This is a genomic window from Cryobacterium sp. RTC2.1 (assembly GCF_035018685.1).
Taxonomy (GTDB): Bacteria; Actinomycetota; Actinomycetes; order Actinomycetales; family Microbacteriaceae; genus Cryobacterium; species Cryobacterium glucosi.
In genome coordinates this window covers 1-55,206 of the sequence record NZ_JASJXJ010000005.1, presented here as the reverse complement: position 1 = coordinate 55,206, position 55,206 = coordinate 1, and the positions used below count along the sequence as shown (strand labels likewise).

Here is a 55,206-nt window from a genome sequence, read left to right as displayed (position 1 = left end):
TCGCGGTGCAACGGGATCGTTTCGAGGAGGCGGCGGAGAGTCTCCGCCTCCTGGGGACTGACATTGCCGATGAACCGGGCGAGGGCATCCTGCCGGTCGGGGGCGGAGCCGAGCACCTCGTGCATCAGCCCTGCAGTGTGTTCGGCGCGGGTCGTCATGGCACGGTAGCGATGCGGGCGGATGCCCCGGTCTCGAACGACGAAGCCCTTGGTTTCGAGACGCGACAGCACCGTGAGCACGGTCGTGGTTGCGAGCGGCTTGCGGTTCGCTGCACTCGCGGCCGGCGTGAGCAGGCGGTCACGCAATTCATTCGCCGGCAACGATTCCCCGGAATCCCAGAGGACATCCATCAGCAATCTCTCCAGCACACCGAGACTTCCCATAGTCAGGGAGTTTAGTATGCCGTTCCGCCTTCTTCTACGGGGTGTAGAAGTGTATATTTTCTACGTACCGTAGAAATGACGATCGCCGGGAGGGCGCATGAACGAGTGGCTTGACCCGCTGCTGCTATCGAGATGGCAGTTCGGACTGACAACCGTGTACCACTTCCTGTTCGTCCCGCTCACGATCGGCCTCGCCCTGACCGTCGCGATTTTCCAGACCGCATGGGTGCGCACCGACAAGACCAAGTGGCTCCAGCTCACGCACTTCTTCGGCAAGCTCTTCCTGATCAACTTCGCTATGGGCGTTGTCACCGGCATCGTGCAGGAGTTCCAGTTCGGCATGAACTGGTCGACATACTCCCGCTTCGTCGGCGACGTCTTCGGCGCACCGCTCGCCTTCGAGGGCATCACCGCGTTCTTCCTCGAGGCCACCTTCATCGGCCTGTGGATCTTCGGCTGGGACAAGCTGCCCAAGGGACTGCACCTCGCGACGATCTGGCTGACCGTGGTCGGATCGATCGCGTCCGCGTACTTCATCCTCGCGGCGAACGCCTTCATGCAGAACCCGATCGCCTTCCGGATCAATGAGGAACGTGGCCGGGCCGAGCTGACCGACATCGGCACGCTGCTGACCAACCCGATCTCGCTCGCCTCGTTCCCGCACACGATCTTCGCGTGCTTCATGGTGTCCGCCGGCCTGATCATCTCGGTCGCCGCGTTCCACCTCTACCGCAAGCAGCACGTCGACACGATGCGTCCGGCGCTCAAGTTCGGCCTGTGGATGATGGTCATCTCCGGTGCCCTGACGACCGTCTTCGGCGACTCCCTGAGCCTCGCGATGGTCAAGGCCCAGCCGATGAAGATGGCCGCGGCCGAGGCGATGTACCACACGGCGACGGGCGCCAACGCGTCCTTCTCGCTCTTCACCCTCGGTACCCCCGACGGCGTGAGCGAACTGTTCTCCGTCCGCATCCCCTACCTGCTCTCATTCCTCTCCACGCACACCCTCGACGGCACCGTCGAAGGCATCAACAACCTGCAGGACCAGTACACGACGCTGTACGGGCCCGGCGACTACACCCCGATGATCTGGGTCACCTACTGGGCCTTCCGCTGGATGATCGGACTCGGCATCGCGCACATCCTGGTCGCCGTGGTCGGCCTCTGGCTCACCCGCAAGGGCCGCAGCCCCCGGGCCACCTGGGTCTGGAAGGTCGCCATCTGGTCCTTCCCGTTCTCCCTCGCCGCCATGAGCGTCGGCTGGGTCTTCACCGAGATGGGTCGTCAGCCCTGGCTCGTGTTCGGGCTCCTGAAAACCCAGGACGGCGTCTCGCCCAACGTGACCGGCCTGACCATCCTGATCTCCCTCATCGCCTTCACGCTGATCTACGGCGCCCTCGCGGTCGTCGAGTTCCGGCTCATCCTCCGTGCCGTGCGGAAGGGCCCAGAGGATGCCCCGGTGCCGGACGCTGAGACCGGCATCACCCCCCAGCGCGTCACGGTCTACTAGGAGCAACTGATGGAACTCAACATTCTCTGGTTCTGGATCATCGCCGTGATGTTCATCGGCTACTTCGTCCTCGACGGCTTCGACTTCGGCGTCGGCATGTCCCTGCCCTTCCTCGGCAAGGACGACACCGACCGCCGGGTGCTGATCAACTCGATCGGACCGGTCTGGGACCTCAACGAGACCTGGGTCATCGTCGCGGGCGCCTCGTTGTTCGCCGCCTTCCCCGAGTGGTACGCCACGATGTTCAGCGGCTTCTACCTCGCCCTGCTCGTGATCCTCCTCGCGCTGATCGCGCGCGGGGTCTCCTTCGAGTACCGGCACCAGCGGCCGGAATCCGAATGGAAGAAGTGGTTCGACGGCATGATCGTCGTCGGCAGCGCCCTCCCTGCCCTGCTCTGGGGCGTCGCATTCGCCAACGTCGTCCAGGGCGTCCAGCTCGATGCCGGGCACAACTACACCGGCACCTTCTTCGACCTGCTCAACCCGTACGCCCTCCTCGGCGGGGTGACGACGCTGCTCCTGTTCTTCACCCACGGCGTCGTCTTCGTCTCCCTCAAGACCGAAGGGGACATCCGCCTTCGTGCCCGCAAGCTCGCCACCAAGGCAGGGCTCGTGACGATCGTCGTCGCAGCGTCGTTCCTGCTCTGGACCGTGCTCGCGTTCGGCAGCCTCTTCACCGCGCTGTTCGCCGTTGCCGCGGCCGTCGCGCTGATCGGGTCGTTCCTGCTCAACCTCCGCGGCAAAGAGGGCTGGGCATTCACGCTCATGGCGGCGACGATCGGCCTGGCCGTGCTCACCCTGTTCGCCTCGCTGTTCCCGGACGTGATGCCGGCGAGCAACGACGCCGCGAACAGCCTGACCATCGACAACGCGTCGTCGACGCCGTACACGCTCCAGGTGATGACGTGGACCGCGGTGATCGCCGCCCCGGTGATCTTCCTCTACCAGGGCTGGACATACTGGGTCCTGCGCAAGCGCGTCAGCCGCAGTAGCATCGAGCTCGCCGCGCTCTGACCTGCGGGCGCTCCCGCTGCGCCAGCAGTAGTTGCCGCGACCGCCGCCACCGAATAGTTACCGGCGAACAGTTTCCACCGAACAGAACGAGTACATGCGACCCCTCGACCCCCGGCTGCTCCGCTACGCCTCTGCCGCGCGGTGGTTCCTGGTCATCGGTGCCGTGCTCGGTCTGGCGCAGACGCTCGTCGTCGTCGTCTTCTCCTGGTTGCTCAGCCAGGTGATCACGCTCGCGGTGGGAGGCCACGACGTGACCGAACTCGGTCCGTACGTCGGGGGGATCGCCGCGGTCGTGGTCCTGCGCGCCGCGCTCGTCTGGCTGCTCGAGGTCGCGGCGAGCCGCGGCGCGGCATCCGTCAAGAGCCAGCTGCGCACCCGGGTACTGCGCGGGGTCGCCGAGCGTGGCCCGGACTGGCTTGCCGGCCAGCAGGGCGCACGCGTCTCCACCCTCGCGACCCAGGGGCTCGACGCCCTCGACAACTACTTCGCCAGGTATCTGCCGCAGCTGCTCCTCGCCGGGATCGCGACGCCGATCCTCGTGCTCGTGATGCTGTGGCAGGACCTCCCGAGCGGCATCACGGTGATCATCGTGCTCCCGCTCATTCCGCTGTTCATGGTCCTGATCGGCCAGGCCACCCAGGCCGTACAGAAGCAGCAGTGGGAGTCGCTGCAGCGGCTCGGCACCGGCTTCCTCGACCTCGTCGGCGGCCTCGGCACCCTCAAGATCTTCGGCAGGGAACGCCGGCAGACCGAACGGGTGCGCACGATCACCGAGGACTACCGGGCTCGCACCATGAAGGTGCTCCGGGTGTCATTCCTGAGCGGCTTCGTGCTCGAGCTCGGGGCGAGCCTCTCGGTCGCGCTCGTTGCGGTGTCGATCGGCCTGCGGCTCGTCGACGGCTCGCTCGGACTCGGCGTCGGACTCTTCGTGCTGCTGCTCGCGCCGGAGGCGTTCCTCCCGGTGCGCCAGATCGGCGTTCAGTTCCACGCCGCCGCCGACGGACTCGCCGCGGCCGAAGAAGTCTTCCTGATCATCGAGGGCGGTCCGGCAGCCGGGACGGCGATGGAGACAGCGGATTCAGCGAAGACAGCGGATGCAGCGGATGCCGCGGCGCCTGCGGTGCCGGCTTCGGTCACGACGCCGACGGGCTCCCTTCGCTTCGACGCGGTCACCGTGCGACGCGGAACGACCGTGACGCTCGCCGCGTTCAGCGCGACGCTCGCGCCCGGCCGGCTCGCGGTCATCGCAGGGCCGAGCGGCGCGGGCAAGTCGACCCTCGTCGCGACCCTCCAGGGCTTCGTGCCGTATTCCGGCTCCATCACCCTCGGCGAAACGGCCGTCGTGCCCGGGGGTCCTCGGCCCTGGCTCGCCTGGGCCGGCCAACGGCCGGGACTCCTCTCCGGGACGATCGCAGACAACGTCGCGCTCGGCGCCCCCGGCGTCGACCAGGCCCTCGTGGCCCGCGCACTCGACCTCGCCGGCGGCGGCGACCTGGACCCAGGGACAGCCCTCGGCGTGAACGGGGACGGTCTCTCGGGCGGCCAGGCTCAACGCGTCGCCGCGGCGAGGGCCATCTATCGCACGCTGGCGGACCGATGCCCGGTGCTCGTCCTCGACGAACCGAGCTCCGCCCTCGACGAGGCCGCAGAAGGCCGGTTGATCGCGGGCCTTCGCGAGCTCGCGGCCGCCGGCACGATCGTCATCGTGGTGAGCCACCGACCGGCCGTCGTCGCCGCGGCCGACCTCGTTCTGCAGGTCGTCCCGGTGTCCGAGGTGCCGGCATCCGCCGTTTCGCTCGGGGAGGACGCCCATGTCTGAGTTCCTGCCCCCCGCCAGGGTCCGCGCGATCCTGCGGCTCGCCCAGCCGTCCACGCGGCGTTTCCTGCCCGGGCTGGCCGCCGGCGTCGCGAGCGCCCTCTCCGCCGTGGCCCTGCTCGCGACGAGCGCCTGGCTGATCACCCGCGCCGCCGAACAGCCGCCGATCCTCTACCTGTCGATGGCGATCGTCGGCGTGCGCGCCTTCGCCCTCGGCCGCTCCGCGTTCCGCTACCTCGACCGGCTCACGAGCCACGATGCCGCCTTCCGCCAGCTCGCAGCGCTCCGGGTCGGCGTCTTCGAACGCATCCTGCCGCTCGCCCCCGCTGGACTCGCGAACACCCGCCGCGGTGACCTGCTCACGCGTCTCGTCCGGGACGTCGACGACCTGCAGGACTTCCCGCTGCGGGTCGTGCAACCGCTGGCAACGGCCGGGATGCTCGCCGTGGTGAGCGTCGTGGGCGTCTGGCTGCTCTCGCCGCTCGCGGCCCTCGGACTGGCGCTCTGTCTCGTCCTCGCCGGAGTGCTCGGCACGGCCGCGTCGGGGAGCGTCGCCGCCGGCTCCGAGCGGGAGCTCGCTCCACTCCGCGGGGACCTCGCCGACCGGGTGCTCGAACTCGTCGAGAACATCGACGTGCTCACGGCCTTCGGAGTGCTCGACGCCCGTCTCGAAGGGCTGGCCGGCGCCGACGACCGGCTGCGCCTGGCCACCCTGCGCCGATCCGTCGGCGTCGGCATCCAGGGCGCCGTGCTCTCCCTTTTCGCGGGCGCCGCGACCGTCGCAGCGCTGCTCGCCGGGTTCGGCGGGCTCTCGGGCGGCAGCCTGCCCGGCCCCGATTTCGCCGTGATCGTGCTCGTTCCGATGGCGGTCTTCGAGATCTTCGCCGTCGTGCCGGCCGCCCTCGGCGCCTGGCGCCAGGTGCGATCGAGCGCCCAACGTGTTGCGGATGCCGTACCCACCACGGTCCCGCGGGAGATCCCGATCGAGAGCGACGCCGATTCCGGGCGGGACGCCGTCGCCGCCATGTCCGCGCAGCCTGTGCTGCTGCTGAGAGGGGTCGGCGCTTCCTGGCCCGGCGCCACGGAGCCCGGCGTCTCCGGCGTGACCCTCCGCCTCGGCCCCGGTGAACGCGTCCACCTCGCCGGCCAGAGCGGCGCCGGCAAGACCACGCTCGCGCAGGTGCTCGTCCGTTTCCTCGACTACACCGGTTCGTACACGCTCGACGGGGTCGAGGCGAACACGCTCGCACCCTCCGCCGTGCGCCGCGTCGTCGGACTGTGCGAGCAACAACCCTGGCTCTTCGACGACAGCATCCGCCAGAACCTGCTGTTCGCCAGGGAAACCGCGAGCGACGACGACCTGCTCGCCGTGCTCGACCGGGTCGGCCTCGGCGACTGGACCGCACAGCGCGGAGGACTGGACGCGAGGGTCGGCGAACGCGGTGCCCTCGTCTCCGGCGGCCAGGCCCAGCGGATCGCCCTCGCCAGGGCGCTCCTGGCGGACTTCCCCGTGCTCGTCGTCGACGAACCCACCGCGAACGTGGACGAGGCGCAGGGCGACCGTCTCGTTCGGGACATCCTCGCGACGGCGGCAGAGGACGGCAGGGCCGTCCTGCTCATCTCGCACACCCCGGTGCCCGATGAGCTCATCACCGCCCGGGTGACCCTTCCCGCCTGACCCTGCCCGTCCGAGCCCGTCCGGCACTCCCGGGCCCGCCCGTCTGAATCTGCCGGTCCGGTCCGGCGAGCGCCCTAGGCTGGGGGCGTGTCCGCATCAGCCCGTCCTCGTCGCAGTCCCGGCAGGGGCGACGTCGAACGCTGGGACCTCGACGGCTGGTGGGACCCGGCGGATGCCTTCGACGCGCTCTACCGGGACAGTGCCCACGCGATCTGGCTCGACGCCGGCCCCGGCGCGCAGGCCGGCTTCAGCTACCTCGCCGGGCCGACCGAACGCTCCCGGTTCGTGACCGCCTCGGTACTGGATGGAACCGTGACCGTGACGGTTCCCGGCGACCCGCTCACCGTGCCCGCCACGAGCACCGGCACCGTTTTCGACTTTCTCAGCACCGATCTCACCACGCCTGGCGGCCCGCCGGGCGGTGAGGGAGCAGGCGGCTTCCACCTCGGCTGGGTCGGCTGGCTCGGGTACGAGCTCGGCGCCCAGACCCTGGGCGTGCCGCAGCCTCCCTCGCGCTACCCCGACGCCGCCCTGCTCGAGGTCGACCGGATGCTCGCCTTCGACCACGAGAGCCGCACCGTCACCCTGCTCGCCCGCAGGCAGCCGGGGGAGCCGGCCCGCCTTGCCGAGGACTGGGCCCGCGCCGTGCGGGCGCGACGGGACAGTTCTCCTGCGGCGCGGCATCCACTGTCGTCGGCCGGCGCGGTGGCTGCGGTGGACGTCGCGCCCGAGCAGCCCGGATCACCGCCCCGCGCCCGCTGGCGGCACGGCTCAGCCGACTACGCGGCCCTGATCGAACGCTGCCAGGCCTTCATCGCCGCGGGGGACGCCTACCAGCTCTGCCTCACCAACGAGATCACCGTCGACGTGCGACCGCACCCCGTCGTGGCCTACCACCGGCTGCGGGCCGGCAGCCCGAGCCACCACGGCGGCCTGCTGCGCTTCGGGGACACCGCCCTGTTGAGCGCATCGCCGGAGCAGTTCCTCACCGTCGGCACCGACGGCAGCCTCTCGAGCAAACCGATCAAGGGCACCAGGCCGCGTTCCGCGGATCCCGCCTCCGATGCCGGCCTCCGCGCCGACCTCGCCGCGAGTGACAAGGAACGCGCCGAGAACCTGATGATCGTCGACCTGATGCGCAACGACCTCGGCCGGGTGGCCGAACTCGGCACCGTCGCCGTCACCCGCCTCCTCGACGTCGAGAGCTACGCGCACGTCCACCAGCTCGTGAGCACGGTCGAGGCGCGCCTCGCCGCGGGGCTCACGGGCACGGATGCCGTCCGGTCCTGCTTCCCGGCCGGTTCGATGACGGGGGTGCCCAAGCAGAGCGCCGTCAGCCTGCTGCGCGGCCTCGAGGACGGTCCGCGCGGCATCTACTCGGGTGCGTTCGGCTACTTCGGCCGCGACGGAGCCGTCGACCTCGCCATGGTGATCCGCAGCATCGTCCTCGATCCCGCAGGAGCCTCGATCGGAACCGGCGGCGGAATCACCACCCTGTCCGTCCCGGCGGAGGAGGTCGAGGAGACCCGGATCAAGGCCGCGGCGCTCCTGACCGTGCTCGGTTGCGGCCCTGACCTCGTTACCGGCGCGGGTTGAGTAACCTAGAAGCTTGGACTGTGAAGCGTTCACGCCCGAATCACCAGAATGAGAGTCCCGTGGCACACGAGCACGACCGCACCCCATACGGCGTAGAGATCGACGAGGACGTCTATGACTTCGCCGCGATCCAGGCGAAGTGGCAACCCATCTGGGACGAGCTCGAACCGTTCCGGACGAGCGACCCCGACGACACCCGTCCGCGCAAGTACGTGCTCGACATGTTCCCGTATCCCTCAGGCGACCTGCACATGGGCCACGCCGAGGTCTACGCGCTCGGCGACATCGTCGCCCGGTACTGGCGCCAGCAGGGCTTCAACGTGCTGCACCCGATCGGCTGGGACTCCTTCGGCCTCCCCGCCGAGAACGCGGCCATCAAGCGCGGCATCGACCCGCGCGGCTGGACCTATGACAACATCGCGCAGCAGAAGAAGAGCATGAAGCTCTACGCCGCCTCCTTCGACTGGTCGCGTGAACTGCACACGAGCGACCCCGAGTACTACAAGTGGAACCAATGGCTGTTCCTGCAGCTGTACAAGAAGGGCCTCGCCTACCGCAAGGACAGCTGGGTCAACTGGGACCCGATCGACCAGACCGTGCTCGCGAACGAGCAGGTCCTGCCGGACGGCACGAGCGACCGCAGCGGCGCGATCGTGATCAAGAAGAAGCTCACCCAGTGGTACTTCAAGATCACCGACTACGCCGACCGCCTGCTCGACGACCTCAACCAGCTCGAGGGCACCTGGCCGGCCAAGGTCCTCAACATGCAGCGCAACTGGATCGGCCGCTCCATCGGCGCCGACGTCGACTTCGCCATCGAGGGCCGGGAGGCCGTCGTGAGCGTCTTCACGACCCGCCCGGATACCCTCTTCGGCGCGACCTTCATGGTCGTGGCCCCCGACTCCGACCTCGCCGCCGAGCTCGTCGCCGACTCCACTCCCGAGGTGCGCAAGCGCTTCCAGGACTATCTCGTGCAGATGCAGAAGAGCACGGACATCGAGCGCCAGGCCACCGACCGGCCGAAGACCGGCGTCTTCCTCGAACGTTTCGCGATCAACCCCGTCAACGGTGAACGCCTGCCGATCTGGGCCGCAGACTACGTCTTCGCGGACTACGGACATGGCGCCGTGATGGCCGTTCCCGCACACGACCAGCGCGACCTCGATTTCGCCCGGAAGTTCGACCTGCCCGTCCGGGTCGTCGTCGACACGACGGCGCCCCTGACCGGTACCCTGCCCGTGATCACGCCCGGCATGATCGACGGCACGGAGGAACTGCCGCTCGACCCCACGCCGCTCGATCCGGCAGAAACCGGTGTCGCGCTGGCCGGGGAAGGCCGCCTGATCAATTCCGGAGCCCTCACCGGCCTCAGCAAGAACAACGCGATCAAGCGCATCGTCGAGCAGCTCACCCAGGACGGCACCGGAAGGGCCGCGAAGAACTACCGGCTGCGCGACTGGCTCATCTCCCGCCAGCGTTACTGGGGCACCCCGATCCCGATCATCCACGGCCAGGACGGCGCAGAGATCCCCGTGCCCGAAGACCAGCTTCCGGTGCTGCTGCCCTCGACGGAGGGCCTCGATCTCAAGCCGAAGGGGACCTCGCCGCTCGGCGGCGCCACGGACTGGGTCAACGTACCCAACCCGATCGACGGCACCCCTGCGCGCCGCGACGCCGACACGATGGACACCTTCGTCGACAGCTCCTGGTACTTCCTCCGGTTCCTGAACCCGAACGACGACACCCAGGCCTTCGACCCGAAGGAAGCCGAGAAGTGGGCTCCCGTCGACCAGTACGTCGGCGGCGTCGAGCACGCGATCCTGCACCTGCTCTACGCCCGGTTCATCACCAAGGTGCTCTTCGACCTCGGTTACGTGACGTTCACCGAGCCGTTCACCGCACTGCTCAACCAGGGCATGGTCATCCTCGACGGCACCAAGATGTCCAAGAGCAAGGGCAACCTCGTCTACTTCACCGAGGAGATCGACCAGTTCGGCGTCGACGCCGTGCGCCTCACGATGGCCTTCGCCGGCCCGCCGGAGGACGACATCGACTGGGCGGACGTCTCCCCGGTCGGCTCGGCCAAGTTCCTCGCCCGCGCCTGGCGCATGGCCAAGGACGTCACGAGCGCGCCCGACGTGCTGTGGAAGACCGGTGACCCCGCCCTCCGCCGGGTCACGCACCGCTTCCTCGCCGACGCGCCCGGCCTGATCGAGTCCTTCAAGTTCAACGTCGTCGTCGCACGCCTGATGGAGCTCGTGAACGCGACCCGTAAGGTCATCGACACCGGCGCAGGCCCGGCCGATGCCGCGGTGCGGGAGGCCGCTGAGGCGACCGCCATGGCGCTCAACCTCTTCGCGCCGTACACCGCGGAGGACATGTGGCAGCGCCTCGGCTACGAGCCGTGCGTCGCGCTCGCCCAGTGGCGCAAGGCCGACCCGCGGCTCCTCGTCGAGGAGTCCGTCACGGCGATCGTGCAGGTCGACAGCAAGGTGCGCGAGCGCCTCGTGGTCTCGCCGAAGATCTCCGCTGACGACCTCGAGGGCCTCGCCCGCGCATCCGCATCGGTCATTCGCTCGATCGGGGACCGGGAGATCGTCCACGTGATCGTCCGGGCGCCGAAGCTCGTGAGCATCGTCACCAAGCCCGTCTGAGGTCCTGACGTCGTGAGGTCCTGAGGCACCTCGAGGATCCTCGAGGTGCCAGTGCCCTCGCCGATGCGCGTTGCGCGCCCTCGACAGGCCTGGGGCCGGTCCGGTTGTCCACCGGTCCGGCCCGGGCCGGCGCCCCGCGGGGCGGCGCGCATAGCCTGCCCGGATGGAGACTCCACGACCCTCGTCCTGGCCGGACGGGGAACCCGGGACAGGGCAGGGAGGGCGGTCCGGCCGGGGTCACGACCTGGAGCCGAACCCCGCCGACGCGGCTGGGCCGTTTCCCGACCGGATGTCGCCGCTCGACACCCTCTCGCCGTCCGCCCGCCGGCCGAACCGGGCCAGGCTCCGGATCGGCCTGGGCGCGGCGGTCGTGCTTGTGCTGGCCGCTCTCCTCATCGCGGTGATCGTCACCGCGCTCGGGCCGCAGGCCGGGCGGCAGGTCCTCGTCTCCGCGGTGGGCGGAGCCGCAGGCCGCGGAACGTCGACGGCGTCCCCGCCGGCCTCCCCAGACAAGGGTCCTGCCTCCGGAGCGGCCGGCTCCGGAACGGGGCGGGCCTCGCCGTCTCCGGACGCCGCTCGCACACCCGTCATCCTCGTGCACGTCCTCGGTGCCGTCCTCCGGCCGGGCCTGTTCGAATTGCCGGTCGGTGCCCGCGTGGTCGACGCCGTGTCGGCTGCAGGGGGATTCACCGCGGCGGCCGATCCGGCAGGGACCAATCTCGCCCGGCCGCTCGCGGACGGCGAGCAGGTCTACCTGCCCGCCATCGGTGAGACGGTACCGGGTGGAGCGGGCGGCACCGGTGGCACCGGCGGCACCGGCGGAAGCGCGGCCGGTTCAGGTGGAGCGGCCGGTCTTCCGGCGGTGAAGATCAATCTCAACCGGGCGACGGTGTCCGAGCTGGACGCGCTGCCACGGATCGGCCCGGCCATGGCGCAGCGCATCGTCGACTACCGGTCCGCGAACGGACCCTTCGCCGCCATCGAGGACCTCCGGAACGTGACCGGGATCGGAGACAAGACCTTCGAGGCCCTGAAAGACCTCGTGACGGTGTGAGACCGCCGACGGGAGGTAGTTCCAGGGCGGACGCACGCCTCGTGATCCCCGCGGCAACGGCCTGGGCAACGGCCTGGTGGCTCACGGGCGCCCCGGTGTCCGCAGGGCCGGCCGCGGCGGCCCTGTGGGGGGCCGTGCTCGCTGCGACCGGATACGCGGTCCTCCTGGCGCGCAGGGGAGACCCGCGCTCGGTGTCCAGCCCCGCGGCCGGCGCGGGGATCCGCCGGGCGATCCGGCGCCTGGCGACCCGGTTGCCCGCGAACCGGACGGTGACCGCGGGAACCGTCCTGGTCTGCTGCACGGCCGCGGCCCTCCTGGCCTCGCTCGTCGCGGTCGCGGCACCCGCCCGACTGCCGGCCGGCGTCGCGAAGATCGCGGCGGCCCATGTGCCTGTCGCGGCGCGGATCGTGGTCGGTTCCGTGCCGGCCAGGGCCCCGGCACTGTCGGGATTCGGTGGTTGCGATGCCGGTGCCGATGCCGATCCCGGCGCCGGCGCAGGGAGCGGGCGCATTCGGTTCAGGGGCGCCCTCGTCGCACTGGACGCGGGGACCGGTTCGGCCAGGGCAGCCGCGCACGACACCGGGGACGGCCTGTCCGTTCCGGTCCTCGTGTTCGCAGCGGCGGCGGGGGAGAGCCTGCGGATCGGTGCGACCGTGAGCCTGGACGCGACACTCGTGTCCACGGAGCCGGGCGACTCCGCCGCGCTGCTGGTCTTCGGCGACGGACGACCGGTGCCCGTCGCCGAAGCGCCGTGGTGGCTCGACTGGGCCGACGAATTGCGCGCCCGCTTCGCCGCCTCGGCCGCAACCCTCCCCGGTGACGGGGGAGCGCTCCTGCCCGGGCTCGCGATCGGCGACACGAGTGCCGTCGGCGACGACCTCGACGCGGCGATGAAGTCCAGCTCGCTCAGCCACCTTACCGCGGTCTCCGGGGCGAATTGCGCGGTCGTGATCGCGATCATCATGCTGATCGGCGCCAGGCTCAGGCTCGGCCGGCTCCGGCTCGGGCGCGGTGCGCGCATCACCCTGTCGCTCGGCGTCCTGCTCGGCTTCGTCGTGCTCGTCACCCCCGAGCCGAGCGTGCTCCGCGCCGCCGTGATGGCGGCGGTGCTCCTCATCGGACTGGGCATCGGCAGGCCCGGTCGCGGTCTGCCCCTGCTCGCGCTGTCCGTCATCGTGCTGCTGGCGACGGACCCCTGGCTGTCCCGCAGCTACGGGTTCGCACTTTCCGTGCTCGCCACCGGCGGCCTTCTCGTGCTTGCCGGGCCGCTGACCCGATCCCTGGCCCGCTGGCTGCCGACCGGGCTCGCCGCCCTGATCGCGATCCCGCTCGCAGCGCAGCTGGCCTGCCAGCCCGTGCTCGTGCTGCTAAGCCCCACCTTTCCGCTCTATGGCGTTCCGGCCAACCTGCTCGCCGAGCCGGCGGCCCCGCTCGCCACGGTCCTCGGCCTTGCGGCGTGCCTGCTGCTGCCCTGGCTCCCCGGCGTGGCAGGCGTCGTTCTCTGGGCGGCGTGGGTCCCGTCCGCGTGGATCGCCGCAGTCGCGCGGACCGCGGCGGAGCTGCCGGGCAGCAGCCTGCCCTGGCTCGGCGGGCCATTGGGGGTGCTCGTGACCCTGGTCCTCACCGCGGCCGTGCTCGTGTTGCTTCTGCGGCAGGGCACACGGACCGGGTCACGAGCCGGAATCGGGGAGCGAATGGGAGGCCGCGACGGCGACGCCGGTTCACGCGGTGCCCGCCGGACCCGCTCGACGCTCGACGGCTGGTCGGCCGTCGCGCTCGTGGTGCTTGTGCTGGTCGTCGGTGGATACGCGGGCACCCTGATCGGAAAGGGCATCGGCCGCGCCCTGACCTTCCCCGCCGACTGGCAGATCGCAGCGTGCGATATCGGCCAGGGTGATGCCGTCGTCGTCAGGGACCACGGGACCGACCGGGACCGCTTCGCCCTCGTCGACGTCGGGCCGGACCCGAAGCCGCTCAAGCAGTGCCTGCGCTCGCTCGGGATCGACCGGATCGACCTGCTGGTGCTGACCCATTACGACATGGACCACATCGGCGGAATCGCGGCCGTGATCGGCCGGGTCGGCACCGCACTCGTCGGCATCCCCGAGAACGCGCAGGACGAACGGCTGCACGCCCGGCTCACCGAGGGCGGCGCCGAGGTACGGCAAGCGGCGAAGGGCGACGCGGGCACGCTCGGCGGCCTGCGCTGGGACATCCTCTGGCCCGTGCCCGGCGGGTCGGAGATGCAGACCGGCAACCCGGGGAGCGTCACGATCGAATTCGACGGGCGCGGCATCCGCTCGGTGTTTCTGGGCGACCTCGGCGAGGACGCCCAGGTCGCGCTCGACCGGGTGTCCGCGCCGGGCAGGGTCGACGTCGTCAATGCCACGTATCGCAAAACGGTAGTCGTCAGCGGGGACGCGGACGCTTCGGGATGGTCGGCGTATCCCAGACTGGCCATATCTTCACGGTGACCGCGCGAGTTCCCGGGTCGGGGGCGCTGATATGGATGCGCGCCAGGTCGCGCAGAACGTTGTTGCGTTCGGTGCCGGTCATGAGGGGCCACGCCTCGAACAGGTCTAGCGCGACCTTGCGGCGCTGTGCGCTTTCTGCGCGCGTTTTCACCATTTCGCCAGACCGTCGCTGGGCTGCGTCCCGTTCTGCCGTCAGCTCGTCACGGGCGGCGATATAGGTCGCTTCGGGGATGATGCGGCGGGCGCGATCGATCGACAGCTGAATAAGAGCCTTGTCTGCGTCGATCGCGATGCGGTTCAGGCGGTCGCGCTCTACGCCCGCTGCGGCGCGGCCGGTCGCCGTGGACGCGGCGTGAGCGTTGACCGCGCCTGCGTACTCGGGGAGCCAATCGAGAATGAGCCCATCGAGGCGGGCGCTGCTCACCGTGTGCGGTGACGGGCAGTCCTGCGAGTTCCCGCAACGGTACTGGCCCAGGCGACCCTTGTTGAGGTGGTGGACATATCGCCAGCCGCAGTGCGTGCAGGTGATCAGCCCTGCGAAACTTGTGAACGGCATTTTTAGGCGCGCAGGGATGAACGCCCGTTCGGCTCGCAGCCGCATGTATTCGTCGTACACCTCGCGCGTGACGATGCGCTCGTGGGCGCCGTCGTCGCGCACGGTGTTTTTGCAGGTGGCACCGGGGCGGTGGCCGAGGGCGCATTCGGGGTCGTGATGCCGGATGACGCCAGCGGGGAAACCTGAGTCGAGGAAGTCACTGATCGACTTATGCGTGCTCATGGTGCCGAGCTTCATCGGTTCAAGCCAGCGGCGAATCGACACGTAGGTTTCGCCAGCGATGTATCGGGCGTACATCTCGGCGACGATCGGGCCTGTTTCGGGGTCGATCGAGTAGAACGTCGATTTGTCGTAGGTGTATCCGAAGCGGGGCCGGCCGCTGTGGGGTAGGCCGTTGCGCCAGCGGCGGCGGTGGGTTTCCTGCCATTGCTCCCCGGCGCGCTCGCTCTCGAACGCGGCCAGCTCGGCGAGGATGCCGCGCGCGAACCGACCCGACGAGTTAGTCGTGTCGATCGGTTCCGTCGCTGACTCGAGGCGCCCGCCGACTGTCTCGATCCGGTCGACGGCGATGTTCCAGTCGAGCCGGTTGCGGGCGACTCGGGATATCTTCCAGACGACGACAACCTCGGCTGTTCGTGCCTCGATCATGGCGATAGCTTGCTCGACCTTACGGCGTTTCCAGAATTGGCCGGACAGGTCGAGGTCACTGAGAACATCCACGATGTCGTACCCGTTGCGGGCGCAGTGGTCGCGGATCGCAGTCTCTTGCAGCTCGGGGGAAATCATTTCGTCGCGCTCGTGCGACACGCGAATGTAAGCGACGGCTCTCGGTCGGGTGACCGGTACGGCCTGAAGTCGTGCAACCAATTGGGGGACCTGCTATTTCTTGTCGCGGCGCAAAAGTTCTTCTAGTAGTTGTCGACTACCTGCGCCTTCTATCGCCTCGCGATTTCCCACGGTGACGGTGTGTAGCGCTGCCTCCGCGTCTGTGATTAGTCCAGACTCGGCAAGCGCTTGGAGCACGTTGGCTCCATAGGCGCGGGCTAGTTTGACGGCCGCCTCGGGTTCGGCGTTGGCGCCGCCCTTCCAGCGAGAAAAGGAAGAGCTGTTGAAACCAGCTCGGGAAGCCGCCTCTTGCGCGGTATCGGCACCTATGAGGTTGCGTGCGTACGTGTACCACCGTGTCTCTGTCATGGCACAACTCTACTTGCATGCGTGCAAGTGCGCAAGAGCTTTGTTGCAAGGCAACCCTAAGAAGTGGTTGCAGCATTGGAAGTTTCTTCCATCTTTGCAAGAACCCAAATGTTCACTTGCACACGCGCAGTCCAACGTGTAGCGTCATCGTTGCAGTCAGACAAACAGTAGTTTGCAACTACGCAAGGAGCATCATGGGGACGACAGTTCGCGTACGGGCGGCATGGGCCGCTAAGGCAAAAGAGCAGGCCGGAGGGCTGAGCGGGCTCGCCGACCGACTGGGCGTTGACATCTCGACGACCTCTCGCCAGTTGGCGGGTAAGTCAGAACCGTCGTCGCGCTTCATCGGCGCTGTAATGACGAAATACAGCGTCGACTTCGACGAGGCATTCGAGCTGATCGACTTGGCGGCATGACCGTGGGCACCCGGTCAACGCCGGCGTCGGTCGCCGAGGCGGCGCACCTGCGCCGTGCTGGTAATGCTCTCGCGGCAGCCGTGCGTCGGATCAACGCCGACGCGGTGTCCCGCGCGGCGACGCAGGTCGAGGACGCGGACTTGGACGTGGCCGCATGATGCTCTGGCGGCGTCGTCGAGACAATGCCTCGGCGGCTGTCGGCTTCACGCCGATTGAGGCGAGCCTTCTCACTCCCGAGCACGTCAACAACGAGGGCCGTATCGCTCTCGCTGACTACCTGTACGCGCAGGGTTACCGCGACTTCGACCTCATGCTGTCGCTCGCGTTCTTCCGTACCGCCGTGGTCGACGAGTACGAGCGGTTGCACGGGCAGCACCCGCCCATTCACGAGGTCGTCGGCGGCGCCGACCGCCTCGACTACACGTTCACGGTCGCCGACAAGCCGATGATCGATCGCCTGTTCGCTCGCGGCTACCGCACTGCGGAACGCGTCTCGTGACCCGCCGCGTGAGTCGGCAGCACGAACGCCGCGAACGGGTCACCACCGACAGCCACGGCGTCACGACGGTCACCGTCAGCGTCGACGCGACGGACCGCAAGCAACTGTGGGCGAACCGGGCGGCTGCTGCCAAGTCGATCGAGCGGCGCGAGGCGATGCTCGTCCGGCGCAATGACCGCCTGGACGTGGCCGCATGATGCACGCCGCGCTCAGTGGTGCACCGCACGGTATCGATCCTCTCGGCATTCTCGGGCTCGCCGTCGTCGGCGCTCTCGTGTGCGTGTGGGTCGTCATCAAGGGCACTGACCCGCTCGACCCGGCATAGCCGACCCCAACCTCTACCACCAGGAAGGCAAGACAATGGCGAAACCATTTATCCCCGAGTACATCGCGCCGTCGCTGATCGCCCGGAACGCGCCCCGGAAGGGAACCCGTATGCGGGCGACTCTCGGCGCGACGCGCATCGTCGGCACCCTCGCCGAGGCGTGGGTGTCTCAGCGCGTGATTGAGCTGTGCCCCGAGGGCACGGCCCGTCCGACGACGAACCGCATTCCCTGCTGGCTCGACAACGGGTGGACGTTCGAAATCCTCGACCCGGACGAGGACGGCGGCGCTGGCATCGACGTGGCTGTCGCCTTGCGCGTCGACGCGAAGTCAGACGGCACGGTCGACGTGCACAACCCGGGCGGGCTGTCGGGTGCTGGCGCGTCTCGCGTGCTGCGTGCTGTGGTGAATCAGCTCGACCCGTGGCACGGGGCAGAGAGCATTTCGATCGTTCCCGAGGTTGTCAACTTCCCGTTGACGGTCGCCGCGTGAAGGGCGGCGATGCGGTGACCGCTCCCGCGACGACGCCCGATGCCGCGTCGGAGCCGTTGATCGACGTGACCGCGTGGAACGTCGCACTCGGATATACACCGCTCGCTCAGTCCGAGGATCGCCCGGCGTGGCTGGCCGTTCGGTCTGGCGGCGCGACGGCGACCGATGTCGCGACGCTCGCCTCGGCTGGCGCTGCTGGCCGTGCCCGGCTCATGGCTGAGAAGCTCGGCCAGGCGCGAGGGTTCGGCGGGAACAAGTACACCGATCACGGCCGTGCTCGTGAGGTGTACATCGCCAGGTGGGTCGACGGCGAGTTCGACATTCCCGCGTCGACGTGGGTCGTCGCTGCGCTCGATAACCCGAAGTTCCTCGCGACGCCTGACGGCATCGGTGACGACGCCGGCAGCGAGTGCAAGACGACGATGCACCCGTGGCCTGCACGCTCCGACGTGCCGCGGCGGTACATCGATCAGTGCCAGTGGGGGATGCGGGTCACGGGCAAGTCGCGGTGGTTGTTTGCGTGGGAGGAACACGAGAATTTCGTGCCGACGCACATGGAACCGAAGTGGTTCTGGATCGAGCGCGACGACGAGCGAATCGCGGTGCTCGAAGCTCTCGCGCTCGAATTCCTCGCCGAGGTCGCCGAGCCGTACAAGCCGACCGAGTACGACGAGCTGATCGCGACCTACCTCGAACGCAAGGCACTCGTTGAGGCCGCGCAGTCGAGCCTCGACGAGACGGACGCCACCATTCGCGCGCTGCTCGCCGACAAAGAGAAGGTCACGGCGGCGACACCGTTCGGGAACCTCTCGTGGTCGACGCCGAAGCCGACCGCGACGTTCGACAAGGCCGCGTTTCAGGCGGCACACCCTCGCATTTACGCCCGGTTCGTGGGAACCAAACAGAACAAGCCGTCGCTGCGCATCGCAGCCGGGAAAGAGGTCAAGGCGTGAGCAACAACGAGTTCGACCAGGACTACAACAGCGTCAAGGATCGGCTGGGGGAGTTCCGCGCGAAGCACCCCGAGGGCTCACTGCAACAGAAGGCGATCGCGTTCGTCGAGGTCGATGGCGTGCACGGCGTGCTCTACACGGCCGAGGCATTCCGCGCGCCGGACGACACCCGGCCCGGCCAGGGCACCGGGTGGTGCCCGTTCCCCGGCACTACCGAATTCACCCTCGGCTCCGAGGTGCAGAACGCTGAGACATCGGCGTGGGGCCGCGCGATCGTCGCGGCTCTCGCAGCCGACACGACGCGCGGTATCTCGGCCGACCACCAGTCGCGCACTCCCGGCGCCACGTTCGACCCGGCCAAGCTCGTCGCGTACGCGGGCACGCTGCGCGGTGCTGGCCCGGTCGAGGCGCTGTGGGCGGCACTGGCCGGCCTCCCGCAAGAGACGCGCGATGCCGTCGCCGCGGTCGCGACGGCGAAGCGGAAGACGGCGACGACCCGCACGACGACGAGCAAGGCTGCGCCGAGCAAGCGCAAGACGGGGCGGGCGGCAGGCGCCGCGCGCGCCGCCGCCGAACGAGCTGCGGCCTCACCGGTCGCATGACCCATTTCGAGGACCAGCGGTGGACGGCGGTGCCGTCCGCCGAGGTCATGCAAGCGATCTTGGATCACCGGCACGACGAGACATTCCTCGCGCGGTTCACGGCCAAGATCGACACCCGCAACGCCGCCGACGCCGACGAGTGCGACGTGTGGACGGGGGCGCTCAGCTCCGAGGGTTACGGGAACTTCCGCGTCGGCAAGCACATCGTTCGGGCGCACCGGGTCGCGTACATCGTCAAGTTCGGAGCTGTGACAGACGGCCTGTTCCTCGATCACGTCTGGCCGGTCTGCAAATACCGGTTCTGCGTCAACGAATGGCACCTCGAACCCGTGAACAACACCGAGAACACCAGGCGCGGCCGGGGCATCGGCTCCATGAATCAGCGTGCGATGCGCTCGGCCGCGATCATCACCCGCAACGAATACGAAGGAATGAGGCTCGCCGCATGAGCGACGCGATCGAAACCACCGAGGGGCCGACAGTCAGCCAGCTCGCCGAAACATGGCTCAGTCTGCGCGACCGCGCCGAGGCCCTGGTCAGCGAGCGGCCCGACGACCCCGGCGCCGTCGCGAACATCATGCACGAGGTCGAGGTGCTCATGATCGAAATCGCCGACTACCTCAACAAGCTCAACCACCAGCGATACACCGCCGAACGCGCGCACTCGAAGCGACGGAACGCGGCGCTCTCGGTTCACGGCAAGAGCTACGGCGTGACGATCGCGCGGGCAATGGCCGATGTCGAAGCGCTGCCCGAGCAAGCCGCCTGGGACGCGCTGCGCGCCGCGTATCACTACGCCGAGGACACGCAGAAGGCTTTGCAAACCAAGCACTACGGGCTGATGAACGTCAACAAGAACATGCAGTCGGTCATGTTCGAGCGGGGGCGCCGACAGTGAGCAAACGTCTAAAGAACTCGACCATCGTTGCCAATGAACGGGCCTTCGATTCCGCCGCTCATGATGTCATCAATCGAGGTGGCGTCGCCGTCGCGAAGAGCCTGCGCGCAGGAGTCGCACACTGCAGCCTGTTCGCGGAGCTGAGTCACGACGCCGGCCAGCACCTCAGAGGGGAGCCCCTGAGTGGCGGCGAGAACTTCGATGCTGTCGGCATTCTTGCGCTGGCTGATGGCGAGGTCTTCAAACGTCCGGGTCAATTCCGCAGTGGTAGTCATACCCGAACACTATCGGTGACCGCGTGATCGGGCACCCGAAGCCGCCGCGCCGCATTGTTCTGTTCGGCGCCGCGCTACTGCGCCTTAACATTCTCGTCGACCGTCGCGAGAGGCAGCGTTGCGCGCGATGCGGTCACATCATCTGGTCGGGCGGCTCCCGGCACCATCGCAAGTTCCGAAGCCGCCGCGGCTCCGACACTGCCGCGAACATCGTGCTCATGTGCGGTTCGGGCACGACGGGGTGCCACGGCTGGGTGCACGCTAACCCGACCTCGGCGGCGATCGTCGGGTTCGCTCTCGAATCAGGGCAGGACCCGACCGAACACCCGATCGAACATGTGCTCTACGGCCGTGTGTGGCTCGACGACGACGGCGGGTACAGCGGCACGCCGCCGCGCCGGCAGGTGGGACGGGCCGCATGACGATGCCGGAACGATCGATGGTTTACGCCGTGTACTGGCCCGACCGGCAGGTGCTCAAGATCGGGCGTGCCTGGAAGATGTCTCGGCTCCGGGGCCTCACGGCGACCGGCGGCGAGGTGATCGTGCTCATGCGCGATTGCCCGTCGAACTGGGAGCTGTGCGCGCTCGCTGAGCTTGACGGGTGGTTCGAGCACGCGTTCGCGACGGCCGACGACAGCCTCGACGTGCTGCGCGGCGGTCGCGGGTTCACCGAGTGTTTCAAGGTCGCAGTCGCCGACCTCGCGCGCGCAATCAAAACGATGTTGAAAGGGATCGCCAGGTATGGGCATGACGAGAAAACGGGATCTCTTGCCGGAGATGTTTCGGAACGAGGACCTGTTAGCGCTGTCGGTGCAGACGAGGCTGACGGCGATCGGGTTGCGGCTGTACGCCGACGACCACGGGAGGGAGTCGGCGACGGCGGCGCTGATCAAGGCGGCGTTGTGGCCGTTGGACACGGACGTGACGGACTCGACGATCAACGGTCATCTGATCGAGCTGGACGACGCCGGGTATCTCGACCTGTACCAGATCGGGCCTCGCACGTATTTTCAGGTCGTCGAGTGGCCCCGTGTGGACCATCCGGCCGCGTCGAAAGTACCCGAAGCACCGGCCCGGGATTCCTCGCGAACGGCTCGCGAGCCATTCGCGGCTGGGGAGGGAGAGAGAGAAGAGAGGGAGAGCGAGAGGTACAGCGAGGGGGAGGGCGCGTGGAGGGACGCCGAGGGCGCCGAGGGTGCCGAGGGTGGATATTCGCGAACCGTTCGAGAGGACTTGCCGCCGTCACCGTTCTGTCGCTCGCATCCGCAGGGCACGGACAAACCCTGTCGGAACTGCGGCACTGCTCGCCTGCGTCATCGCTCGTGGAACGATCAACAGCTCGCCGGGGTTCGGCCTACGTTCGCGGATTCGGGGCCTGACTGATGGATACCGCGTACACGTTTGCGTCGACGGATTACGTGCGAGTGATGATCTACGCGCCGACCGGCGTTGACCTGCCCAACACGATTGAGGTCAAGCGGGGCGGCAAGGTCGTTCCGTTCTTCCGGCTGTCGGATCGGTCGCTGACGTGCGAGAAGGTCGGCGGCGTGTCTGGCGAGTGCGGTCGGTTCGATTGTCACCGCAGGGCGCTCGGCAGTTGCCAGTGTGGCCGGCACCCGTCGCCCGTGAAGTTCTCGAAGATCAAGGCCGCATGACGACCTATGTCGAGACGGTCGCCGACCAGGCGTTCACCGCGTGGCTGTCTGGACTCGACGCCGAGCGGGTCGAGCGCGAGCGGCACGCGCACCTGACACCCGTCGAGCGACGGATGCTCGCCTACCAATCCCGAAGGAAGCCAGCGGCGGCACCGCCGCCTGAACAGCTCTCCGAATCAACTCAATTCCGAATTGCGCTCGCAGTACTCGCAGCGCTTGAACCGAAGGCAGGAACAACTCATGGGAAATGAGGCCAAAATCGCGAAACGCACCGCCCGGTCGCGACGTATCGACCGAATCGTATCGACGGTCGTCGTCGTTGAACTGGCGATCATCGGTGGACTCGTTGGGTACTTGATCGGGCGCGTCGGCCTCCCCGCGCTTCTCGGAATTCTTAGGTGTCCAACCGGCGCTGAGATACTTCTCCTGAGCCTCGCTCCGTTTGCTGGATTCGTCGGCGGCTGGTTGCTCGGTTTTTGGCTTTGGGTTCGCCGGTGAGCGGCCGGGTGTGCATCCGTGAGTGCATGAATCGCGGTGAGCACTTCGCCGCGTGCGCCGACTACGGCGTGACGAGCGGGGCGACCTGTCGCGGGTGCGGTCCGTCCGAGGCTCGCGAGGGCGCGTTGATCTGCGGGCGCTGCTACGCGGCAGTGAAGCGGAACATTGTCGCTGCGCCTGACGTGATCGCGTTGATTCGTTCGCAGGCTGACCCGTTGAAAGCGGCTGTCTACGATCGCGAGATGGTCACGGGGAGCCGGGGTGACTCGGCGCCGGCCCCGGTGCAGTCTGACCTGATCGACGCGGCCGATGACATCATTCGCACGCTGCGCGGCTGGTCATACTATGCCGCGCTCGGTGAGTTCACGAGTCGGATCGCCGGGCTTGCGCCGGGCGCCGACGCCGAGGAAGCGCACGACGCAGCGCTCGACGAGACGTGGGCGATCCTCGCGTCGCTCGACGGGCTGGCGAACGATGCCAGCCAGGTCGAGGCGTTGTGCGCGGCGTTCATCGATCTGCCGCCTGCTGAGCACTCGGGGGTGTGGACGATCGAGCGGGCTATTCGCCGTTGGCCTCTCGCTGACAGGGCGTACTACGCGGCTCAGCCGTGCCCGGTCTATGCCTGCGGTATGCGGGCGATCAGAGTCACGCCGCCGCGGCGGGAAGGTGGCGATACCCGCTATCTGTGCGCTGCGTGCGACTGGGAGAAACACGACTACGACGACGACGGGCTCTGGCTCAATTTCAGCAAAAAGGAAGGCAAGGCGGCATGACGACGACAACGAAGTTCCTCACTCGCAAGGAAGCGGCCGAGCGGGTTGGAAAGAACCTCGCGACGATCTACCGGTGGGAGGAACGCGGACTGATCGTGTTCGTGCTCGACCGTGTGCGCGAGGCCGATCTCCTCACCGCCGAGAAGAAGGCCCGCGAACGGATCGGCCGGCCTCGTGCGCTGCGCGCTCGGGCCGCTTGAGCCCGTCGCCTGACGACGACTGTCCGGTGTGTGAAGACATTCACCCGGTGCGGTTGCCGTGCCCGCAACAGCTCCCGTACGACCTCTGGACACCGAAAGGAATTGCAGCATGAGAAATATCAGCGTCGCCTCGGCAGTGCTCGACGAGCGCACCAGGCAGAACGAAAAGTGGGGCGAGCAGAACCACCCGAACGGAACAGGGCAGGAAAGTCGCCCGCTCTCATTCCTACGGGCATATCTCACGGGGCGGGGTGTCGAGTCGACGCGCGTTCCTGCCCGTACGCTCTCATACCTCGCTCGCGACGACACGAACCGGGCAGTCCGCGAGGGCCGTGGGAAGTGGAAACAGATTCTCCTGGAAGAGGTATTCGAGGCGTTCGCCGAGGACGACCCGGCGAAGCTGCACACGGAACTCGTGAAGGTAGCGGCTGTCGCTCAACAGTGGGTCGAGGCTATCGACCGGTCGCACGCCGAGGAGGTCAAGCCGTGAGCGCCGCTGAGGTGGAACTCGTAGGCGGTCCTCGCGACGGTGAGCGTCGGGTGATCGAAGACGTGGACGTGCCCGAGATTGCGTTCACGGGGCCGCCGATGCCGCGTCTTGCGAATTCAGACGGGTTGGTCGACATCACCGCGGAGGCGCCTCGACTCCGAGATGTCTACCGCCGCCGACTGGGGTTGCACCCGTTCGGTGTTCGCTTCGACTTCCGGTATCCCGGTTCAAAGCAAAGACTTGTGTAAGACCTAACTTAGGTCTTACGATTAAGCCAAGAGGTTGGCGCAAGGTCACCGCATCCGAAAGGAAAAAATCATGAGCAAGACCCACTACAGCCCCACGGCTGTCCAGGAGGCGCGCATCTGGTCGGTCCTGAGTGCTGTCGCCCCCTTGCATGGGACCGCATACGCGGGAGGCATCAACGGCATCGAGGTCAGCAACAATCCCGATCATGTGGACTGCAAGGTCTGCCTGAAGAAGATGGACGGCCGGATGTTCGTCGAAGCGCCGCGCGACGGTCTCGCCGAGCTGGGCGTCGTCGCGTGATAGTTCGGGCCTGTGCCCCTCGCCAGACAGCGAGGGGCACGGATGCTCGGGGCCGCGTGAAGCCTCAAATTAGTGTCAATCGCCAGTTGACACCCGAAACCGGGATCGGCGGGGCCGAATAGTGGCCGTCGAAACGACCGAATACCTCGCGATGCTCGGCCGGATGATCCGGGCGGGCGGTCGTCGCGTCGCCGACGCCGACGAATTTGAACTCGCCGCGCTGCTTAGGCTGCGCGTCGAGCTGGACTCGGCGATCCAGACGGCCGTTCTCGGTCAGCGGTCGAGCCTTGGTCGGTCGTGGGCATGGGTGGGCGACGCGCTCGGCATCACGAGGCAGGCCGCGCAACAGCGCTACGGCCGGGTGCTGAGCGGGCAGACTGTACTCATGGAAGCGGGGTCGAAATGACGGCGGCAGAGTTCAAGATCAAGCGTGAGCGCCTGGGCGTGAGTGGTCGTTGGCTGGCCGATCGGGTCGGCGTGCTCGATCGCCAGGTGCGGCGGTGGGAGTCCGGCGTGGCGCCCGTGCCTGCCGATGTCGTGAAGTTCGTCGACGACCTCGATGCCGAGGCGGGCGAACTGGCGCGAAAGCTGCGAGGCGCGTCGCGCCCCTTGGTTAGCTACCGCAACGACGGCGAGTTTTGGGCAGCGGACGGCGACGCTGAGGCTCGGGCGCTCCCGGCGAGCTTCTACCGGGCCGTACTCGGTCGTATCTTCGACAGCGGCGTGAGCGTCGTCTATCCGGTCGTTGCCGACGAGGCGTAGACGGAAGGCCGGTCGCGCGACGGGGGATCGCACGATCGGCCTACTTGGGTTACATTACGCGAGGTGGGGAAGGATGAACCCAAAGTCGCGCATCGACGTGAAGCCCCGGTCGATCAACCGGCCGAGGTCGAGCGACACGGAGATGATCGAGCGCATACGGTCGAGCCGGTCGAGCGTGAAGAACGGCAGCTTAGTCAAATTCTGTGGCGCCGCAGATTGCGTGCCGTTTGATTTCTTGCTTGTATGGACGTAGTGGCTTTCGCACGTGTGGCACGCGGGGTGAACTGCTTCTGACAACTTGACTCGCTTCTATGAATTGACGGTTGGCCCCGTCGTTGTGGAGTGGGTTGAGCTAGAGGCCCGGACTCGGAAGAGCCGGGTCTTTTTGTTGAGGGTGTTCGAGCCATGCCTATGTGGGCGTCTCGATCAGGTTTCCCCTTCACATCCCAAAGCTTATGCGGCTGCGCCGCCACTGCAACGACCACTACATGTGGTCGTGCGTATGGCGCGCGATAGCGTGATCGCATGTAAGTCATTTCGGTGTTTCATGATCGATATACGTCCAATTTGGCTCGCATATGCATCAGTTCATAGCCTCGAACTGGGGGTATGAGTGTGTCACCAATATTCGACCCCAGCCGAAAATGCATGTTCTAATCTGGATTTGACTTTCGTGCGAAAGGTGCGAAAACGTGTGCTAGTGTTGCTCGTGAGCGAAAGAAATGCCCGGCAGGCAATGCCGGGCATTCTGTGTTTAACGACTTCCCGCGCGCGCGACTATCGACGCTGAGGGAAACAACGGCCAGCCGCCGAAAGTGCTCCATTCCGAGCCGTCGCGTCCCCGCTAACCCATTCAACATCGTGACCGTGGCAGGTGTCGGTCGGGCGTTCTTTCGGTGTGGGTCGACAACCTAGGCAAACGCGCATTCACGGCCCGGCTGGCCCTAGTCCTTACGAGGGGATGACCAATGGTGAAAGTCTGCTCGGTATGCGTGAAGGCTGAGGCCGCGGGCGTTGTCGTCGACAGGTCGCGCACGCTGATGTCGTGGGCGGTCGAACTCGGCGTCGGTAAGACCTCGATCAGTCGCCACCTGGCGCACGCGTCGGTCGGGCCCGCGCGACGTGTCGAACCTGTCAAGCCGTCGACCCCGGCGCGTGAGGCGTTCGATGTCGACGGCGACGGCGATGTAACGGCGTCGGCTCTCGGCGCCCGCATCATTCCGATGTTTGAATGGCTCGATAAGCTGCGCGCCGAGGGGTTCGACCCTGATGATTTCGTGTGCACGTTCGGTTACTCGGTTTGGGATCAGCGCACGCGACCTCGTGCGCCTGTTGAGGGTGAGGTCGTCGCCGACGACGACAACCTCACCGTGCTCTACGCGAACCGCTTCACGGCGACGCGTAAGGCGTCGGCTGAGTCGTTCCCGTTGTGGCCTGTCGTGCAGCCGGGGCCTCGCCTGGTCATCAAGCCGTTAACGGTCACGCCGCGCACGGGTGGCCGCTGGAAAACGGCCGTACTCATGGCAGACACGCAGATCGGTTACCGCCTGTTCGAAGACGGCACGCTCGACCCGTTTCACGACGAGGCGGCGATGTCGGTCGCCTTGCAGATCGTGCAGCTCGAACAGCCCGACCGAACCGTCGTCATGGGCGACATCATCGACCTGCCCGAACAGTCCCGGTGGGCGCAAGAGGCAGCATTCGCGAACACGACACAGCCGGCCATTGATCGAACGACTCGATTCGGCGGCGAGCTGCGCTGCGCGACGCCGTACGACCTCGACTGGATCGAGGGCAACCACGACAAGCGGTTTCAGAATTTCGTTGAGGCGAACGCGCGGTCGGCGTTCGGAATCCGCAAGGGGGAGTCGCCGTCGACGTGGCCTGTCATGTCGATGCCGAACCTGTTGCGCCTCGACGAACAAGGGATCACGTATCACGACGCATACCCTGCGGCGCATGTGTGGATCAACGACAAGTTGCGTTGTGAGCATGGAACAAAGGTCAATTCGAACGGTTCGACCGCTCAGAAGTACCTGAACGAAACGCCGCATATCTCGCGTGCATTCGGGCATACTCACCGGCTCGAAATGGTGTCGCGTACGACGTGGGATCGTGCGGGCAAGATTCGCAGCGTCGGCGTCAACCCTGGCTGTCTGTGTCGCCTCGACGGCGCCGTGCCCTCGGTGCATGGCGCGATCGGTGCGACTGGCCGGCCTGCGCCGATCGTCGAGGACTGGCAGCACGGCGTCGCGGTCATCCGCTACACCGAGCGCGATTTCAGGGTTGAACTCGTGCAGATCGACGACGGGCTCACGTTCCATCGCGGTCAAGAGATACGCGCTATGCCCTAAAGTCGGGCACCCGTGAACCGGGTGCCCGCAAGGTTTCCGTTCGACGTAAGACCTCGTGAACGTGGGCACACGCCGACCCTTAGACCGAGTTCACGACGGCATCGAACGGCAGCAACCCCGGACACTGTGACAATACGGGGCGCGAACCGGCGCGAGGAACCGGGCAAGCGGCGCAGGGTGATCGAGGCAGGGCTGACGCGCGAGGTCGCGGTCACCGTCGACACCCTGCGCCGCTCCACATCCAATGACACGAGGGGGCGGGGCGCACCATGCGGGTATTCAAGGAACTACGGGAACGCGTCGCTCGTGCCCGCTCGACGCGTCGGTTTCGTCGCGATGTCGCGAGAGCGTTCAACATACCGGTTCGTCTCCTCCGGAGTAACTGGGCTATCGACCCGAGGTTGCAGCCCGTGCCCGACATCACGGACTGCACGGCACGCGAAGAGCGGGTGATTGCCGACCTCAACGGCGCACTGCATTCGCGCATCGCGAGCATGGCAATTGCTGACGGTACATGGAGCGATCGTCGAATCGAATTCGACCTGCTGGATTTCAAAGGGCACCCCCTAACGCTTTAATCGCAGGGGGTGCCAGCTTGGGGGAGCGGCCGTGGTCAACAGATACAACGGGCCTGACCCTGAGCCGAGCGGTCACGCACGGCAGCGGTTGCTCGCTGAGGTCTGCCCGCCCGGATCACGCTGTCACCTGTGTCAAGACCTGATCGTCTTCGGCCTGCGTCGCTGGCATCCAAGGGGACCGAGCATGGACCACCTGGTACCGCGCAGCAAGGGCGGCTTCTGGGATCGGTCCAACCTTGCTCCTGCTCACTATGGCTGTAACAGCGCACGCGGGAACCGTGACCTACCGGTGAAGGGCACACGCAGGTCGAGGGCATGGTGACCACGCCCAACCACGACGGCCGTTTTTTCCCATAGGCCACCGAGGGACACCCGCCCTTCCCATTTTTCTCCCTCCCCGAAACATCACATTTTTTCTCGTGTGGGTACGGGTGGGTACAGCGGGGCCGTGCGTCGACGTTCTCGACCGCCTGCGACCTCGTGCCTGTTGCCTCGGTCGAGTGTCTTAGATCGCCGCTGATCGCGGCTCAACTTTTGGGGGTGGTGGGAATGGCTGCACTCCCGCGTCACGGCACTACTCGGCGGTACAAGGCGGGTTGCCATTGCGACCGCTGCACCGCGAAGAACACCGCCGACAAGGAACGCGAGCGCGCGGCAAAGATCGCCCGCGACGGTCGCGTACCCACGGCGAGGGTACGCGTACCCACAAAGAAAAACGTACCCACATTCAAGGCCCCGGATGACCCCGACGTACCCACACCCGGGCCGATCGAGACAGCCGCCCGCGATGCTCTCGCCGAGTTCGACGCTGACAAGGTTGTCGTCCTCCGGCGTGAGATTGCGATCGCGATCGCTCGGACGATGGACGGCAAGGCCGGCGTTACGCCGTCCCAGTTCCAAATCTTCCGAACCGCCCTCGTCGACCTGCTCGGCGAGCGTGCCCCGAAGGACGGTGAGCTAGATGCCATTCGAAACCTCGTGGAATCGATCGGGAGCTCCCGCAAACGTGGTCACCCGGCCCCGGTGGATAACGCCGCGCAACCTGGCCCGTGAGTCGTGGGGCCACGAACTCATGCAAGTCTCTCGGCTGCTCGGCCGGGAGCCGTTGCCGTGGGTAGCTGAACTCTACGAAACGGCGTTCGAGGTCGACGCGTTCGGCCTGCTCTGGTACCGAGAGATTGTCGTCGTCATCCCTCGCCAGTCGGGCAAGTCGACACTGGTCATCCCGTGGGGCGTGCACCGCATGACGACATGGGGCGAGCGGCAATTCATGCTCTACACCGCACAGACCCGTGGCGCCGCGAAACAGAAACTCGTCGACGAACAGTTCTACCTGATCAACCAATCGCCGTTTCGACGGCTGCTGATCCCGAACCGCCAGGGCCGAATCCTGCCGAACCTCTCCCACGGTGAGGAACGTCTCGAATGGGTCAACGGCTCGAAATGGCTGATCGACGCGCCGACCGAAACGGCCGCGCACGGCCTCACCCTCGGGCTCGGCGTCGGAGACGAGTTCTTTGCTCACCAGGACGCCCGTGTCGAGGCGGCGATGTCGCCGACGATGATCACCGTTCACGACTCACAGAAACTGTGGCTCTCGACGGTCGGCAAGTCGAAAAAGAAATCGCCGTTCATGTGGTCGAAGGTCGAGGCCGGCCGCGCTCGTGTCGAGGTCGCCGAGGCCATGCGGGCGACCGGCGTCGACGACTCTCGAACGCTGTACATCGAGTATTCGTTTCCCGAGGACGCCGACCCGCTCGACCCGGTCACATGGTGGGAGAACCTGCCCGCGCTCGGCTACACGATCACGCAGGACGGCATCGCGGCGCAGCTCGACTCCCTCGGGCTCGTCGAGTTCCTACGCGCATTCGGCAACCTGTGGGGCGACGATCGCGGCAAGGAATGGAAGATTCCCGCTGACGACTGGTACGCGGTCGAGGACCCCGAGTCGGAGATGTCCGAAACCCTCGTGTGGGTGGTCGACGTGTCGCCCGAACAGGCGTTCGCGTCGATCAGCGTAGCGGCGCATCGACCTGACGGCCTCGTGCACGTCGAGGTCGTCGAGTCGTGGCCTGGCACGCATTGGGTCATCGACGGCGACCCGACGCGCGGCGGCGGTGACGATCAGTTGTCGTGCAGGGGGATAGCGACGCTCGTCGCGCATCACGGCGGCACCGTCTACTACGACCACACCACAACCGGCGCCCTCGTGCCGCTCATGGTCGAGGCCGGTATCGAACCGATCCCGATCGCCGTGCAAGACATCAAGGTCAGCGCCGCGGCGCTGGTCATGGCCGTGAAGAACAAGACCGTTCGACACCTCGGGCAGCACGAACTGACCGACGCGCTCGCCGCCGCTGCGACGCGGGTGTTCGGCGACGGCTGGGGCTGGGCTCGCGGCAAGTCAATGGCCGACATCACGGCGCTCATGTCGGCGACTCTCGCGTTCTGGATGCTCTCGAAGACGCTGCCCGAACTCAATTACGACCCGAACGCGACGATGCGCGAAACCGCGACATCTGACGAGTTCCAAGAGCACGCCCAATAGGAGGCCGCATGTTGCAGAAAATCAGGAAAGCGCTCGGGTCGGTGACAGTGAAACCGCCCAAGTTGGCCCTGTCGATGGTGACGACGGTCCTCGACATCGTGGGCGCCGCGCTGGTCGTGACGGGCGTCGCGCTGATCTGTATCCCGGCCGGGTTCATCCTGGCGGGCCTCGTGCTCGTGGCAATGAGCTGGCGGGCGAACCGGTGAGCGTGTTCTTCGGCAAGGGTGAGGGGCGCTCGGTCGGGTGGAGCGACGTGTTCGGTACGTCGAGTCACGGTTCGTTCTCGCTCGGCGGCTTGCACGACCAGGCGTTGCGCGTCATCCCCGTGTATGCGGCCGTGTCCCTGATCGCCGATCAGTTCGCAATGCTCCCATTCGCGACGTATCGGGGCGGCTTGCAGGCATCGCAACAGATCGCGACGCCGCAGTTCCTCGTCAAGCCCGATCCGCGTATCTCGGTGTTCGACTGGAAATATCAGCTCGCAGTATCGCTCAAGCTGCGCGGGAACGCCTACGGGTACCTCACCGGCTCATCGATCCGGCCGAGCGGCGTGCTCTGGATTCACCCTGACCACATCACCGTCAACGAAACCTCGGGCACGCCGATTTACAACTTCTACGGCGCGCAAGAAACGAACTGGCAGCACGGCGGGCGCATCATCCACCTGCGCGAGTTCGTGCAGGCGGGCAGCGTCAAGGGACTCTCACCGATCGCGATGTTCCGGGCGACGTTCGAAACGTCGGCCTACGCGATGAAGTACGGCAACGAGTGGTTCAAGAATTCTGCGATCCCCTCGGGCATCCTGCGGAACGAAAAGACGCAGCTCAAACCGGGCGCAGCGGCCGAGGCCAAAGCGCTGTTCATGGCGTCGACGCAGCACAAAGAGCCCGTCGTGCTCGATACGAACTGGACGTGGCAACAGGTCAGCATCGCGCCCGAAGAGGCGCAGTTCCTGCAAACCATCAAGGCGACGGCGACGCAAATCGCGGCGATCTTCCGGGTATCTCCCGAGGACATCGGCGGCGAGTCGGGCAACTCGCGCACCTACGGAAACCGCGAGAGCGACCAACAGGTGTTCAACATTCGGACGCTGCTCCCGCTCGTGACTCGGGTGGAAGAGGCGCTGAACGAGATTCTGCCCAATCCGCAGTTCATCAAGTTCGACCTCGAAGTGCTGAGCCGGCCGAACATGCTCGAACGCGCTCGGGCGAACACCGAGAAGTTGAAAAACGGCACGCGAACGCTTGCCGAGGCGCGCAAGGGCGAAGACGCGGCACCTCTCACCGAGGCCGAGGTCGAGTTCTGGCACAAGTACTACCTCACGACCTACGGCGAACGCGCCGCTGCCACCGAGTCGACCACAACATCAATCGCGAAAACGGAGGGCTAATGCCACCCAACTACGAACGGCGCTCATTCGAGCGCCCTGTCGAACTCAGAGCCGCATCCGACGGCACGAGCGGCCCCGGCATCCTCAAGGGATACGGGGTCGTTTTCAATTCCCCGAGCCGCGACCTCGGCGGGTTCATCGAGGAATTCGACCCGGCCGCGTTCGCGTGTGTCGGCGACGGTGACGCGCAGACGATCGACATCGGCATGAATGGCCGGGTCATCGCTCGCGACAACCACGACAACAACGGTCTGCTCGGCACGACCACGGCGGGCACTCTGCGGCTGTTCGTCGACGACATCGGCGTGCGGTACGAAATCGACCTGCCCGACACGTCGCGCGGTCGTGACGTTGCCGTGCTCGCCGAGCGCGGCGACTACGCGTTCTCGTCGTTCGCGTTCCGCACGCTGCCGGACGGTGACACCTGGCGCGAGAACGACGCCGGGCAGCTCGTCCGCGTCGTGACCGGCGCGACCCTGATCGACGTTGCACCCGTGGCTGATCCGGCCTACTGGGGCTCGTCGACAGAACTCAGCCGGTCATTCGACCTTGAGGCCGTTCGGGCCTCCCTCAATCTTGCCGACACCGAGACGGCGCCCCCCCGGCGGCGGGCGGGCGTTTCGAGCAGGGCAAAAGAAATGCAGTCCACTATCGAAAGGAGCCGCTATGACGGCCGTTAAGGAAAACATCAAGCGCATTCTCGAAGAGCGCGCGTTCCTCTGGGAGAACCAGGGCAAGGCGCTCGCCGACATCGCGAACCTGCGGGAGTTCACCGCCGAGGAACGCGTCAAGTTCGAAGCCGTCGAGGCCGACTTCGGCGCGTTCGGGCAGCGCATCAAGGCGCTCGAACTGTCCCTCGACCAGGAACGACAGATCAACGAGTTCGCGGCCCTGTTCCAGAACGACAACACGGTGCGAACCGCCGTCGAGACCGAGCTGCGCTCGGTTCTCTCGCTGCGCGAGAAGTCCGAGGTCGACTTCTCGTTCACCGGCAAGGAGATGACTCGAGCGCTGGCGACGGGCACGGCCGGCGCAGGTGGCAACCTGATCCCGGCAACGTTCTGGGACATGCTGATCCAGCCGCTGCGGAACTTTGTGTCGGTGCTCAACGCCGGTGCGACGCAGATCACGACCGCCTCGGGTGAGAACATCACGATTCCGCGCGTGTCCTCGTACGGCGCTGCTGCGGCGCAGGTCGAGGCAACGCAGCTCACCGGTTCCGACCCGGCGTTCGATCAGACGACCCTCAAGGCGTTCAAGTTCGGCGACTTCCGCGACGTGTCCCGCGAGCTGATCGACGACTCGGCCATCGACATCGAGGGCCTGATCACGAAGCTGATCGGTCAGAACATCGGCCTGCTGCTCGGTCAGAAGCTTTCGACCGGTACGGGCATCAACCAGACGGCCGGCATCGTGACCGCCTCCACGGTCGGCGTGACGGGCGCGACCGGTGTCAGCGGCGCCGCGACGTTCGACAACATCATCGATCTGTTCTACTCGATCGGTGCCCCGTACCGCGGGAATGGTTCGTGGATCATCGCTGACCAGGCGCTCGGCGGCATCCGCAAGCTCAAGGACTCCACCGGCCGCTACCTGTGGGAGCCCTCGGTAGTGTTCGGCGCTCCCGACCTGATCCTCGGTCGCCCCGTGTTCGGTGACCCGAACATGGCCGCTCCGGCGATCGGTGCCAAGCCGATCCTGTTCGGCGACATCAGCGCCTACTGGGTGCGGTTCGTGAACTCGCTCCGCATCGAGCGCAGCGACCAGGCGCTGTTCGGTACCGATCAGGTCGCGTTCCGCGGCGTGCTGCGCGCCGATGGTCTCCTCACGGACCCGTCGGCCGTGAAGACCTTCCAGGGCGGTGCGAGCTAGTGGCGGCTCCCTCCGCTACGGCGCCCGTTGACGTGGCGCCGGACGCCGTGCCCGTCGACGTGGTACTCGACCCCGTGCCTGTCGACGTGGCGCCTGAGGTTGCGCCCGTCGACCCGGCAGCGGTCGAGGTCCCGGTCGCCGACGTGGCGCCGGTCACGGCCGAGCACGCGGCCGAGCAGACGGCGGCGGCAGTCGCTGCCGAGAGCGAAGCGGCGCAGGCCGTCGCGGCGTATGTCGTGGCGGTCGCGATCGGCGGGTCGCGCAACGGTGTGGCCTGGCCGGGGCTGGGCGAGCTGATCGAGCTGCCCGCGCACGAGGCCGCGGCCTACTTGCAGTTCGGCTACATCAAAAAGCCCGAGTAGTCGTGGCCGCGGTGGAAACCGCGACCATGCCCGCATCCGAGCGAGCCACGCCTAACCCGCGTGGCTCGCTCGCTGTGGCGCCGGTCGCGGAGACACGAAAGGAGGTGCCCGATGGGGTGGCCTATTCGCGCGGCTGACGTGCGCAAGGAACTGGGGTACAAGCCGGATCAGGGGGACACGGACGAGCTTGACCTGTACGCCGGGGGGGCGGTCGAGCGCATAGAGCGCAAGATCGGCAAGGTGTCGGGGCAGGTCATCAAGGTCACGGCGACCGGGCCGACCGACCTCGTACGTCTCCACGCGCGAGCATCCGAGGTGACCCGGCTCACCGTGAACGGTGTGGCGGTCGACCTTGCCGGGTTCGAGTTGTCGACTGGTTCGATTCTGCGAGGCAACTTCCCGCCTGGCGCTCTCGTCGTGTGGGCGGTCGCGCCGCTGAATGATTCCTCGCTTGTCGTGCTCGCCGCTCGTCGCCTGGCGGCGTTGTGGTGGAAACAATCGAAGAACGGGCCTCACGGGCAGGCTGACGTGCAGGACGCGGCAACGGTCATGGGCGTCGGTATCCCTCGGGTCGTGCTCGCCATGATCGACGGTATCGACGACCTGGCGGGTATCGGGTGAGCGGGATCAGCTCGGCGACCGCACAGGCCGAGACAACGCTCGCGCTGCTCGCCGCTTTCAAGACCGCACTCGCCGATGAAACCGACCTCGACATCACGCTCGGATTCGTTTACCCCCCGGTCGGTCACGCGTGGGTGTCTGTCGGCGACACGGTGTCGGACATCGACCCGAAGAACATTGGGCCGGCTCGTCAGCTCAGCGAAACGCTGACCATTTCCGTCAGCGTCGGCGCGTGGAATCCCGAGCGTGACGAGGAAAAGCGCGAGGCGGTATTTCGTCGCGCGTTCGGCATCCTCGCCACGATTCAGACCCATATCCGGGTCAACGACATCACGCTCGGCGGCACCGTTCTGTGGTGCGTGCCCGGCCATTCGTCGTCGACGGGGGCAACTCCCGAGGACCGCGCGCAGTTTGGCGAGTTCACCGAAATCGCGGCGACGTTCGTCGCACAGCACCGCATCCGAACATTCCAGTAGAGAGGGCATCCGATGCCGAAATACAGAAACGTGTCGCCGCTGGGTGACCTCGATACGCCGATCGTTGGCCGGATCGTCGAGGCGGGCGAGGTCATCGAACTGCCCGCCGAGCGTGCGGTCTTCCTCGTCGGCCAGGACGAAACGTGGGAGCCGGCCGACGACGAGGCCCGAGCGCTCGCGAACCCCGAACCGACCCCACCCGACACGGCGCCGACCGCCGACACCCCCGCTGAGCCCCCGGCCAGCACCGACACGAACGGAGAACCGGTCCAGTGAGCACTCAGGTTGACTACAGCCTCGGGCTCGGCGTCGAGTCGAGCTACGGGACGGCCGTCACGGTCGGCCGGTTCTTCGAATCGGAGGTGAAGTGGAAGTACAAGCCCGTCAAGGTGCAGGGCAAGGGCATGCAGCCGACCAAGGCCGTGAACCGCCTCAAACGCAACACGCTCGCACGCATCGAGGCGAGCGGCGATCAGGAGGTCGAGGTTCTGACCAAGGGATTCGGTGTGCTCTTGCAGGCCGTATTCGGCGGGCTCACCAACACGCTCGTCGCGGCCGGGGCGACCGGTTACCAGCAGGTGCACACCCTGGCGACGACCGACCCGGTTCGTTCGCACACGGTGCAGGGCGTGTTGCCGACTCTCGGCGGCGGCGCGGGCAACCCTCACACCTTCACGGGGTGTGTCGCTGACTCGATCACGTTCGACGTCAAAGAGGGCGGCATCCTCACAGCCAAGATCGCCTGGCTCGCGAAAACGATGTCGACCTCAATCAGCGCGGCGGCAGCGAGCTACCCCGTAGCCGACCTGTTCTCGTACGTCAACGGCGCGATCTATAAGGACGTGACCAGCGTCCCGACCACGACCTCGCTCGCGGTCGGAACGACGGCCCTCGCGAACGTGACGGAATTCTCGCTCACGGTGAAGAACAACCTCGACAAAGCCGGGTACAACCTCGGCGGCGGCGGCGTGCGCGTTCGCGAGAACCTGCTCGGCGTGCGTTCGATCACAGGCAAGATGAAGATCGAGTACAGCGACAATCTGCTGCGCGACGCGTACATTGCGCAGACCCCGCTCGGGCTCGTGCTCACGTTCACGCAGGTTGCCTCGGGCGCGCTCGGGTACGACCTCACGCCCGATCCGATCTATCCGACTGTGCAGATCGTTCTGCCGTCGCTACTGCTCGGCGGGAACATTCCCGAGAGCAACGGCGGTGCGCCGATCGTCATCGACATCGATTTCGAGGCGTTCGACAACGGCACGGCTGCACAGCCGATCTGGGTCGTCTACCGCACCGCAGACACCGCACCGTGACCGACAGCGTAAGCGCCCGGATTGAACCGACGAGCTTACGCGAGGTCTTGGCCGCGACGCGGGAGTTCTCGCCGAAGCTCGCAACTGAGCTACGGCGGGGACTCCGCGGCGTGGGCGACGAGATTATCACCGCCCAAAAGGCAATCCTCGACGGGCCGCTGCCGACTGGCGTCGCGAAGGTAGGCCAGCACGTCACGGTCGGGTGGAGCAAGAAGAACCAAGCGGCGACGCTCATTCGGCGCAACATCTACGCGAACCAGGGCGAGACGAGGAACCGGCGTTCAACCGGTATGCGCGAGGCGATCAAAAGGGGCCTGAAAACGAAGGTCATCGCCGGTAAGACGCGGCAGGGCATTGCGATCACGACGACAAAGAGCGCCGAAAGTCGCAAGTGGCCGATGTCACGCACCTGGAATACCCCGATCTTTCGGCACCGGATTTACGGCCGGAACGAATGGACCTACCAAAAGGGTCAACCGTACTTTTTCGATCCCGTGCAGGCGGGCAAAGAGCACGCCCGTCAGGCCGCGCTCGAAGCGATCACCCGATCGATTGAACAGATCACGAGATAGCAGGAGACAACGAATTGGCAAAAATACTCGTCAACGGCCGCGAACTTGTCGTGAAGCCGATCCACAAAGCGCGTAACCGCGACCTCATCGAGCTCCAGGTGCAGTCGGGCCTCAAGCTCTCGGAAATCATGGAGCGCGCGAAGGCATCCGACCTGTTCGCGACCGTGATGTGTTCGTTCCTCGCGCAGCACAACGCGGGATTTCAGGTGAAGTGGAACGACCTGATCGACGGTACGTCCGAAGACCTGGGCGAGTTCGTGACCGAGCCCGGCGACGATCCGGCGAAGGCCGAGGCCGAGGCAGAGGCAAACCCTACCCAACCGGATTCAGCAACGCTCGCACCGGTCGACGAGCCAAACCCGAGCCCGACGCCCGAGTAACGGCGCTCAACACGCGCGAACCGTGGCTAGAGGGCCAGATTGACGCCCGGTTCAGCATCATCGCCCATGCCAATTTCTGGCCGGGTATGACTTACGACGCGGTGCTCGACCTGCCCTTTCATATCTGGCTTGGAATCGCGATCTCGTGCGACGCGCAGGTTGAGCACAACGAACGATCGCACAAGGAATCAGAGAGGTAAGCATGTCAACAACCGCGAAAGACTTGGTTGTCCAGATCCTCGGTGATAGTTCCGGCGCCGACAAGATGTTCGCCGCATTCGAGAAGAACGCCGGGAAGATCGCGGTGGGGGTCGCTGCGGCGTTCGCCGGCGCGAAGATCGGTTCGCTCGTGTCCGACAACATGGACATTTCAGCCGGGCAGGCGAAGATGACCGCGCAGCTCGGCCTCACTTCGGCCGACTCGGCCCGCCTGGGCAAGCTCAGCGGGCAGGTGTACAGCGATAACTTCGGTTCCTCGATGGAAGATGTCAACTCGACTTTGAAATCGGTCGGACAGAACATCGGCGACCTGCGCACGACCTCGGACGCTGAACTGACCAAAATGGCCGAGAAGTCGAGCACACTCGCGTCGACGTTCGACCTAGACATGAACGGCGTGACGGGCGCTGTCGGCACGATGCTGAAAACCGGCATCGCGAAGAACGCCGACGAGGCATTCGACATCCTCACGAAGGGGCTACAGAACGGCGCGAACAAGGCCGGCGACTTCCTAGACACGATGACCGAATACCCGGTGCAGTTCCAAGCCCTCGGGCTGTCGGCATCGGACGCGACGGGGCTCATGTCGCAGGCTCTCGCGGGCGGTGCGCGCAGCTCTGACCTCGCCGCCGACGCGTTGAAAGAGTTCTCGATTCGAGCGATTGACGGCTCAACACTCAGCGCGCAGTCCTACCAGGCGCTCGGCTTGAGCGCTACCGACATGACCAAGCGCATGTCGCTCGGCGGGCAGTCGGCGAAGGACGGGCTACAGCTCGTGCTCGAAAAGCTGCGCGAAACCGAGGACCCCGTGAAGCGGAACGCGATCGCGGTCGGACTATTCGGCACGCAGGCCGAGGACCTCAAGGGCGCTCTCGGCAAGATGGACGTGTCGACGGCCGTCGCGGGACTCGGGCAGGTCGCCGGGGCCACGCAAGCCATGATGGACGGCATGGGCGCTGAGCCCCAGTCGAAAATCGAGAGCATGAAACGCGGGTTCGACACCTGGCAGCAAAGCCTAATCAGCACGAAAGGGCCGGTCGGTGACGTTGCAGCCGGGCTCATGGCTTTTGGGCCGGGTGCCATGCAGGTAATCGCGGCGATCGGGCCGATGATCGCATTCGCGGGGGCGAAGGTCATGGCGACCGGTGCCACGGCGGCAGCGGCGACCGTGACCGAGGCCGACACCGCGGCGACCCTGGCGAACAACGTCGCGTGGTACGCGAACCCTGTTGCATGGATCGTGATCGGGATCGTTGCCGCGATCGCCCTGCTCGTCGGCGCCGCGATCCTGATCGTTCAGAACTGGGGGCCGATTTCCGAATGGTTCGGGAACCTCTGGCACAGCATCTGGGACGGCGTGACGTGGTTTTTCGGTGTCCTGACAGAGGGATTCCTGAACTTCACCCCGCTCGGACTAATCATCAAGAATTGGGGCGCGGTCACCGATTGGTGGAACGGGTGGTGGGGTGGAATCCTCGGCACAGCGAGCAACAACATCAATTGGGTCGGCGGCAAGATCGACGAGTTTGTCGGCTTCTTTACCTCAATTCCCAATCGGGTCGGTGCGGCGTGGACCGGGCTGAGCAACCTAGTGCACGGCGTCATGCGCAACGTGGCCGTGTATGCGGCGAACACATGGAACAGCACGCTCGGGGCGATCAACGTCGACTTGCCGTGGTTTCTCGGCGGGGCGCACATCGCGTTCCCGAAGCTGCAAATCCCGGCCCTTGCCGCGGGCGGTGTCGTCTCGTCGCCGACGATTGCCCTGATCGGTGAAGCCGGTCCCGAGGCAGTCGTACCGCTGAGCCAGTACAACGGCGGCGGCTCTGGTGGCGATTACTACGTCGATGTGCCCGTCGAGGTTCATCTCGACGGCGGAGTGCTCGTCCGCACGGTCGAGCGCGTGCTTTTGAAACGGAGGTAGGCCCATGCAAACAGGTCCTGCCGGGTTCGACGCTGCTCTCGCAGCGCGTGACCCTTTGACCGCTTCAACACTCGTCGGCGGCGGCTTGACGTACGACGCGACGGACGAGACGGGGTTCGGGTCATCAGTCAAGGTGACTCGAATCCTGTCGGGAGAACTTCCGGCGTCGGCGACGAATATCGTCGGCGGGCTCTCTGCCACCGTTGAGCTCCGGGGCGACAATCGAATCGCAGGCGCGCCGAATCCGCTCGTGGGGGCTGACCGGCTCGCCTGGCTCAATACGCCGATCACCGTCGAGGTTGGATACGACGGGCTCACCGTCCCTGTGTTCACTGGTCGTGTTTCGCAGCTCGGCGCGCATGAGGCGTCGCATTCGGCCGAGATTGACGGCCGCGACTCGGCGGGCCGGTTGACGGCGGCCGTCAAGCTGCCGCCGTACGGGTCGTACGCGAACAGAACGACGCTCGGTGTGCCCTCGGTGCATCGCACGAACACGCAGGCCGTCATCACGAACATTCTGCACAGCAACGGTATTCGGATGACGCCGCCGCCCCGTGCCTCGTGCGTGCTCTCCATCCCGGGTGTTGGCGGTTGGCTCGCTGACATCGGCTGGACCGTACCGCAGGGGGCGCCCACGCCCGACGTGTGGCTCGAAACGGGCCGGTTCGGCATGGCGCCCATTGACACGGCCGAAACGCTCAAAGGGCTGCTGAGCAAGCCATGTAATTTCGCCAACCTGAACACCTCTCAAGTCGAATTCTGGTTCCGGCATACGGGCGCCGATTCCCCGGCATTTATCGCATTGCAGATGGTCGACGGCTCCCTGATCTGGTGCACGATCGCGTCGAACACCGCGCAGGTCTGGGTGCGAAAGGGGTTCGGGGGGAGCTTGAACGTGCTCACGTCGAGCACACTGTCGACGGGCTGGCATCACATCTGTTTTGAGTTCGATTTCGGAATCAACACGAAACTGTGGATCGACGGCACACTCAACGCGTCCAGCACGACACCGTGGGGATCGACCTACACGCCGAACCCCGGCCCCATCAATCAACTCTTGGTCGACGCCGGTCGCGTGCAGGGCATCAACTTCTACAACGTAGCGGGCACGCTGGCGGCACCGACGAGCGCCGTTATGGCGTTCGTTGCTCAGGCCGACCTGAGCATCGGCGCGCTTGACCTAAGCGCGACGCCGAACGTTGACGGTCGCGACGCATGGTCTGTGTTGCAGGAAATCGCGCAGGCGGAACTCGGCATGGTCGGTTTCAGCGAGTCGGGGCGGTTCTTTTTCAAGAGCCGTGCCGACCTCGCCGCGGCGACAACCCCTGTCGCAACGTGGGGCCTCGATTTGGTCGAGGAACTAGCCACGACAGCGAGCATCGACGGCATTCTGTCGAGGGCCACGGCGACGGTGAAACGACCAATCGGCGTGTTTTCCGGCGTCGGTGCGGACTCGCCGTCGACGATCGCGATTCCGAGCGTGCTCGCCGATCAGGTGTACACGGTGCCGCCTGGCACGTCGTCGGTGCTGCTCACGGGTTCGGTCCCGTATCTGCCAACGACGCACCGCGTTTCGGTCGTCACCGCGCCTAGTGGCGCGTGGGGGTCGGCGGTCGGCATGGCATTGTGCACGGATGCGTACGGCAGTACCCGGTACACGGGGCCGGATGTCTCAGCGACGATTGCCCCGGCCAGTCAGACGGCGTGGCGCGTCACGTTTCAGAACAACTCAGGCGGCACCGTTTACACGGCCTGGCCGAATGACTGGACGGCGAGCGGCGGGTACGTGACCGTGCCATTCGATCGAGCGGCAGGCGCTCCCGCGCTGTGGGTGAACGGTTACTCGTTCCCTGCCGGGGCATTGGGCGATGTGCTCGTAGACCGCTCGAACTCGGCCTCGATCGCAGCGTGGGGCGAGCGGGTGCTACCGCTGGGCGACAGCGTGTGGCGGCAGAACCCGACTCAGGTCGAGGCATTCGCCGACGCGATCCTCGCAGCGACCTCATATCCGCGTGCTCAGGTCGACGACGTGACCGTGCCGGCCGATCCTCGGTGGCAGCTCGGCGACCCGGTGACGTTGCACGATGCGCGTGGCCGGCTACCCGACATCGTGGCGCGGATCACCTCAATAGAACTGACGATTTCGCTCGAAGTTGAGGGCGGCATGGTCGGTAAATACGGGCTCAGACAGGTCTAGGGGGCGACGAATTGCCAGACATTTACACGTTAGTCACGCAGCTCGTCCCCGTCGCCGGTTGGGTCGGCGCCACGACGACAGCGGTTGTCGCTATCTGGAAGGGCTGGCCGACGTTCCGCAAGGTCGTGCGCATCCTCGGGCGGTTCGTCACCTTGACGGAAACGCTCGCGACGCTGCCCGACGACCTCGCATTCATCAAGCACGAGCTGGACGCGAACTCGGGCAAATCAGTGAAGGACATCGCGACGCGCACCGAGAAAGCGGTCGCGGTACTGACCGAGGACATGGCGCACGTCAAACGACAGAATGCGTCGCTGAAAACGTCGCTCTCACGAACGAATCGAACACTCACAGAACATATGAAGGGCACACAAGATGAGTAATGGAATTGACGCGGCGACGAGTCAGCGGGGGCTGAGTTTCGGCCTCGCTCGATCGCAGGGATACGAGTCTTGTTACGTCAAGCTCGGCGGTGACAACGTGGGCCGCTACATCGCGCCGTACTACCTCGCCGAACTCCGGTCGGTTCGCGCGGCGGGGATGCGCGCCGGGCACTACTGGGTGCCGAACGCTGGCCGGGATGCCGTCGACGCGGCGAACTATTTCGTCGACAACATCGCCGGATGGACAGCCAGCGATTTCGCCGTGCTCGACAACGAATCTCTCGACGGCGCGCGCCGGTACGACGATGCCGCGGTTGCCGCGTGGGTTCGCCAGGTGCAGGCACGCCTCGGGGTCAGCGGGCGGCAGGTCAAGGCCTATCTGGGCCTCGCCGACGCACGTTCGAACGATTGGTCGCAGACGCTCGCGACCGGCTGCTCGTTCATCATTGCCGCGTATTCGTACTCGCCATTCGCGTTCGACTTGCTCGGCCGCATTCCGATGGATCGCGTCGACGGACACCAGACGGGCGGCGCCGTGATCGGCGGCGTCGCAACCGATGTCAACGCCTGGCGCGACAACGCGTTCGACTACTCCGCGGCCCCGGCCGCAGTCGCAGCGCCGGCCGCTGTCGTCGCGAACGTGGCGCCGTCGTCGTCCGGCGCCGGGTGGGCGTTCAACCTTCCGAGCCAGGACGTGCAGCGCCGGATTCAGCAGGCGCTCGCGAACCGTGGCCGGTACCACGGCCTGATCGACGGCGTGTGGGGGCCGTTGACGATCGCGGCTATGCAGTTGACGCTGCGCAATGTCGGGTACACGGGCGACCTTGACGGCATCCCCGGCCCGATGACCTGCCATTACGTGCAGGTCTACGCCGAGAAGTTCGGCAGCTACACGGGCGGCGTCGACAGCGACCTCGGCCCGTTCTCGTGGGCCGGGTTCGCGCTGGGCCTCGAACGCCCGTGAGTCGCCTGGCGATCGCCATCATCTGCGGCGTGTATCTCGTCGTGTGCGTGCTCGTGGCGATCGCCTTGCCGATCATCGCAGCGCTCGTGCACATGGGCGCGCTGTTCCTCGAAATCGCCGCCCACGCATACTGACTCGGCCTATTCGGGCCGGGCATTCGCACATCTGAAAGGACATATCTTGTCGAATTTCTTCATCGCGATCATTCGATCGCTCATTCCGATCATCGTCGGGTGGATCGTTGGTCTGCTCGTGTCGGTGAACGTGCACCTCGACCCGAGTATCGCTGAGGGGGCGATCGCCTCGGCGAGTGCGCTGTCGGCGTCCCTGTATTACCTCGGGGTCGTGTGGCTCGAACGCAAGTACTCGTGGTTCGGGTGGCTGCTCGGCGTTGCGCGGAATCCTGTCTACGCGGCCGCACCTCGGCACAGCGCCTAACTACCTTTTCCGCCGCCCCGGTCACGCTGGCCGGGGCGGCTCTCACAGTAGGAGCTGAACCTTGACAGACATCATCTTTCGTTTCTCGAACCCGTCGCCGACTGGCGTCGACGTGCCCGCAAGCGGGTTCGTCGAGTGCTCTCTCGTCGTCGTCGAACAGAGCGTGACGGGTACCCGCACGCTCGAGCGTTTTTCGGTGGAGCTCGTCGACGGGCTGGCCGCTGCGCCGCTGTCGCCGACAGCACTCGGCCAGGCGTGGCACATCATTGTGCAGGGCGTAGCAGGCGTGCACGAGTTCTTCAAGGCCGTGCCCGTAGACGCCGATCCAATTCGGTATGACGCACTCGTTGACGTTGATCCAGGGACATTGACCATCACGCCGACCACGCAGGCAGCATGGGATGCAACCCTGACCGATGTCGCGGCAAGCGCGAGCGCTGCCGGTTCGGCAGCGGCCTCGGCTGCTACCGCGGCCGGCACGGCCGGCACTGCGGCCGGTGCGGCCAGCACGGCGGCGGTTGCGGCGACGACTGCGGCCGGCGCAGCCAGCTCGGCAGCAACAACGGCAGCGAGTCGTGCGGCAGCCGCCGAGACGGCGCGTGCCGCAGCGGTTACCGCCGCTGCCTCAGTACCAAGCCGGACTGAACTCGCCGCCACCTATGCACCAAAGACCGGGGCAGGATCGCCCATAGCTGTATCGGTCGCAATGTCGATCGCCCTCAGGAGGAACTAACCAATGACCGCTACTGACCTTATTCTCGTTTCGAGTCTCACGCCGACGAACCTCGCGGCCGTCGCCCTCCCTTGCGTGCTCGCGGCGTCACCATCCGTTCAGGGATTTCCGATCACGGCAACGTCAGGGGGGACGCTTGCGGCAGGGACCTACGGCTACCGGGTATCCGCGCTCATCGGCACTTCGGAGACTCTTGCCGCCGCCACTATCACTGCCACAACGACCAGCACGACAGGCATGGTCACCCTCTATTGGCTGCCAGTGCCCGGTGCGACGAGTTACAAGGTATACGGGCGCACCAGTGGTAGTGAACTGCTCATGGCGACCGTTGCCGCCCCGGCGACCTCGTGGGTAGATACTGGCTCTGTCACCCCCGCTGGCGCTCTCCCGACGTCATCAGCTTTCGTCGAGGCCACCGCAGCACCCGGCCTCTGGACGCCGCCCACCGGCAAGACCGCGCAGTTGAGCGGGCTCGTCGTGTCTAACCCGACGAACAACGCAGGAAACGTCTTCCTGTCGGTCGTGCACGCAGGCAGCACGGGAGGTGCCGCGAACCGTGTGCTCGGTGGCAACCTGTCGCGCCCGGATGCGTTCGCAGGCGTCCCTGACATCGATATTGTGCGCTCACACGTTCTCGCCCCGGGCGACTTCATCACTGGATACGCGACCGTCCCCGGTCTCATTCTCACTCTGGACGGGGTGCTGTCCTCGTGAGCGGCATGACAAATGCGGCAGTCCTGCGGCACGTTCACCGCTCGCGCACCGTACCGAACGGTCTGGCACTCTTCGGCGACTCGATCACCTTCAACGGTGGCCGCCACGCAGTCAACCCGACGACTTATAAGGACATCGGATTCTGGACGTGGGCGCAGTTCCTGATCGGTCATGCCTTCACGTTCCTCGGGAATTTCGGCGTGAGTGGCGAGAAGACGACACCCATGCTGAACCGCCTCAACGACATTGTGAACGTCCGGCCCGGCTGGGTACACGTCCTCATGGGCACGAATGACGTGAACAACGGCATCGACATCTCGGTCACGATCGCCAATATCGACTACCTGCTCGGCTATTTCGAAAGCGCCGGTCTCCGCGTCCTCCTCGGAACGATCCCCCCACAGAACAGCCTGACGGCGACCGGTGCTATGCAGCACCGCCGCCTGAACGCGTGGATACGGATGCAGGGCCATACCCGGCGGAACGTCGTAATCGTCGACTACTTCGCGTCGCTCGTCAACCCGATCAACGGCAACTACGCCGGCTCCGGATTCCTCGTGCAGACTAACGACGGCATCCACCCCGCCGCGATCGGCGCCTACGTCATGGGGAAGACCCTCGTTGCCGCCGTGCGCGCGGCCGGGATTAGCGCACCGGCCGAAATCTTCTCCGACGAGGCGGACACCACCAATGCACTGCTCTACGGGCAGTTCTCGGGGGCAGGCGTGGGTGCAGCCCCTACTGGATGGACTGGCTCCGCCCCTACCAATAGCGGAACGGTGGCCTACTCCAAGGCGTCTCGAAGTGACATTGCTACCCAGTCTCCTGCGGCGCGCACCTGGCAACAGCTCATGCTGGCCCCGTCATCGCCTGGCGTTGCCACGTCAATGACCCTCACCAACTCGAACACCCGGGGCGGATCTTGGGCGGTAGGTGACACCATCGCAGCCTCCGTTGCGGCGAAGGCGACCGCGCTCGATCAGGCGCCGGCGACCCTGACTCAGGCTGGCCTGTCGTTCTCGGTCCAATGCCTGAGTAGCGGGTTCGCCGTGCTCGCCCGGGCTGACGACCTCTATTGGGTGCCCGGAGTCGCCGGGTATGGGAACCACACCCTCGACGATCGACAGGGCGTCTTCATGACGCCGCCCGTCGTCATCCCGGCCGGAACGGTCTATGTGCAGGTGCAGATAACGATCGGTGGTGGCGGGACCTACTGCTTCGACCAGGCAGGCATCCAGAACCTGAGTCGTTATGGACTCGTGGCCTAGTTGACTGTCGTACTGAGTTCGCCAGATGCCCGGTGATCCTCGTCCCCGGTATGCCCGCTCAAAGCCGGAATGGTGTTCTTTGAGCGGGCATACCGGTCAGCCGGAATCGCAAGTACCACCGCGAGGGGCACCCATGCCGCCCAAGAGGTATAGCCGAACGTGAAGAATGTCGTCGGGACTTCCAGCCACCCAAGACAGATAAAGACGATTGGCCACATAGCGAGCGTGAGGGAAGTGGTCGTTGGTTTTATATTTCCGAAACGCCAAGACTTCACCAAGATAGATATGTAGACGAGGGCAAGGGCGGCGGCGCCAACAATTCCGGCCACCGTCAGGGTGTTTACCCACATGTTATGGCCATGGAACGCGAGGCCGGCGATCGCGGACCTGGTCTCCGAAATGCTGATGTAGATGTCTGATCCCCACCCCAGAAAAGGTCTGGATTTCCAGAGTGCCAGGCTCTCTTCCCAGATAATCCCTCGGGCTGAGAAGGACTTGGCGTTTGAGGTCGCAACGAGGAAAACACCCACGGGGATGACGGCCACGTAGACGAGTAGTTGAGGTAGACCAAGGAGGAGCCTGCTTCCGTCGCCCAGGCGGCGGATTGCTACCCAGAGTCCCGCAGCGGCAAGACCGACCGCGACAGCCAGGATGGATGTTCTGGATGCCGTCCAGACTAGAGCGAAGGCGATGACGACCAAGCTGAGTCGTCGCCAGCCGGTGCGTTTGATCAAGAATGCAAAAGGAAAGCCAAGGGCGAGAACCGTTCCAAGAGTATTCGGGTGATAAAACGGCCCGTTGAGCAGAGTGCTCCCAATGATCGCTTTCGAGTCCGGCACAAGCGCCTGACTCGTGAAGGCCTGCGACGTCGTTAGGGTCATCAAGATACTCAGAACTGACACCCAGGCGGTCAGTACGCCCACGACCCTGAGGATACGAATCTTGTCGGCATGGTCGAGTACGGCTAGACCAATGGCGAGATAGATGAGGCTCGTAATCGTGAAGGATCGCGTTGCTGCGAAGGACGCGATTGCCAGCGCCAGCCAGGGGGCAAGATAAACGAGCAGCCATGCGCCGGACCTTGTTCGCCTGATGACGCTTCCCAAGACCGCGATCGCCGACAGCCCATAGACCACGTACAGGAGAAGGTCCTTCGACAACGTCGAAAGAGGAGTGGTCACGCTAGCCGAGCCCAGCGTGTCCCCAGGGCGTATCCCAAGCTGCAATTGGAGAAATCCGGGGATGACCGCCCATGCGAAAGCAGCAATAGTCAGCGCGATTACTGGATCAAACCTGCCAAAACGGGCGCGTGACTTGGCCCTCAAGCTAGGGGCATCGAGAGTGACCGACATGCGCCCATGCTATAGGAATGCATCCAATACTCACTTAACTGTTGCCTCAGCCATCGCGGCTACGACTTAGTGCGCCTGGCCCGACCCTGAGCACTCTGGTGCCACGATATGTAGAAGCCCAGACCGAGCGCTACTAGGGCTCCGAACATCATCATTTGACCGCCGAGGTCAGCCCACATCTGTGAACTCATTCCTGCAATGAGAGAACCGTTATCCTGGGGCACGGGAGTAGCGGTGCTCTGGGCCAACGCCTGCCCTCCGAGAAACGAAATGATCATCCCGCTCAGGAGAGCGCCGCCGCTAAGCAACATGAAGAACAGCTCGATGGGTCTGCGCTTCATGCTTCGGATACCAGATCCAAGGGACTCAAAGGACTTCATAGCTTGAGGCTACTGGACTTGCGTCTATTACCGCAGAGAACGGGATGCCCCATAACGACCCAGATAGTAGGAAGAACACCCCACTCGACCTTCAGGTCGGGCGGGGTTCTCTTGTCATTAATGGCCGGCGCTGACGCGTCGCATCTGACGGCGAGCACGACGTGTCGCGGGTCATAAAGACGCTACGCGTCGATGTCGTCGACGCGCGACGCGTCGTGTCGACAAGGTGAGCGGAAACGGTGCCTTTTGCGGTGCATGGCGAAGGTCGCCCACCACGGCAGCCGGGACCAGAGCCCACAGTTCTACGCCGAGTTGCACGCAACCGTAGGACTCATCTCCGTCGGTGCCGACAACGGCTACGGGCACCCGACGGCCTCCCTGCTCGACATGCTCCGCTCGGTCGGCACCCTCGCCGTGCGCACCGACCGGCAGGGGCTCTCGGTCGTTGCACCGGCCGCCGCCGGGGGAGGAGCCCTCACGGTCTGGACGGAGAAGGGCGGCTGAAACCGGTGTCGTGTCGAGGCTCAGTGTCCCCGGTGCCGGTTAGGCTGGAAACCCTGAGCCCGCCCGTGAGCAGGCCCAGGGGAGAGGACTCGCGTGGCCGTCCGCAGCGCAGCACCCGCCAAGACCGCCCGCACCGGCAAGGCCGTCGCGATCCCGCAACTCGCCTGGCACGAGGTCCGTCCCGCCCCGATCGTGCTCGTCTCCGGCACAGAGACCTTCCTCGCCGAACGGGCCATCCGGCAGCTGCGGGACTTCCTCAAGCTCGAGGACCCGAGCCTCGAGATCAGCGACGTGCTCGCCGACAGCTACGCGCCAGGTGAGCTGCTCACGATGGCGAGCCCGTCGCTCTTCGGCGAACCACGCCTGATCCGGGTTGCGAACGTCGAGAAGTGCAGCGACACCTTCCTCGCCGAAGCCCTCGACTACCTGGAGAACCCCGCGGACGACACCTATGTCGTGCTCCGCCACGCCGGTGGCGTGCGCGGAAAAAAACTCCTCGACACCATCCGGTCCGGTCTCGGCGGCGGCATCGAGATCGTCTGCGCGGAACTCAAGAAGGACACCGACCGGCACGACTTCGCCGCGGCCGAATTCCGCACGGCAGGCAAACGGGTGAGCGGCAGTGCCCTGCGCGCCCTCGTGGCTGCGTTCTCCGGAGACCTCGCCGAACTCTCCGCGGCGTGCCAGCAGCTCATCGCCGACTCCACGGCCGAGATCACCGAAACCACGGTCGACCGGTACTACGGCGGCCGTGTCGAGGCGAATGCGTTCAAGGTCGCCGACGCCGCGATCGCGGGCAAGTACGGCGACGCCCTTGTCATCCTGCGTCACGCGCTCACCTCCGGTGCAGACCCGGTCCCCGTCGTCGCGGCGTTCGCCATGAAGATCCGCACGATGGCCAAGGTCTACGGCGCCCGTGGCGGATCGGGCCAGCTCGCCGGCCAGCTCGGCCTGGCGCCCTGGCAGGTCGAACGCGCCCAGCGCGACCTGCGCGGCTGGACCGACGAGGGACTCGGACGCTGCATCGTCGCCCTCGCTGAAGCGGATGCCGCGGTCAAGGGCGCCGAACGGGATCCCGTTTTCGCCCTCGAACGCCTCATCGGCGTCATCGCCCGCCGGGGCGAGGACTGACTTCCCGCCCCGTCACGACCCAGCTGACCGCGTGACACCATAATCGCTTGACATGACACCACGATGGTGTCACCATGGTGACATGGAACTCGGACAGTACGTCACCGACCTGCAACTCCAGCTGGCGGAGACCGCGGCGAACGGCGCGGAGGACACCCGCGCCGCCGCCGAACGGCTCGCCGCCGGGCTGGATGCCGCGGCCAGGCTTGTGCTCCTCGACGTCCTGTCGGCGGCGGTCGGGGAGATCACCCGTGAGCTCGCGCCCGGTTCGGTCGACCTGCGACTCCGTGGCCGCGAGATCGAGTTCGTGGTGACCCAGCCGAACCCGGAGTCGGACGCCGACGAGCGGCCGGCCACACCCGTCGACCTCGACGATGCGAGCACCTCGCGCACGACGCTGCGCCTGCCCGATGCCCTCAAAGCGCGGGTGGATGAGGCGGCCGCGGCCGACGGGCTGTCCGTCAACACCTGGCTCGTCCGGGCGATCGCTGCGGAAGTCCAGCCCAGGCAACGACGCTCCGCCCAGCGCACGCTCCGCACCGGCGACAACTTCGCAGGCTGGGCGCGCTGACCGGCCCCGCCCCGGCATCCACCGGCCCGCATGTCGGGGCCGGACACCCGTTCCAAGAACTGCTCCAGCCCACAGAAAGGGAGGCGCCAGCATGCCCAGCTACCCAACACCCACCCCGATCGACCTCGCCATCAACCTGCCGGTCGGCATGATCGACGTCTTCGCCGGCGACCGCACGGAGACCGTCGTAACGGTGTCGGCGACCAACCCGGCAAAGGCCGTCGACCGCCGCGGCGCGGAGGAGACGACGGTCGACTTCGACGGCCGGCGACTGACCGTGACCGGTCCGAAGCCCCGCTTCAGCGTCATCGGCCCGACGGAGTCCGTCGACGTGACGGTCGAGCTCCCCGCGGGGTCGCGGCTGACCGCAGAGATCAGTGTCGGCGGCGTGCGGACCGTCGGGCGCCTGGGCAACACCCGCATCAAGTCCTCAACCGGACCCGTCGACCTCGACGCCACCGGCGACCTGTGGCTGCGCGCGGCGCACGGCAACGCGACCGTTGCGACCGTCGGGGGTGGAATCGAGGTCACGGCCGACCACGGCCAGATCCGGGTCGGCACCATTGCCGGTGACGCGATCCTCAAGGCGTCCCACGGCAGCATCATGGTCGGGGAGGCCTGTGGCGATCTCGACGCGAAACTCTCCTACGGCGACCTCGACGTGACACAGGCGCTCGCCTCCGTCACGGCGAAGACCGCATATGGCAGCATCCACGTGCACGAGGTCTCGAGCGGTTCCATCCAGGTCGAGAGCGGCTACGGCCAGGTCACCATCGGCGTCCGGTCCGGCGTGCCCGCCTGGCTCGACCTCTCCTCGAAAGACGGGAGGGTGCGCAACGAACTGGCGGGCGACCGCGCTCCCGACGCTTCGGAGCCGACCGTCTCGGTCCGTGCCCGCACCCAGCACAGCGACATCAGCATCCGGCGCGCCCGATGACCGTGCCGTCCGAGATCCCCACCACCAGAAGACATCACGAGAAGGGAAGACCATGACCAGCTCAGCGATCGACGTCCACGGACTGTGCAAGTCCTACGGCGGACGGGTCGTACTCGACGACGTCGACCTCTCCGTTGCCGCGGGCACCGTCACAGCGTTGCTCGGCCCGAACGGCGCAGGGAAGACGACAACCGTGCACATCCTGTCCACGCTCGTGCGACCGGACGGCGGCACGGCTTTCGTGAACGGATGCGACGTCCTGCGCGACCACGACGGCGTGCGCGCCGCGATCGGCGTCACCGGCCAGTTCTCGGCGGTCGACGGCCTGCTCACCGGCGAGGAGAACCTCCAGCTGATGGCCAGGCTGCGTCACCTCGGCGCGAAACGATCGAAGGCCAGGGTGACCGAACTGCTCGAGCAGTTCGACCTCGTCGAGGCGGCCCGCAAGCCGCTCGCGACCTATTCCGGCGGGATGCGCCGCCGTCTCGACCTCGCGATGACGCTCGTCCAGGCCCCGAGCGTGATCTTCCTCGACGAGCCCACCTCCGGGCTGGACCCGAGGAGTCGCCACACCGTCTGGGACATCGTGCGCGACCTCGTCGCGCAGGGGACGACGGTGCTGCTCACCACCCAGCAACTGGCGGAAGCGGACGAACTCGCGGACCGCATTGCGGTGCTCGACGGCGGCCGGATCGTCGCGGAGGGAACGCCGGACGAGCTCAAGCGCCTCGTGCCAGGCGGGCACATCCGGCTGCGTCTCCCGGATAGCGCGGCGCTCGACGCTGCCTCGCGCCTGTTCGGTGAGTCCGCTCGCGATGAGGCGGGACTCGCGCTCACGGTGCCGGGCGACGGTACGGTCGGCGCGCTGCGCGGCATCCTGGATCGCCTCGATGCCGCCGGCGTCGAGGTCGACGACCTCAGCATCCACACCCCGGATCTCGACGACGTGTTCTTCGCCCTCACCGGCACGAAGGATCGGCCGGGCCGGGTCGACACGAAGGGAACCGAATCATGACCACCCTCACGGCCCGGCGTCAGGCAACACCACGCGGCCGCCGGCCATCGCATACCGTCGCCGACGCGATCACCATGCTGCGTCGCAACCTGCTGCACATGGTTCGGTATCCCGGCCTGTCGATGTTCACCATCCTCGGGCCCGTGGTGATTCTGCTGCTCCTCGTCTTCGTGTTCGGCGGCACGCTCGGGGCAGGACTGCCCGGCGTCGATCCCGCGAGCGGCCGCGACGCCTACCTCGCATACGTCATGCCGGGCATCCTCGTGATCACCATTGCAGGGACCGCGAGCGGCGCCTCGATCACCGTCGCGATGGACATGACCGAGGGCATCACGGCACGGTTCCGCACAATGTCGATCTCGCGCGCTGCAGTCCTCGCCGGGCACGTCGTCGGCAACACGATCCAGGCGATCATCGCCGTCGCCCTCGTGCTCGGAGTCGGCCTCCTCGTCGGATTCCGGCCGACGGCGGGAGTCGCAGAGTGGTTCGCCGTCGCCGGACTCACCGTGCTCGTCTCGTTCGCGGTCAGCTGGCTCGGAGTCGCCATGGGCATGCAGTCGAAAACCGTCGAGACCGCCAGTAACCTGCCGATGATCCTGACGATCCTTCCGCTCCTGGGCAGCGGCTTCGTGCCGACGGGCTCGATGCCGGAATGGATGCAGTCGTTTGCGCAGTACCAGCCGTTTACGTCGTTCATCGAGACCGTCCGCGGTCTCCTGCTCGGCACCCCGCTCGGCTGGAACCCGATGCTCGCGATCGGATGGTGCGCCCTGCTCTCGGTCGCCGGCTACGTCTGGTCGATGGCCCTCTACGAGCGCACCTCGGTGCGCTGACAGACCCGGGTCCCGCCCCGCGAAGGGGTCGGGACGACAAAAAAGCCCCCCGCCTGAGGCCACCTCGGCAAGAGGTGCTGATGTGGGGATACAAATAAAGCCGGCTCTGAATCTCAATTTCAGGGCCGGCCTGTTTGCGTTCAGGATGGAGGATACAGGTGCGTCAACGCTCGAAATACAAAATGCTGCCACTGGGCTGATCGGCATGCCGGTTCAAAGTGGTTGCCAACTGGCGCACGAACGTTTACACCCGTCACGATCAAGCGTTGTTAAGTAACGTGCGGCTCAGGGACGCGATCCTCGCTTCCCCGCCGGTGTCTTTCGTGTCGCGGAACGGAGAGGGAGTCCTCGTCTTCTCATGCGGACGCAGCCTCGGCGACGTGTGTGCGTGGGGCGACGAGGTTTCGGGTGACTATCCAGCGGATCTCTGACGGGTCGTAACATCAGGTATGAAGGCGAACTGGGGGCGCTCGCCTGAACGACTCTAAAGCGGTCCTCTGAATGCACGCTTCGTCTTCTCAGTAGCCGCGCATGTACGCAATGACTCGATCCATCTATCAAGGGATCCGACCATGACGAATGAGACACCGATGGAAAGGATACGGCAGCAGTCCTAGGAATCAGCGCTCGCTGCTAGACAGCAGGCATCGCTGATCACTATCTTCACCGACTAGTAGCCAAGGCAGCAGATGACTAGACATAATGACGAGAGTCAGGGTTGGATCGACCGGATTGGACCGGAAGCGACGAGAGCACGGCGCCGGGCCATTCCTATTGCATACGTGGTTCCTGCTGCAGGAATACTTGTAATTGTGATCGGCTTTTTAGTCGCCCGGCTGCTCAAAGCTCCTCCGGAATACGCTGCGTGGTCGCTAGTCGTTGGCGCAGCGATCTTCTTTCCCGTCATACTGGGATCGATGTTCTTTGGTGCAGTATTGATGCGCCGCGCTGGATCGCTGGCAGCGCAATACATTCGTTTGGCCGATCATTCCACGTTGAGTGCAGTCCCGAATATGTACCTTCGCAGGTTGGATCGATTTGACGATTTCATGGTCATTGTCGGCACCCCATCAGAGGGCAATTTCACCCCGAATCCGTCACCGATGGCCTACCTGACCGCCGAACGCGAGCACGATCGCGTGGCGCGTAAAAATGGCTCCTCACCGGGCAGCCAGACCCCAAGAGCTGCAAAACGCAACAACTGGGCACTCGTCGGTGGCAGCCTTATTCTCACCGGTATACTCAGCGCGTTGATTGCGGCAGGTATAACTTTGGTCTCGACATATGAACGTGCGCCAGAGACCTATCTCGTGACAGGCCTGGTGATCGCCTGCATCGTTTGCTTCGCAGTAGGAACACCGATGATCTATCGCAATCCCGCAAAATCATCCCCGAAGGATTGACCTTGGAGGGTTGACATGTGGTCGCGCGAGGATCGGCGCATTGCATTGCGGGGCGCGAACGGACTCACCGGCGGCGACGACTGCGCTTCCGCGAAAGCAAAGAATGGCTGATACTTCGCGAGGGCACAGGGAGAAGTCTTCGCCTGCAAGGGATAGCAAATACCGAAGCACGGAATATCCGCCGGACGTCGGTCAAGCCGGGAAAGTACGACGCTCGAAGGCCGTTCTCAGCATTCTGGCCACATGTCCCCGTCAATGCCACGCCGCGTCGACGAGCGGTGTGGTCCGGTCACGCTCGTTAGGCAGCGTTTCCCACCGGTATCTCATCCGCAGGGCCTTCTTAATGAATTTCGTGGAACGTCCAAGTTCTCGAGCGATCTCTCTAGGAGCGTGAGTCAGTAACGCCTATTCGGCTTTGATGCCAATGAATGCCTCCGATGTCGTCGGGTTGGGTTGG

The 55,206-nt window shown here is 66.0% G+C and carries 68 protein-coding genes (1 of these 68 only partly in view); 61 read left to right on the top strand and 7 right to left on the bottom strand.

Features of this window, described 5'->3' with window-relative positions:
- Window positions 1-383: the 5' portion of a BlaI/MecI/CopY family transcriptional regulator gene (locus tag QN357_RS01685; protein ID WP_134446075.1), read on the bottom strand. The gene continues 4 nt to the left of window position 1, outside the view; 383 of the gene's 387 nt are visible here — the first part of the coding sequence; it begins with the start codon at window positions 381-383; the stop codon falls past the left edge of the window.
- Between the two features lie 97 nt (window positions 384-480).
- Between QN357_RS01685 and QN357_RS01680 the strand changes: the two genes are divergently transcribed.
- From QN357_RS01680 to QN357_RS01645, 8 genes are all read left to right on the top strand, one after another.
- Window positions 481-1,893 carry a cytochrome ubiquinol oxidase subunit I gene (locus QN357_RS01680; protein ID WP_134446074.1) on the top strand — a complete coding sequence of 471 codons (1,413 nt, stop codon included), beginning with the start codon at window positions 481-483 and terminating at the stop codon, window positions 1,891-1,893.
- A gap of 9 nt (window positions 1,894-1,902) precedes the next feature.
- Window positions 1,903-2,907, top strand: a complete 1,005-nt coding sequence (cydB, locus tag QN357_RS01675) for a cytochrome d ubiquinol oxidase subunit II (RefSeq protein ID WP_322135926.1) — start codon at window positions 1,903-1,905, stop codon at window positions 2,905-2,907.
- Window positions 2,908-3,001: 94 nt separating this feature from the next.
- Window positions 3,002-4,726, top strand: a complete 1,725-nt coding sequence (gene cydD / locus QN357_RS01670) for a thiol reductant ABC exporter subunit CydD (protein WP_322140789.1) — start codon at window positions 3,002-3,004, stop codon at window positions 4,724-4,726.
- Complete coding sequence (cydC, locus tag QN357_RS01665; RefSeq protein WP_322140790.1) at window positions 4,719-6,401, top strand: thiol reductant ABC exporter subunit CydC; 1,683 nt, start codon at window positions 4,719-4,721, stop codon at window positions 6,399-6,401. Before cydD ends, cydC begins: the two co-directional genes overlap by 8 nt.
- Window positions 6,402-6,488: 87 nt before the next feature.
- A complete protein-coding gene (locus tag QN357_RS01660; protein WP_322135921.1) occupies window positions 6,489-7,997 on the top strand; it encodes an anthranilate synthase component I family protein in 1,509 nt (502 codons plus the stop codon).
- A 59-nt stretch (window positions 7,998-8,056) separates the two neighbouring features.
- Window positions 8,057-10,651, top strand: a complete 2,595-nt coding sequence (leuS, locus tag QN357_RS01655) for a leucine--tRNA ligase (protein WP_134446069.1) — start codon at window positions 8,057-8,059, stop codon at window positions 10,649-10,651.
- Window positions 10,652-10,814: 163 nt separating this feature from the next.
- Window positions 10,815-11,705, top strand: a complete 891-nt coding sequence (locus QN357_RS01650) for a helix-hairpin-helix domain-containing protein (RefSeq protein ID WP_322189666.1) — start codon at window positions 10,815-10,817, stop codon at window positions 11,703-11,705.
- A gap of 41 nt (window positions 11,706-11,746) precedes the next feature.
- A complete protein-coding gene (locus tag QN357_RS01645; protein ID WP_323504351.1) occupies window positions 11,747-14,179 on the top strand; it encodes a ComEC/Rec2 family competence protein in 2,433 nt (810 codons plus the stop codon).
- On the opposite strand, the gene QN357_RS01640 is transcribed toward QN357_RS01645, so the two are convergent.
- Together QN357_RS01640 and QN357_RS01635 are read right to left on the bottom strand one after the other, a co-directional pair.
- Window positions 14,115-15,602, bottom strand: a complete 1,488-nt coding sequence (locus QN357_RS01640; RefSeq protein WP_323504350.1) for a recombinase family protein — start codon at window positions 15,600-15,602, stop codon at window positions 14,115-14,117. The genes QN357_RS01645 and QN357_RS01640 overlap by 65 nt on opposite strands.
- A gap of 12 nt (window positions 15,603-15,614) precedes the next feature.
- Entirely contained in the window at window positions 15,615-15,929 is a 315-nt protein-coding gene (locus QN357_RS01635; protein ID WP_323504349.1) for a hypothetical protein, read from the bottom strand.
- Window positions 15,930-16,123: 194 nt separating this feature from the next.
- Here QN357_RS01635 and QN357_RS01630 point away from each other — a divergent pair, with 194 nt between their 5' ends.
- The 10 genes from QN357_RS01630 to QN357_RS01585 all read left to right on the top strand — a co-directional run bounded on the left by QN357_RS01630 (window position 16,124) and on the right by QN357_RS01585 (window position 20,113).
- Entirely contained in the window at window positions 16,124-16,345 is a 222-nt protein-coding gene (locus tag QN357_RS01630) for a hypothetical protein (protein ID WP_323504348.1), read from the top strand.
- Entirely contained in the window at window positions 16,342-16,503 is a 162-nt protein-coding gene (locus QN357_RS01625; protein WP_323504347.1) for a hypothetical protein, read from the top strand. The genes QN357_RS01630 and QN357_RS01625 overlap by 4 nt, the downstream gene beginning before the upstream one ends.
- The gene (locus QN357_RS01620; RefSeq protein WP_323504346.1) at window positions 16,500-16,844 is read left to right on the top strand and encodes a hypothetical protein; all 345 of its coding nucleotides are present in this window, start codon (window positions 16,500-16,502) and stop codon (window positions 16,842-16,844) included. Before QN357_RS01625 ends, QN357_RS01620 begins: the two co-directional genes overlap by 4 nt.
- Before the next feature lie 8 nt (window positions 16,845-16,852).
- Complete coding sequence (locus tag QN357_RS01615; protein ID WP_323504345.1) at window positions 16,853-17,041, top strand: hypothetical protein; 189 nt, start codon at window positions 16,853-16,855, stop codon at window positions 17,039-17,041.
- Window positions 17,038-17,169 (top strand): hypothetical protein, encoded by a 132-nt coding sequence (locus QN357_RS01610; RefSeq protein WP_323504344.1) that lies wholly within the window; start codon window positions 17,038-17,040, stop codon window positions 17,167-17,169. Before QN357_RS01615 ends, QN357_RS01610 begins: the two co-directional genes overlap by 4 nt.
- Before the next feature lie 110 nt (window positions 17,170-17,279).
- Window positions 17,280-17,660 (top strand): hypothetical protein, encoded by a 381-nt coding sequence (locus QN357_RS01605; protein WP_323504343.1) that lies wholly within the window; start codon window positions 17,280-17,282, stop codon window positions 17,658-17,660.
- Window positions 17,657-18,613 carry a YqaJ viral recombinase family protein gene (locus QN357_RS01600; protein ID WP_323504342.1) on the top strand — a complete coding sequence of 319 codons (957 nt, stop codon included), beginning with the start codon at window positions 17,657-17,659 and terminating at the stop codon, window positions 18,611-18,613. The genes QN357_RS01605 and QN357_RS01600 overlap by 4 nt, the downstream gene beginning before the upstream one ends.
- Window positions 18,610-19,215, top strand: a complete 606-nt coding sequence (locus QN357_RS01595; protein WP_323504341.1) for a hypothetical protein — start codon at window positions 18,610-18,612, stop codon at window positions 19,213-19,215. Before QN357_RS01600 ends, QN357_RS01595 begins: the two co-directional genes overlap by 4 nt.
- Complete coding sequence (locus tag QN357_RS01590) at window positions 19,212-19,664, top strand: hypothetical protein (protein ID WP_323504340.1); 453 nt, start codon at window positions 19,212-19,214, stop codon at window positions 19,662-19,664. The genes QN357_RS01595 and QN357_RS01590 overlap by 4 nt, the downstream gene beginning before the upstream one ends.
- Window positions 19,661-20,113 (top strand): hypothetical protein, encoded by a 453-nt coding sequence (locus QN357_RS01585; RefSeq protein WP_323504339.1) that lies wholly within the window; start codon window positions 19,661-19,663, stop codon window positions 20,111-20,113. Before QN357_RS01590 ends, QN357_RS01585 begins: the two co-directional genes overlap by 4 nt.
- An 8-nt stretch (window positions 20,114-20,121) precedes the next feature.
- Here QN357_RS01585 and QN357_RS01580 read toward each other — a convergent pair whose 3' ends face one another.
- Window positions 20,122-20,388, bottom strand: a complete 267-nt coding sequence (locus QN357_RS01580) for a hypothetical protein (RefSeq protein WP_323504338.1) — start codon at window positions 20,386-20,388, stop codon at window positions 20,122-20,124.
- Between the two features lie 23 nt (window positions 20,389-20,411).
- Between QN357_RS01580 and QN357_RS01575 the strand changes: the two genes are divergently transcribed.
- From QN357_RS01575 to QN357_RS01525, 11 genes are all read left to right on the top strand, one after another.
- Window positions 20,412-20,810 (top strand): hypothetical protein, encoded by a 399-nt coding sequence (locus QN357_RS01575; protein WP_323504337.1) that lies wholly within the window; start codon window positions 20,412-20,414, stop codon window positions 20,808-20,810.
- A 327-nt stretch (window positions 20,811-21,137) separates the two neighbouring features.
- Window positions 21,138-21,773, top strand: a complete 636-nt coding sequence (locus QN357_RS01570) for a hypothetical protein (RefSeq protein WP_323504336.1) — start codon at window positions 21,138-21,140, stop codon at window positions 21,771-21,773.
- The gene (locus QN357_RS01565; RefSeq protein WP_323504335.1) at window positions 21,773-22,045 is read left to right on the top strand and encodes a hypothetical protein; all 273 of its coding nucleotides are present in this window, start codon (window positions 21,773-21,775) and stop codon (window positions 22,043-22,045) included. The genes QN357_RS01570 and QN357_RS01565 overlap by 1 nt, the downstream gene beginning before the upstream one ends.
- Window positions 22,042-22,296: a hypothetical protein gene (locus QN357_RS01560; RefSeq protein ID WP_323504334.1), complete on the top strand. Its 255-nt coding sequence runs from the start codon at window positions 22,042-22,044 to the stop codon at window positions 22,294-22,296. The genes QN357_RS01565 and QN357_RS01560 overlap by 4 nt, the downstream gene beginning before the upstream one ends.
- The gene (locus tag QN357_RS01555) at window positions 22,286-22,543 is read left to right on the top strand and encodes a hypothetical protein (protein ID WP_323504333.1); all 258 of its coding nucleotides are present in this window, start codon (window positions 22,286-22,288) and stop codon (window positions 22,541-22,543) included. Before QN357_RS01560 ends, QN357_RS01555 begins: the two co-directional genes overlap by 11 nt.
- A 26-nt stretch (window positions 22,544-22,569) precedes the next feature.
- On the top strand, window positions 22,570-23,316 hold the full coding sequence (locus QN357_RS01550) for a hypothetical protein (RefSeq protein WP_323504332.1): 747 nt from the start codon (window positions 22,570-22,572) through the stop codon (window positions 23,314-23,316).
- Window positions 23,313-23,516, top strand: coding sequence for a hypothetical protein (locus QN357_RS01545; RefSeq protein WP_323504331.1), 204 nt, complete (start codon window positions 23,313-23,315; stop codon window positions 23,514-23,516). The genes QN357_RS01550 and QN357_RS01545 overlap by 4 nt, the downstream gene beginning before the upstream one ends.
- Window positions 23,517-23,625: 109 nt before the next feature.
- Window positions 23,626-24,006, top strand: a complete 381-nt coding sequence (locus QN357_RS01540) for a hypothetical protein (protein ID WP_323504330.1) — start codon at window positions 23,626-23,628, stop codon at window positions 24,004-24,006.
- Between the two features lie 318 nt (window positions 24,007-24,324).
- Entirely contained in the window at window positions 24,325-24,555 is a 231-nt protein-coding gene (locus QN357_RS01535; RefSeq protein ID WP_323504329.1) for a hypothetical protein, read from the top strand.
- A 121-nt stretch (window positions 24,556-24,676) separates the two neighbouring features.
- Complete coding sequence (locus QN357_RS01530) at window positions 24,677-24,961, top strand: hypothetical protein (protein ID WP_323504328.1); 285 nt, start codon at window positions 24,677-24,679, stop codon at window positions 24,959-24,961.
- A complete protein-coding gene (locus QN357_RS01525) occupies window positions 24,958-25,317 on the top strand; it encodes a hypothetical protein (RefSeq protein WP_323504327.1) in 360 nt (119 codons plus the stop codon). The genes QN357_RS01530 and QN357_RS01525 overlap by 4 nt, the downstream gene beginning before the upstream one ends.
- 54 nt (window positions 25,318-25,371) lie before the next feature.
- Here QN357_RS01525 and QN357_RS01520 read toward each other — a convergent pair whose 3' ends face one another.
- A complete protein-coding gene (locus tag QN357_RS01520; protein WP_323504326.1) occupies window positions 25,372-25,515 on the bottom strand; it encodes a hypothetical protein in 144 nt (47 codons plus the stop codon).
- Window positions 25,516-26,285: 770 nt separating this feature from the next.
- Here QN357_RS01520 and QN357_RS01515 point away from each other — a divergent pair.
- From QN357_RS01515 to QN357_RS01400, 25 genes are all read left to right on the top strand, one after another.
- Window positions 26,286-27,671: a hypothetical protein gene (locus QN357_RS01515; protein WP_323504325.1), complete on the top strand. Its 1,386-nt coding sequence runs from the start codon at window positions 26,286-26,288 to the stop codon at window positions 27,669-27,671.
- A gap of 410 nt (window positions 27,672-28,081) precedes the next feature.
- The gene (locus QN357_RS01510; RefSeq protein ID WP_323504324.1) at window positions 28,082-28,249 is read left to right on the top strand and encodes a hypothetical protein; all 168 of its coding nucleotides are present in this window, start codon (window positions 28,082-28,084) and stop codon (window positions 28,247-28,249) included.
- A 184-nt stretch (window positions 28,250-28,433) separates the two neighbouring features.
- A complete protein-coding gene (locus tag QN357_RS19485; protein WP_416347601.1) occupies window positions 28,434-28,571 on the top strand; it encodes an HNH endonuclease in 138 nt (45 codons plus the stop codon).
- Window positions 28,572-28,798: 227 nt separating this feature from the next.
- Window positions 28,799-29,302, top strand: a complete 504-nt coding sequence (locus QN357_RS01505; protein WP_323504323.1) for a hypothetical protein — start codon at window positions 28,799-28,801, stop codon at window positions 29,300-29,302.
- 19 nt (window positions 29,303-29,321) lie between these two features.
- Window positions 29,322-30,797 carry a hypothetical protein gene (locus tag QN357_RS01500; RefSeq protein ID WP_323504322.1) on the top strand — a complete coding sequence of 492 codons (1,476 nt, stop codon included), beginning with the start codon at window positions 29,322-29,324 and terminating at the stop codon, window positions 30,795-30,797.
- 8 nt (window positions 30,798-30,805) lie between these two features.
- Window positions 30,806-31,003, top strand: a complete 198-nt coding sequence (locus tag QN357_RS01495) for a hypothetical protein (protein ID WP_323504321.1) — start codon at window positions 30,806-30,808, stop codon at window positions 31,001-31,003.
- On the top strand, window positions 31,000-32,187 hold the full coding sequence (locus tag QN357_RS01490; protein ID WP_323504320.1) for a phage portal protein: 1,188 nt from the start codon (window positions 31,000-31,002) through the stop codon (window positions 32,185-32,187). Before QN357_RS01495 ends, QN357_RS01490 begins: the two co-directional genes overlap by 4 nt.
- Window positions 32,187-32,867 (top strand): HK97 family phage prohead protease, encoded by a 681-nt coding sequence (locus QN357_RS01485; protein WP_323504319.1) that lies wholly within the window; start codon window positions 32,187-32,189, stop codon window positions 32,865-32,867. Before QN357_RS01490 ends, QN357_RS01485 begins: the two co-directional genes overlap by 1 nt.
- Window positions 32,854-34,059: a phage major capsid protein gene (locus QN357_RS01480; RefSeq protein ID WP_323504318.1), complete on the top strand. Its 1,206-nt coding sequence runs from the start codon at window positions 32,854-32,856 to the stop codon at window positions 34,057-34,059. The genes QN357_RS01485 and QN357_RS01480 overlap by 14 nt, the downstream gene beginning before the upstream one ends.
- A gap of 47 nt (window positions 34,060-34,106) precedes the next feature.
- Entirely contained in the window at window positions 34,107-34,421 is a 315-nt protein-coding gene (locus tag QN357_RS01475; protein WP_323504317.1) for a hypothetical protein, read from the top strand.
- Window positions 34,422-34,559: 138 nt separating this feature from the next.
- Window positions 34,560-35,042 (top strand): hypothetical protein, encoded by a 483-nt coding sequence (locus tag QN357_RS01470; RefSeq protein ID WP_323504315.1) that lies wholly within the window; start codon window positions 34,560-34,562, stop codon window positions 35,040-35,042.
- Window positions 35,039-35,518 carry a hypothetical protein gene (locus QN357_RS01465; RefSeq protein ID WP_323504314.1) on the top strand — a complete coding sequence of 160 codons (480 nt, stop codon included), beginning with the start codon at window positions 35,039-35,041 and terminating at the stop codon, window positions 35,516-35,518. Before QN357_RS01470 ends, QN357_RS01465 begins: the two co-directional genes overlap by 4 nt.
- A gap of 12 nt (window positions 35,519-35,530) precedes the next feature.
- The gene (locus tag QN357_RS01460) at window positions 35,531-35,794 is read left to right on the top strand and encodes a hypothetical protein (RefSeq protein WP_323504313.1); all 264 of its coding nucleotides are present in this window, start codon (window positions 35,531-35,533) and stop codon (window positions 35,792-35,794) included.
- Complete coding sequence (locus tag QN357_RS01455; RefSeq protein ID WP_323504312.1) at window positions 35,791-36,831, top strand: phage tail tube protein; 1,041 nt, start codon at window positions 35,791-35,793, stop codon at window positions 36,829-36,831. Before QN357_RS01460 ends, QN357_RS01455 begins: the two co-directional genes overlap by 4 nt.
- Entirely contained in the window at window positions 36,828-37,403 is a 576-nt protein-coding gene (locus QN357_RS01450) for a hypothetical protein (RefSeq protein ID WP_323504311.1), read from the top strand. Before QN357_RS01455 ends, QN357_RS01450 begins: the two co-directional genes overlap by 4 nt.
- Before the next feature lie 14 nt (window positions 37,404-37,417).
- The gene (locus QN357_RS01445) at window positions 37,418-37,783 is read left to right on the top strand and encodes a hypothetical protein (RefSeq protein ID WP_323504310.1); all 366 of its coding nucleotides are present in this window, start codon (window positions 37,418-37,420) and stop codon (window positions 37,781-37,783) included.
- 202 nt (window positions 37,784-37,985) lie between these two features.
- Window positions 37,986-39,926 (top strand): phage tail tape measure protein, encoded by a 1,941-nt coding sequence (locus tag QN357_RS01440; RefSeq protein ID WP_323504309.1) that lies wholly within the window; start codon window positions 37,986-37,988, stop codon window positions 39,924-39,926.
- Between the two features lie 55 nt (window positions 39,927-39,981).
- Window positions 39,982-42,123: a hypothetical protein gene (locus tag QN357_RS01435; RefSeq protein WP_323504308.1), complete on the top strand. Its 2,142-nt coding sequence runs from the start codon at window positions 39,982-39,984 to the stop codon at window positions 42,121-42,123.
- A gap of 11 nt (window positions 42,124-42,134) precedes the next feature.
- On the top strand, window positions 42,135-42,506 hold the full coding sequence (locus tag QN357_RS01430; RefSeq protein ID WP_323504307.1) for a hypothetical protein: 372 nt from the start codon (window positions 42,135-42,137) through the stop codon (window positions 42,504-42,506).
- Window positions 42,499-43,470: a GH25 family lysozyme gene (locus tag QN357_RS01425; RefSeq protein ID WP_323504306.1), complete on the top strand. Its 972-nt coding sequence runs from the start codon at window positions 42,499-42,501 to the stop codon at window positions 43,468-43,470. Before QN357_RS01430 ends, QN357_RS01425 begins: the two co-directional genes overlap by 8 nt.
- Window positions 43,467-43,604 (top strand): hypothetical protein, encoded by a 138-nt coding sequence (locus tag QN357_RS01420; RefSeq protein ID WP_323504305.1) that lies wholly within the window; start codon window positions 43,467-43,469, stop codon window positions 43,602-43,604. The genes QN357_RS01425 and QN357_RS01420 overlap by 4 nt, the downstream gene beginning before the upstream one ends.
- A 46-nt stretch (window positions 43,605-43,650) precedes the next feature.
- Complete coding sequence (locus tag QN357_RS01415; protein WP_323504304.1) at window positions 43,651-43,908, top strand: hypothetical protein; 258 nt, start codon at window positions 43,651-43,653, stop codon at window positions 43,906-43,908.
- Between the two features lie 61 nt (window positions 43,909-43,969).
- Window positions 43,970-44,641, top strand: coding sequence for a hypothetical protein (locus tag QN357_RS01410; RefSeq protein WP_323504303.1), 672 nt, complete (start codon window positions 43,970-43,972; stop codon window positions 44,639-44,641).
- Between the two features lie 3 nt (window positions 44,642-44,644).
- Window positions 44,645-45,355 (top strand): hypothetical protein, encoded by a 711-nt coding sequence (locus QN357_RS01405; protein WP_323504302.1) that lies wholly within the window; start codon window positions 44,645-44,647, stop codon window positions 45,353-45,355.
- 5 nt (window positions 45,356-45,360) lie between these two features.
- Window positions 45,361-46,623 (top strand): SGNH/GDSL hydrolase family protein, encoded by a 1,263-nt coding sequence (locus tag QN357_RS01400; protein WP_323504301.1) that lies wholly within the window; start codon window positions 45,361-45,363, stop codon window positions 46,621-46,623.
- On the opposite strand, the gene QN357_RS01395 is transcribed toward QN357_RS01400, so the two are convergent.
- Both QN357_RS01395 and QN357_RS01390 read right to left on the bottom strand, forming a co-directional pair.
- Window positions 46,620-47,975: an O-antigen ligase family protein gene (locus QN357_RS01395; RefSeq protein WP_323504300.1), complete on the bottom strand. Its 1,356-nt coding sequence runs from the start codon at window positions 47,973-47,975 to the stop codon at window positions 46,620-46,622. The genes QN357_RS01400 and QN357_RS01395 overlap by 4 nt on opposite strands.
- A gap of 59 nt (window positions 47,976-48,034) precedes the next feature.
- Entirely contained in the window at window positions 48,035-48,355 is a 321-nt protein-coding gene (locus QN357_RS01390; RefSeq protein WP_323504299.1) for a hypothetical protein, read from the bottom strand.
- Window positions 48,356-48,610: 255 nt separating this feature from the next.
- Here QN357_RS01390 and QN357_RS01385 point away from each other — a divergent pair, with 255 nt between their 5' ends.
- The 7 genes from QN357_RS01385 (at window position 48,611) to QN357_RS01355 (ending at window position 54,749) form a co-directional block, all read left to right on the top strand.
- Window positions 48,611-48,859 (top strand): hypothetical protein, encoded by a 249-nt coding sequence (locus tag QN357_RS01385; protein ID WP_323504298.1) that lies wholly within the window; start codon window positions 48,611-48,613, stop codon window positions 48,857-48,859.
- Between the two features lie 93 nt (window positions 48,860-48,952).
- On the top strand, window positions 48,953-49,990 hold the full coding sequence (gene holA / locus QN357_RS01380) for a DNA polymerase III subunit delta (protein ID WP_323504297.1): 1,038 nt from the start codon (window positions 48,953-48,955) through the stop codon (window positions 49,988-49,990).
- An 82-nt stretch (window positions 49,991-50,072) separates the two neighbouring features.
- Window positions 50,073-50,561 (top strand): toxin-antitoxin system HicB family antitoxin, encoded by a 489-nt coding sequence (locus QN357_RS01375; RefSeq protein ID WP_323504296.1) that lies wholly within the window; start codon window positions 50,073-50,075, stop codon window positions 50,559-50,561.
- A 91-nt stretch (window positions 50,562-50,652) separates the two neighbouring features.
- Window positions 50,653-51,498, top strand: a complete 846-nt coding sequence (locus tag QN357_RS01370; RefSeq protein ID WP_134446065.1) for a DUF4097 family beta strand repeat-containing protein — start codon at window positions 50,653-50,655, stop codon at window positions 51,496-51,498.
- Window positions 51,499-51,550: 52 nt separating this feature from the next.
- The gene (locus tag QN357_RS01365) at window positions 51,551-52,513 is read left to right on the top strand and encodes an ATP-binding cassette domain-containing protein (protein WP_134446064.1); all 963 of its coding nucleotides are present in this window, start codon (window positions 51,551-51,553) and stop codon (window positions 52,511-52,513) included.
- Window positions 52,510-53,346 (top strand): ABC transporter permease, encoded by an 837-nt coding sequence (locus QN357_RS01360; protein ID WP_134446063.1) that lies wholly within the window; start codon window positions 52,510-52,512, stop codon window positions 53,344-53,346. Before QN357_RS01365 ends, QN357_RS01360 begins: the two co-directional genes overlap by 4 nt.
- A gap of 812 nt (window positions 53,347-54,158) precedes the next feature.
- Window positions 54,159-54,749: a hypothetical protein gene (locus QN357_RS01355; RefSeq protein WP_322140793.1), complete on the top strand. Its 591-nt coding sequence runs from the start codon at window positions 54,159-54,161 to the stop codon at window positions 54,747-54,749.
- The last annotated feature ends 457 nt before the right edge of the window (window positions 54,750-55,206 follow it).

What these genes read in the sequence shown, in the direction of transcription:
- QN357_RS01560 (WP_323504334.1), top strand. Translation starts at nt 22,042, where the DNA reads ATGACGACCTATGTCGAGACGGTCGCCGACCAGGCGTTCACCGCGTGG.
- QN357_RS01500 (WP_323504322.1), top strand. Translation starts at nt 29,322, where the DNA reads ATGCAAGTCTCTCGGCTGCTCGGCCGGGAGCCGTTGCCGTGGGTAGCT.
- QN357_RS01525 (WP_323504327.1), top strand. Translation starts at nt 24,958, where the DNA reads ATGACGGCGGCAGAGTTCAAGATCAAGCGTGAGCGCCTGGGCGTGAGT.
- QN357_RS01400 (WP_323504301.1), top strand. Translation starts at nt 45,361, where the DNA reads ATGACAAATGCGGCAGTCCTGCGGCACGTTCACCGCTCGCGCACCGTA.
- QN357_RS01545 (WP_323504331.1), top strand. Translation starts at nt 23,313, where the DNA reads ATGACGACGACAACGAAGTTCCTCACTCGCAAGGAAGCGGCCGAGCGG.
- cydC (WP_322140790.1), top strand. Translation starts at nt 4,719, where the DNA reads ATGTCTGAGTTCCTGCCCCCCGCCAGGGTCCGCGCGATCCTGCGGCTC.
- QN357_RS01565 (WP_323504335.1), top strand. Translation starts at nt 21,773, where the DNA reads ATGGATACCGCGTACACGTTTGCGTCGACGGATTACGTGCGAGTGATG.
- QN357_RS01495 (WP_323504321.1), top strand. Translation starts at nt 30,806, where the DNA reads ATGTTGCAGAAAATCAGGAAAGCGCTCGGGTCGGTGACAGTGAAACCG.
- QN357_RS01610 (WP_323504344.1), top strand. Translation starts at nt 17,038, where the DNA reads ATGATGCACGCCGCGCTCAGTGGTGCACCGCACGGTATCGATCCTCTC.
- QN357_RS01625 (WP_323504347.1), top strand. Translation starts at nt 16,342, where the DNA reads ATGACCGTGGGCACCCGGTCAACGCCGGCGTCGGTCGCCGAGGCGGCG.
- cydB (WP_322135926.1), top strand. Translation starts at nt 1,903, where the DNA reads ATGGAACTCAACATTCTCTGGTTCTGGATCATCGCCGTGATGTTCATC.
- QN357_RS01590 (WP_323504340.1), top strand. Translation starts at nt 19,212, where the DNA reads ATGACCCATTTCGAGGACCAGCGGTGGACGGCGGTGCCGTCCGCCGAG.
- QN357_RS01550 (WP_323504332.1), top strand. Translation starts at nt 22,570, where the DNA reads ATGAATCGCGGTGAGCACTTCGCCGCGTGCGCCGACTACGGCGTGACG.
- QN357_RS01440 (WP_323504309.1), top strand. Translation starts at nt 37,986, where the DNA reads ATGTCAACAACCGCGAAAGACTTGGTTGTCCAGATCCTCGGTGATAGT.
- QN357_RS01370 (WP_134446065.1), top strand. Translation starts at nt 50,653, where the DNA reads ATGCCCAGCTACCCAACACCCACCCCGATCGACCTCGCCATCAACCTG.
- QN357_RS01425 (WP_323504306.1), top strand. Translation starts at nt 42,499, where the DNA reads ATGAGTAATGGAATTGACGCGGCGACGAGTCAGCGGGGGCTGAGTTTC.
- QN357_RS01605 (WP_323504343.1), top strand. Translation starts at nt 17,280, where the DNA reads ATGCGGGCGACTCTCGGCGCGACGCGCATCGTCGGCACCCTCGCCGAG.
- QN357_RS01460 (WP_323504313.1), top strand. Translation starts at nt 35,531, where the DNA reads ATGCCGAAATACAGAAACGTGTCGCCGCTGGGTGACCTCGATACGCCG.
- QN357_RS01405 (WP_323504302.1), top strand. Translation starts at nt 44,645, where the DNA reads ATGACCGCTACTGACCTTATTCTCGTTTCGAGTCTCACGCCGACGAAC.
- QN357_RS01580 (WP_323504338.1), bottom strand. Translation starts at nt 20,388, where the DNA reads ATGACTACCACTGCGGAATTGACCCGGACGTTTGAAGACCTCGCCATC.
- QN357_RS01365 (WP_134446064.1), top strand. Translation starts at nt 51,551, where the DNA reads ATGACCAGCTCAGCGATCGACGTCCACGGACTGTGCAAGTCCTACGGC.
- QN357_RS01385 (WP_323504298.1), top strand. Translation starts at nt 48,611, where the DNA reads ATGGCGAAGGTCGCCCACCACGGCAGCCGGGACCAGAGCCCACAGTTC.
- QN357_RS01360 (WP_134446063.1), top strand. Translation starts at nt 52,510, where the DNA reads ATGACCACCCTCACGGCCCGGCGTCAGGCAACACCACGCGGCCGCCGG.
- QN357_RS01650 (WP_322189666.1), top strand. Translation starts at nt 10,815, where the DNA reads ATGGAGACTCCACGACCCTCGTCCTGGCCGGACGGGGAACCCGGGACA.
- QN357_RS01570 (WP_323504336.1), top strand. Translation starts at nt 21,138, where the DNA reads ATGACGAGAAAACGGGATCTCTTGCCGGAGATGTTTCGGAACGAGGAC.
- QN357_RS01395 (WP_323504300.1), bottom strand. Translation starts at nt 47,975, where the DNA reads ATGTCGGTCACTCTCGATGCCCCTAGCTTGAGGGCCAAGTCACGCGCC.
- QN357_RS01585 (WP_323504339.1), top strand. Translation starts at nt 19,661, where the DNA reads ATGAGCGACGCGATCGAAACCACCGAGGGGCCGACAGTCAGCCAGCTC.
- QN357_RS01630 (WP_323504348.1), top strand. Translation starts at nt 16,124, where the DNA reads ATGGGGACGACAGTTCGCGTACGGGCGGCATGGGCCGCTAAGGCAAAA.
- QN357_RS01535 (WP_323504329.1), top strand. Translation starts at nt 24,325, where the DNA reads ATGAGCAAGACCCACTACAGCCCCACGGCTGTCCAGGAGGCGCGCATC.
- QN357_RS01375 (WP_323504296.1), top strand. Translation starts at nt 50,073, where the DNA reads ATGGAACTCGGACAGTACGTCACCGACCTGCAACTCCAGCTGGCGGAG.
- QN357_RS01480 (WP_323504318.1), top strand. Translation starts at nt 32,854, where the DNA reads ATGACGGCCGTTAAGGAAAACATCAAGCGCATTCTCGAAGAGCGCGCG.
- QN357_RS01390 (WP_323504299.1), bottom strand. Translation starts at nt 48,355, where the DNA reads ATGAAGTCCTTTGAGTCCCTTGGATCTGGTATCCGAAGCATGAAGCGC.
- QN357_RS01540 (WP_323504330.1), top strand. Translation starts at nt 23,626, where the DNA reads ATGAGAAATATCAGCGTCGCCTCGGCAGTGCTCGACGAGCGCACCAGG.
- QN357_RS01505 (WP_323504323.1), top strand. Translation starts at nt 28,799, where the DNA reads ATGGCTGCACTCCCGCGTCACGGCACTACTCGGCGGTACAAGGCGGGT.
- cydD (WP_322140789.1), top strand. Translation starts at nt 3,002, where the DNA reads ATGCGACCCCTCGACCCCCGGCTGCTCCGCTACGCCTCTGCCGCGCGG.
- QN357_RS01680 (WP_134446074.1), top strand. Translation starts at nt 481, where the DNA reads ATGAACGAGTGGCTTGACCCGCTGCTGCTATCGAGATGGCAGTTCGGA.
- QN357_RS01485 (WP_323504319.1), top strand. Translation starts at nt 32,187, where the DNA reads ATGCCACCCAACTACGAACGGCGCTCATTCGAGCGCCCTGTCGAACTC.
- QN357_RS01555 (WP_323504333.1), top strand. Translation starts at nt 22,286, where the DNA reads ATGGGAAATGAGGCCAAAATCGCGAAACGCACCGCCCGGTCGCGACGT.
- QN357_RS01515 (WP_323504325.1), top strand. Translation starts at nt 26,286, where the DNA reads ATGGTGAAAGTCTGCTCGGTATGCGTGAAGGCTGAGGCCGCGGGCGTT.
- QN357_RS19485 (WP_416347601.1), top strand. Translation starts at nt 28,434, where the DNA reads ATGGACCACCTGGTACCGCGCAGCAAGGGCGGCTTCTGGGATCGGTCC.
- QN357_RS01635 (WP_323504349.1), bottom strand. Translation starts at nt 15,929, where the DNA reads ATGACAGAGACACGGTGGTACACGTACGCACGCAACCTCATAGGTGCC.
- QN357_RS01620 (WP_323504346.1), top strand. Translation starts at nt 16,500, where the DNA reads ATGATGCTCTGGCGGCGTCGTCGAGACAATGCCTCGGCGGCTGTCGGC.